General features: G+C 44.8%; 45 protein-coding genes, 5 tRNA genes and 1 pseudogene. 22 read left to right on the top strand and 29 right to left on the bottom strand.

What is annotated here, in order from left to right:
- Positions 1-295: 295 nt before the first annotated feature.
- Positions 296-736 (bottom strand): GNAT family N-acetyltransferase, encoded by a 441-nt coding sequence (locus tag F0251_RS04225; RefSeq protein ID WP_061033097.1) that lies wholly within the window; start codon positions 734-736, stop codon positions 296-298.
- 77 nt (positions 737-813) lie between these two features.
- Entirely contained in the window at positions 814-1,857 is a 1,044-nt protein-coding gene (gene hemB, locus F0251_RS04220; protein WP_004741486.1) for a porphobilinogen synthase, read from the bottom strand.
- A gap of 208 nt (positions 1,858-2,065) precedes the next feature.
- Between hemB and F0251_RS04215 the strand changes: the two genes are divergently transcribed.
- Positions 2,066-2,827, top strand: coding sequence for a TatD family hydrolase (locus tag F0251_RS04215; protein ID WP_008218500.1), 762 nt, complete (start codon positions 2,066-2,068; stop codon positions 2,825-2,827).
- Between the two features lie 287 nt (positions 2,828-3,114).
- Here F0251_RS04215 and tatC read toward each other — a convergent pair whose 3' ends face one another.
- The 7 genes from tatC to rmuC form a co-directional block, all read right to left on the bottom strand.
- Entirely contained in the window at positions 3,115-3,867 is a 753-nt protein-coding gene (gene tatC / locus F0251_RS04210) for a twin-arginine translocase subunit TatC (RefSeq protein ID WP_102425553.1), read from the bottom strand.
- Between the two features lie 66 nt (positions 3,868-3,933).
- Complete coding sequence (tatB, locus tag F0251_RS04205) at positions 3,934-4,341, bottom strand: Sec-independent protein translocase protein TatB (RefSeq protein WP_061033095.1); 408 nt, start codon at positions 4,339-4,341, stop codon at positions 3,934-3,936.
- Positions 4,342-4,344: 3 nt separating this feature from the next.
- Positions 4,345-4,587 carry a Sec-independent protein translocase subunit TatA gene (gene tatA / locus F0251_RS04200; RefSeq protein WP_008218506.1) on the bottom strand — a complete coding sequence of 81 codons (243 nt, stop codon included), beginning with the start codon at positions 4,585-4,587 and terminating at the stop codon, positions 4,345-4,347.
- Between the two features lie 53 nt (positions 4,588-4,640).
- On the bottom strand, positions 4,641-6,275 hold the full coding sequence (ubiB, locus tag F0251_RS04195) for a ubiquinone biosynthesis regulatory protein kinase UbiB (protein WP_102425552.1): 1,635 nt from the start codon (positions 6,273-6,275) through the stop codon (positions 4,641-4,643).
- On the bottom strand, positions 6,272-6,877 hold the full coding sequence (locus F0251_RS04190; RefSeq protein ID WP_004740977.1) for an SCP2 domain-containing protein: 606 nt from the start codon (positions 6,875-6,877) through the stop codon (positions 6,272-6,274). The genes ubiB and F0251_RS04190 overlap by 4 nt, the downstream gene beginning before the upstream one ends.
- Positions 6,878-6,979: 102 nt before the next feature.
- On the bottom strand, positions 6,980-7,759 hold the full coding sequence (gene ubiE / locus F0251_RS04185; protein WP_032554326.1) for a bifunctional demethylmenaquinone methyltransferase/2-methoxy-6-polyprenyl-1,4-benzoquinol methylase UbiE: 780 nt from the start codon (positions 7,757-7,759) through the stop codon (positions 6,980-6,982).
- Positions 7,760-7,824: 65 nt separating this feature from the next.
- The gene (gene rmuC / locus F0251_RS04180; RefSeq protein ID WP_061033092.1) at positions 7,825-9,357 is read right to left on the bottom strand and encodes a DNA recombination protein RmuC; all 1,533 of its coding nucleotides are present in this window, start codon (positions 9,355-9,357) and stop codon (positions 7,825-7,827) included.
- 138 nt (positions 9,358-9,495) lie between these two features.
- Between rmuC and F0251_RS04175 the strand changes: the two genes are divergently transcribed.
- Positions 9,496-10,389 (top strand): DMT family transporter, encoded by an 894-nt coding sequence (locus tag F0251_RS04175; RefSeq protein WP_171730392.1) that lies wholly within the window; start codon positions 9,496-9,498, stop codon positions 10,387-10,389.
- Between the two features lie 134 nt (positions 10,390-10,523).
- On the opposite strand, the gene F0251_RS04170 is transcribed toward F0251_RS04175, so the two are convergent.
- The 3 genes from F0251_RS04170 to ftnA all read right to left on the bottom strand — a co-directional run bounded on the left by F0251_RS04170 (position 10,524) and on the right by ftnA (position 12,883).
- On the bottom strand, positions 10,524-11,717 hold the full coding sequence (locus F0251_RS04170; RefSeq protein WP_171730391.1) for an NAD(P)/FAD-dependent oxidoreductase: 1,194 nt from the start codon (positions 11,715-11,717) through the stop codon (positions 10,524-10,526).
- Positions 11,718-11,963: 246 nt separating this feature from the next.
- Positions 11,964-12,287, bottom strand: a complete 324-nt coding sequence (uspB, locus tag F0251_RS04165; protein WP_061033090.1) for a universal stress protein UspB — start codon at positions 12,285-12,287, stop codon at positions 11,964-11,966.
- Between the two features lie 68 nt (positions 12,288-12,355).
- Positions 12,356-12,883: a non-heme ferritin gene (ftnA, locus tag F0251_RS04160; RefSeq protein ID WP_008218572.1), complete on the bottom strand. Its 528-nt coding sequence runs from the start codon at positions 12,881-12,883 to the stop codon at positions 12,356-12,358.
- Between the two features lie 189 nt (positions 12,884-13,072).
- Here ftnA and uspA point away from each other — a divergent pair, with 189 nt between their 5' ends.
- Positions 13,073-13,507 (top strand): universal stress protein UspA, encoded by a 435-nt coding sequence (gene uspA / locus F0251_RS04155; protein ID WP_061033089.1) that lies wholly within the window; start codon positions 13,073-13,075, stop codon positions 13,505-13,507.
- 52 nt (positions 13,508-13,559) lie between these two features.
- Entirely contained in the window at positions 13,560-14,447 is an 888-nt protein-coding gene (locus F0251_RS04150) for a carboxylate/amino acid/amine transporter (protein ID WP_105057723.1), read from the top strand.
- 108 nt (positions 14,448-14,555) lie between these two features.
- Here the strand turns inward: F0251_RS04150 and F0251_RS04145 are convergent, their stop codons facing one another.
- The 3 genes from F0251_RS04145 to F0251_RS04135 all read right to left on the bottom strand — a co-directional run bounded on the left by F0251_RS04145 (position 14,556) and on the right by F0251_RS04135 (position 19,305).
- On the bottom strand, positions 14,556-15,122 hold the full coding sequence (locus F0251_RS04145) for a hypothetical protein (protein ID WP_171730390.1): 567 nt from the start codon (positions 15,120-15,122) through the stop codon (positions 14,556-14,558).
- 141 nt (positions 15,123-15,263) lie between these two features.
- Positions 15,264-16,043 (bottom strand): class I SAM-dependent methyltransferase, encoded by a 780-nt coding sequence (locus F0251_RS04140; RefSeq protein ID WP_171730389.1) that lies wholly within the window; start codon positions 16,041-16,043, stop codon positions 15,264-15,266.
- Between the two features lie 139 nt (positions 16,044-16,182).
- Positions 16,183-19,305, bottom strand: a complete 3,123-nt coding sequence (locus tag F0251_RS04135; RefSeq protein WP_171730492.1) for a bifunctional diguanylate cyclase/phosphodiesterase — start codon at positions 19,303-19,305, stop codon at positions 16,183-16,185.
- A gap of 125 nt (positions 19,306-19,430) precedes the next feature.
- Here F0251_RS04135 and asnC point away from each other — a divergent pair, with 125 nt between their 5' ends.
- A complete protein-coding gene (asnC, locus tag F0251_RS04130) occupies positions 19,431-19,895 on the top strand; it encodes a transcriptional regulator AsnC (protein WP_008218581.1) in 465 nt (154 codons plus the stop codon).
- A 68-nt stretch (positions 19,896-19,963) separates the two neighbouring features.
- Here asnC and prlC read toward each other — a convergent pair whose 3' ends face one another.
- Positions 19,964-22,006 carry an oligopeptidase A gene (gene prlC, locus F0251_RS04125; protein ID WP_171730388.1) on the bottom strand — a complete coding sequence of 681 codons (2,043 nt, stop codon included), beginning with the start codon at positions 22,004-22,006 and terminating at the stop codon, positions 19,964-19,966.
- Between the two features lie 278 nt (positions 22,007-22,284).
- Between prlC and F0251_RS04120 the strand changes: the two genes are divergently transcribed.
- From F0251_RS04120 to F0251_RS04070, 11 genes and pseudogenes are all read left to right on the top strand, one after another.
- Positions 22,285-23,124, top strand: coding sequence for a 23S rRNA (adenine(2030)-N(6))-methyltransferase RlmJ (locus F0251_RS04120; RefSeq protein WP_116869858.1), 840 nt, complete (start codon positions 22,285-22,287; stop codon positions 23,122-23,124).
- Positions 23,125-23,311: 187 nt separating this feature from the next.
- Positions 23,312-24,670 (top strand): glutathione-disulfide reductase, encoded by a 1,359-nt coding sequence (gene gorA / locus F0251_RS04115; RefSeq protein ID WP_171730387.1) that lies wholly within the window; start codon positions 23,312-23,314, stop codon positions 24,668-24,670.
- 97 nt (positions 24,671-24,767) lie between these two features.
- Positions 24,768-26,093 carry a site-specific integrase gene (locus F0251_RS04110; protein WP_171730386.1) on the top strand — a complete coding sequence of 442 codons (1,326 nt, stop codon included), beginning with the start codon at positions 24,768-24,770 and terminating at the stop codon, positions 26,091-26,093.
- Entirely contained in the window at positions 26,086-27,831 is a 1,746-nt protein-coding gene (locus tag F0251_RS04105; RefSeq protein WP_171730385.1) for a hypothetical protein, read from the top strand. The genes F0251_RS04110 and F0251_RS04105 overlap by 8 nt, the downstream gene beginning before the upstream one ends.
- Positions 27,831-29,879, top strand: coding sequence for a hypothetical protein (locus tag F0251_RS04100; RefSeq protein ID WP_171730384.1), 2,049 nt, complete (start codon positions 27,831-27,833; stop codon positions 29,877-29,879). The genes F0251_RS04105 and F0251_RS04100 overlap by 1 nt, the downstream gene beginning before the upstream one ends.
- Entirely contained in the window at positions 29,879-30,337 is a 459-nt protein-coding gene (locus tag F0251_RS04095; RefSeq protein WP_171730383.1) for a hypothetical protein, read from the top strand. The genes F0251_RS04100 and F0251_RS04095 overlap by 1 nt, the downstream gene beginning before the upstream one ends.
- Positions 30,338-30,916: 579 nt before the next feature.
- Positions 30,917-31,393 carry a hypothetical protein gene (locus F0251_RS04090; RefSeq protein ID WP_253821613.1) on the top strand — a complete coding sequence of 159 codons (477 nt, stop codon included), beginning with the start codon at positions 30,917-30,919 and terminating at the stop codon, positions 31,391-31,393.
- A 197-nt stretch (positions 31,394-31,590) separates the two neighbouring features.
- Positions 31,591-33,699 carry a DEAD/DEAH box helicase gene (locus F0251_RS04085; protein ID WP_171730382.1) on the top strand — a complete coding sequence of 703 codons (2,109 nt, stop codon included), beginning with the start codon at positions 31,591-31,593 and terminating at the stop codon, positions 33,697-33,699.
- Entirely contained in the window at positions 33,692-34,393 is a 702-nt protein-coding gene (locus F0251_RS04080; RefSeq protein WP_171730381.1) for a DUF2290 domain-containing protein, read from the top strand. Before F0251_RS04085 ends, F0251_RS04080 begins: the two co-directional genes overlap by 8 nt.
- 481 nt (positions 34,394-34,874) lie before the next feature.
- Complete coding sequence (locus F0251_RS04075; protein WP_171730380.1) at positions 34,875-36,611, top strand: hypothetical protein; 1,737 nt, start codon at positions 34,875-34,877, stop codon at positions 36,609-36,611.
- A 128-nt stretch (positions 36,612-36,739) separates the two neighbouring features.
- Positions 36,740-37,006: pseudogene (locus F0251_RS04070) on the top strand (DUF6482 family protein); the annotation flags it as partial.
- A gap of 65 nt (positions 37,007-37,071) precedes the next feature.
- Here the strand turns inward: F0251_RS04070 and F0251_RS04065 are convergent.
- The 11 genes from F0251_RS04065 to F0251_RS04015 all read right to left on the bottom strand — a co-directional run bounded on the left by F0251_RS04065 (position 37,072) and on the right by F0251_RS04015 (position 46,517).
- Positions 37,072-38,313, bottom strand: a complete 1,242-nt coding sequence (locus F0251_RS04065; protein ID WP_171730379.1) for an NADH:ubiquinone reductase (Na(+)-transporting) subunit B — start codon at positions 38,311-38,313, stop codon at positions 37,072-37,074.
- Between the two features lie 218 nt (positions 38,314-38,531).
- Positions 38,532-39,503 (bottom strand): SPOR domain-containing protein, encoded by a 972-nt coding sequence (locus F0251_RS04060; protein ID WP_116869860.1) that lies wholly within the window; start codon positions 39,501-39,503, stop codon positions 38,532-38,534.
- A gap of 187 nt (positions 39,504-39,690) precedes the next feature.
- A complete protein-coding gene (locus F0251_RS04055) occupies positions 39,691-40,629 on the bottom strand; it encodes an ABC transporter permease (RefSeq protein ID WP_008218598.1) in 939 nt (312 codons plus the stop codon).
- A gap of 2 nt (positions 40,630-40,631) precedes the next feature.
- Complete coding sequence (locus F0251_RS04050; RefSeq protein WP_105057715.1) at positions 40,632-41,609, bottom strand: ABC transporter permease; 978 nt, start codon at positions 41,607-41,609, stop codon at positions 40,632-40,634.
- Between the two features lie 177 nt (positions 41,610-41,786).
- A complete protein-coding gene (locus tag F0251_RS04045) occupies positions 41,787-43,340 on the bottom strand; it encodes an ABC transporter substrate-binding protein (RefSeq protein WP_102425727.1) in 1,554 nt (517 codons plus the stop codon).
- Positions 43,341-43,434: 94 nt separating this feature from the next.
- Entirely contained in the window at positions 43,435-45,162 is a 1,728-nt protein-coding gene (locus F0251_RS04040; protein WP_061033079.1) for an ABC transporter ATP-binding protein, read from the bottom strand.
- Positions 45,163-45,954: 792 nt separating this feature from the next.
- Positions 45,955-46,031, bottom strand: a tRNA-Pro gene (locus F0251_RS04035).
- 10 nt (positions 46,032-46,041) lie between these two features.
- Positions 46,042-46,117 (bottom strand) — tRNA-His (locus F0251_RS04030).
- Between the two features lie 45 nt (positions 46,118-46,162).
- A tRNA-Pro gene (locus F0251_RS04025) sits at positions 46,163-46,239 on the bottom strand.
- Positions 46,240-46,315: 76 nt separating this feature from the next.
- Positions 46,316-46,391, bottom strand: a tRNA-His gene (locus tag F0251_RS04020).
- Positions 46,392-46,440: 49 nt separating this feature from the next.
- Positions 46,441-46,517 (bottom strand) — tRNA-Arg (locus F0251_RS04015).
- Between the two features lie 298 nt (positions 46,518-46,815).
- Here F0251_RS04015 and F0251_RS04010 point away from each other — a divergent pair.
- A complete protein-coding gene (locus F0251_RS04010) occupies positions 46,816-47,229 on the top strand; it encodes a cytochrome c5 family protein (RefSeq protein WP_008224061.1) in 414 nt (137 codons plus the stop codon).
- Positions 47,230-47,324: 95 nt separating this feature from the next.
- Here the strand turns inward: F0251_RS04010 and rep are convergent, their stop codons facing one another.
- On the bottom strand, positions 47,325-49,343 hold the full coding sequence (gene rep / locus F0251_RS04005; protein ID WP_004740928.1) for a DNA helicase Rep: 2,019 nt from the start codon (positions 49,341-49,343) through the stop codon (positions 47,325-47,327).
- A 180-nt stretch (positions 49,344-49,523) separates the two neighbouring features.
- On the opposite strand from rep, the gene F0251_RS04000 reads away from it, so the two are divergent.
- The 4 genes from F0251_RS04000 to F0251_RS03985 all read left to right on the top strand — a co-directional run bounded on the left by F0251_RS04000 (position 49,524) and on the right by F0251_RS03985 (position 54,735).
- A complete protein-coding gene (locus F0251_RS04000; protein ID WP_205416604.1) occupies positions 49,524-50,105 on the top strand; it encodes a TetR/AcrR family transcriptional regulator in 582 nt (193 codons plus the stop codon).
- Between the two features lie 18 nt (positions 50,106-50,123).
- Positions 50,124-51,230, top strand: a complete 1,107-nt coding sequence (locus F0251_RS03995; protein WP_061033076.1) for an efflux RND transporter periplasmic adaptor subunit — start codon at positions 50,124-50,126, stop codon at positions 51,228-51,230.
- Between the two features lie 11 nt (positions 51,231-51,241).
- A complete protein-coding gene (locus F0251_RS03990; protein WP_171730378.1) occupies positions 51,242-54,364 on the top strand; it encodes a multidrug efflux RND transporter permease subunit in 3,123 nt (1,040 codons plus the stop codon).
- Positions 54,365-54,483: 119 nt separating this feature from the next.
- The gene (locus tag F0251_RS03985; RefSeq protein WP_004740921.1) at positions 54,484-54,735 is read left to right on the top strand and encodes an accessory factor UbiK family protein; all 252 of its coding nucleotides are present in this window, start codon (positions 54,484-54,486) and stop codon (positions 54,733-54,735) included.
- Between the two features lie 234 nt (positions 54,736-54,969).
- Here F0251_RS03985 and ilvC read toward each other — a convergent pair whose 3' ends face one another.
- Positions 54,970-56,454, bottom strand: coding sequence for a ketol-acid reductoisomerase (gene ilvC / locus F0251_RS03980; protein WP_008224071.1), 1,485 nt, complete (start codon positions 56,452-56,454; stop codon positions 54,970-54,972).
- A 145-nt stretch (positions 56,455-56,599) separates the two neighbouring features.
- On the opposite strand from ilvC, the gene ilvY reads away from it, so the two are divergent.
- Entirely contained in the window at positions 56,600-57,490 is an 891-nt protein-coding gene (gene ilvY / locus F0251_RS03975) for an HTH-type transcriptional activator IlvY (protein WP_061033074.1), read from the top strand.
- Positions 57,491-57,671: the final 181 nt, after the last annotated feature.

Below are 57,671 nucleotides of genomic sequence, written 5' to 3'. Positions count from 1 at the left end.
TAGCAAAAACCGGTAAAGCCATTCAAATTGAATACCACAGCTGTACCTAAAAGCTATAAATTACACTGGAAGCAATGTGAGCAATGTCGTGTCAAAAAGAACTTAGTACAAGTTCGCGAGAATTCTGTTGGGTAACCAAGTTGATACTCGATTACTTAACATCCTTGTGAACATTTCCTCATTCCCTAAGACAGATTTAATAATAATGATTCTCATTTAATAGTCAACTACTAAATGATAATAAATCTCATTTAATTTCATTTGACTGATTAATGCCACGAATTCGAGACGTTACTTATGCCGATAGTTGCTTCACGAAATGGATACGATGCTCTCGAATATCCTCTTTTTCTTCCAGTTTTTCGATTTGGTAACCATTCCTCAGTAATAGGCGCAGCATAGCAGGAAACTGATTACGCGATTTCACTTTGAGTTGTTGGTAGCCTTGTTGTTTCACCCACTGTTCTTGCACATCTAATTGAGCCTGTGCGACTCCTTTGTTTCTAGCGAGCGGCGATACACCACCAAACCAACTGTAAAAAGTGTTCGGTTCCAATTCATAGCCGATCTTAAAACCCAGTAGCACGCCCGCTTCTTCCGCGACTAAAATCAAACTCTTTTTGCCTGATAAGCGTTGTGAAAGAGAAGCCACACTCTCTTTTTGAGCAAACTCGTCAATCTGCTCAACAACCGAAACCACTTCTTCCAGTGAGCCTTCACGTACGATGACTGACATACTTTCCCCCCTCATAAACGAAAGGGTTGGCACGACGGCCAACCCTTTAAATAATCTTTTAGCTTAACCTAAAGTCGTTACTTTTCTCTTAGGTGCTCTGCGGCCTTTGCATTGTCTTCAGCTAGCCACTCAGCGACATCTTTAGCAAAGTAAGTTAGGATGCCATCCGCACCAGCACGCTTAAAGCACAGTAGTGATTCCATAACTGTATCGCGCTCTTTCAGCCAGCCGTTTTGAATCGCCGCTTTGTGCATCGCGTATTCGCCAGACACTTGGTATGCATACGTCGGAGCTTGCAGCTCATGCTTCACGCGGCGCACGATATCTAGGTAAGGCATGCCCGGTTTAACCATCACCATGTCCGCACCTTCGTTAAGGTCCATAGCGACTTCGTGAATGGCTTCATCACTGTTTGCAGGATCCATCTGGTAGTTCTTCTTGTTACCACCTTTCAGGTTAGATGCACTGCCGACAGCATCACGGAATGGGCCGTAGTAGCACGACGCGTATTTCGCAGAGTACGCCATGATTTGAGTGTGAATGTGACCCGCTTCTTCTAACGCTTCACGAATCTTACCGATACGGCCATCCATCATGTCCGATGGGGCAACCACGTCGGCACCCGCTTCAGCGTGAGACAGTGCCTGTTTGATCAGCACCTCTGTTGTCTCATCATTCATCACGTAGCCATCTTCATCGATGATGCCATCTTGGCCATGTGTGGTGAACGGGTCTAACGCGACATCTGTGATAACACCAATGTTCGGCACATGTTCTTTTAGTGAACGTACAGCACGCTGAACCAAACCTTCAGAGTTATGGGCTTCAGCCGCGCATAAGCTTTTAGCATCTTGGTTCACGACTGGGAATAGAGCAATCGCAGGAACACCCAATTTAGAAAGGTAATCCGCTTCCTCAAGCATAAGGTCGATCGACAGGCGTTCAACACCCGGCATAGACTCTACAGGCTCGCGGCGGTCTTTACCCATTAGGATAAACATTGGGTAGATTAGATCATCCACAGACAATTGATTTTCTGCCATTAGGCGACGGCTAAAGTCGTGCTTACGCATACGGCGCATACGGCGACCTGGGAATTGACCTTGAATTGAAACAGACACTAGATTCTCCTTGCCTAGTCTAAGTACCGAAATACTCAGATATGAAAAGTGCTAAATACAGGCAAAAGCATATCACTGATGGCTCAGGACGCTAGCAGTAAAATATAAAACCCACTCAAAAACAGGGAGAAATGGCAAAAAATGACCTTCTCCTCACACTGCCGTATACTCATGGCAACTCAGTAAAGACCGCATTCAGGACAAAACAATGATCGACACTCATGCTCATATTTACGCTAGCGAATTCGATGAAGACCGCGAACAGGTAGTGCAGCGCGCACTGGCTCAAGGTATTGATACGATTCTACTACCAAACATCGACCTAGAATCTATCGAGCCAATGCTAGCAACGGAAGCTCAATTTCCGGAAGTATGTCGTTCAATGATGGGCTTACACCCTTGTTATGTGGATGGAAATATTGAAGAAACGCTAAAGACCATTCGCGCTTGGTTCGATAAACGCGACTTTATCGCAGTGGGTGAAATCGGTATCGACCTCTACTGGGATAAAACCTTTAAAGCCGAACAAGAGATGGCTTTCGTTACCCAACTGCAGTGGGCAAAAGAGCTCGACCTGCCGGTGGTGATCCACACTCGCGATTCAATAGAAGAGACCCTGACTCTGCTAAAACAAGAACAAGACGGCAGCTTACGTGGTGTATTTCACTGCTTTGGCAGTAGCCTAGAAGAAGCTCAAGCGATCAATGCGCTCGGCTTCCACCTTGGTTTAGGTGGTGTTTCGACCTTTAAGAATTCAGGTATGGATAAGGTGATTCCACACCTTGATATGGACTTCGTTATCTTAGAAACAGACTGCCCTTACTTAGCGCCAGCGCCAAACCGTGGTAAACGCAATGAACCTGCGTACACAGAGTTAGTCGCAAAGCGCATTGCAGAGCTAAGAGGCATCACTCTAGAAGAGGTTGAAAAAATCACAACAGCCAACGCTAAATCATTGTTTAATTTATAAACAATATAGATAACCAATTTCTATTGTTTTCAATAAAATTCATTTGTTAAAACAGGGTGACATGTATATTATCAACCGCCTGCATATAGAGGTAGTTAATAATGTGTGACCACTCACAATACTTACAACGTCAGCATCGAACTCTATGGCATAAAGTCTTGGGCATTAAAGAGCTCTATGTATGTCAGAACTGTGGCTATCAGTTGAAAATTCGATAACGAAGAAGAATAAAAAAGCGGCCTAGGGCCGCTTTTTTTATTCTTTGATTTTTGCTGCAGAGCTCTGACTTACGATTCCGCTTCTTCTTCATCAGCATCAGGCTTACGCACATAAAAGCGAGCGAAGAACAGACCGATCTCAAACAGGATACACATTGGAATCGCCAACAGTGTTTGAGAAATCATATCTGGTGGTGTCAGCATCATACCGATAATAAAAGCACCCACGACAATGTAAGGGCGCTTCTCGGCTAGCGCTTTAGGTGTCGTTGCACCCGTCCAACACAACAAGATAATCGCCACTGGTACTTCAAAGGCAATACCAAAAGCAAAGAACAGTGCGAGTACAAAATCAAGATAACTCGATATGTCCGTCGCAAACTCTACCTGCCCTAACGAGATAGCCGTAAAGAAGCTGAATACCAATGGGAATACCACGAAGTAAGCGAACGCCACACCACAGTAAAACAACAGAGAACTTGAAGCCAAAAGTGGCATGATCAAGCGCTTCTCATGCTTGTATAAACCCGGAGCCACAAAAGCCCACACCTGATACAAAATAAACGGCACCGCAACAAACACAGCAGCAATTAACGTTAGTTTTAAAGGTGTGAAAAATGGCGATGCAACATCGGTTGCGATCATCGTCGCCCCTTCAGGTAGGCGATCTACCAAAGGTGCTGATACGAATTCATAAATATCATTAGCAAAATAAATTAGCCCGATAAACACCACTAAAACGGCAAGAATCGATCGTAGTAGTCGATTACGGAGTTCTAGAAGATGGCTAATTAAAGGCTGTGTCTGCTCAGTCGAAGACATTTCAAACCTCTTAAACAGGAAGATCGAAAAGGAGCCGCGTATATCTGGCGACCCCTCCTTGCGAGACTATTCGGCTTTTTTATCTGACGGTGCTGAAGCTTCACTGTTAACCTGAATGGTTTCAGATTCCACAGTTTCCGTGACACTAGGTTTAGTCTCACTTGGCTTATCAGACTCAGGCTTAGCGTATGGACGTTGAACTTCAGCAGCGGCCTGCTTTAGTTCATCGACTGACGCTTTAAGGTCTGGAGATAAATCTTCCATACCCATTTGTTCCGCCTTGCGTAGATTTTCTTGTAGCTCTTGCACCTTAAGCTCGTGAGAAAGTTCATCTTTCACACTGTTTGCCATACTTTTCGCCGCACCCACAAACTTGGATACACTGCGAATTGCTACAGGCAAACGCTCAGGCCCTAGAACCACTAACCCAACGACAGATATTAATACCAGTTCCCAAAAACCGATATCAAACACGATTTACGCCTGCTCTTTGTCTTTCTTTGTTTCAGCAGTCGCTTCTGTCTTCTGCTGTTCAATATTCTTTGGTTCGAAGTCTGCGTCTTTCTTGTCTGCAGGCTTTTCATCATCGCTCATTGCTTTCTTGAAGCCTTTAACCGCTGAACCTAAGTCACCACCCATACCGCGCAGTTTCTTCGTTCCGAATAGCAAAATTACAATTACAGCAATGATTAGAAGTTGCCAAATACTGATACCACCCATTGTCATTGTCCTCGGGTCTGTCTACACAAAAAAATATAAAGAGAGTCTACTGTCTAACGACGGTAAGCTCGCCAACTAAGCAGCCAAAATGTGACACCTGCGATGCCACAGCCCATAGATAGCTGCTCATAAGGGCTTGAAACTAATATTGCGGAGCATACGACTAAAGTGGCTCCAACGCCAAACAAAAACTTTCCAGTTGCTTGCTGACGCTTACTCTCTCGGTAACCTTGGTAAAGCTGATCCATTCTGTGGTTCATCGCTTTACCTTGGCGCAAGCTGTCATAAAGTAACTCTGGCAGCTCTGGCAGTTTTTCTGCCCAGAATGGCGCTCGCTCTTTCACTGCGTTAATCACAGCTTGCGGCCCCACCTGATTCATCATCCAAGTTTCAAGGAAAGGCTTTGCTGTTTCCCACAAGTCGAGTTGTGGATACAACTGACGACCTAACCCTTCAACATACAACAAGGTCTTTTGCAGAAGTACCAACTGAGGCTGAACCTCCATGTTGAAACGTCTTGCTGTATTAAATAAGTTTAGCAACACATGGCCAAATGAGATCTCACCCAGTGGCTTAGCAAAGATCGGCTCACACACCATGCGGATCGCGAACTCGAAATCGTTCACATTGGTATCGTGCGGTACCCAGCCCGAATCAACGTGCAGTTCTGCGACTTTACGATAATCTCGGTTGAAGAAAGCCAGCAAGTTTTCAGCTAAATAACGCTTATCTTCACTGTTGAGTGTGCCGACAATGCCACAATCGAGACCAATCCATTGAGGGTTGTCTGGATTCTCAGGGTTAACGAAGACGTTCCCTGGGTGCATGTCGGCATGGAAAAAGCTGTCTCGAAACACTTGGGTGAAAAATACTGTCACACCACGTTCCGCCAACAATTTCATGTTAGTGCCGTTGGCTTTTAAGGTCTCAACATCCGACACCTGAATACCGTAAATACGCTCTGATACCATCAAGGTTTCGCTGCTTAAATCAGGAATCACCTCAGGAACGTATAGCTCTTCGCTGCCTTCAAAATTACGACGCAGTTGAATGGCATTTGCAGCCTCTCGGCGTAGGTCCAATTCATCAAGTAAGGTTTTTTCGTACTCGTGAACCACCTCAACCGGTCTTAAACGACGTGCTTCAGGAAGCGACTTAGCGACTATACTCGCCATTCGATGCATCAGTTTTAGATCTGCATCAATCACCGGGCGAATATCTGGTCGAATTACCTTCAGAACTACCTCTCGGCCGTTCTCTTTTAACTTCGCAGTATGCACCTGAGCAATAGACGCTGAAGCAAGCGGTGTAATATCGAAGTCAGTAAACCAGTTGTCTAAACTGCCACCCAGTGCCTTCTCCATATCTTGCTTAGCCAGTTCACCATCAAACGGCGCCACTTGGTCTTGCAGCAATGCCAACTGGTCAGCGATATGAGGGGGGAACAGATCACGACGTGTCGACATCATCTGTCCAAACTTGATCCACACAGGCCCTAGCTCTTGCAAAGCCAGACGTAGACGATGCCCTAACTCTTTATCTTTGTGCTTGTTCTTAATCCAAAACAGTGACTTTCTCGCCAACAGAGGTGCTTTGGTCAATTGGTGCTCTGGCATCAATTCATCAAGGCCATATTCCAACTGTACCTTGATAATATGATAAAGACGTTTCAGTTCTGTTGGGGTCATGCTTTCTCCAACAGAGCGTTCAACTTAGCTTCAAGGCGTGCAGCTGAGCTTTTCACGTCGTCAACCTGATCGCAAAAATGTGCCACCTCTAATGGCGCTGGAGCGATCTTCCACTCTTCAGTCAGAACTTGAGCGAAGTGGTTTTGATGTTTGGTCGCTTGCTTAGCCACAAGGCCACCAACATTCTTAACGCCTTGGACCAAGGTATGAGCCACCACATCACCTGTCACGCGAGACAACCACTCTTCCAAGTCAGGTTTGCAGTCTGTCATCAGCTGAGAAAACTTCTGTGCCAACTGAATATCACCTTCCAAAATCAACTTATCTTGCTTGATAAGCTTAGTGATATTCGATTGCTCACGCAGTTCAGGTAACACGGATAGGTTCAAAGATAAGTAGCAATCCGGTTGCCCTTCGTACTCTGACAACACATCAATTTGTTGGCTGAAAACGAACGTAAGTGTTTTATTCAACTCTTTCAAATTGACTTGAATGATCTGCCCTTTTAAGCGAGACAAACGACGAACCAGTGCTGGGTCATCGTTTACTAACGTATTCAAAGAGGTTTCAATAACCGCGGTTACCAATGGATCAAATGGCATGACTGTCCTTACCTTTGAAAACGGATAAGCCTTAACCTATCCGTTCTATCTTTATTCTTATTTTCGATCTAACACGCTCAAAGCGCTTGCTACCAAGTTCAACTAGAACTTGTAACCTCGGTGCAGCGCAACAATGCCACCCGTTAGGTTGTAGTATTTCGTATTCTCAAAACCGGCTTCTTGCATCATGCCTTCCAGTGTTTCTTGGTCTGGGTGCATGCGGATAGATTCTGCAAGGTAACGGTAGCTGTCTGCATCATTAGCAATCAGCTCACCCATTTTTGGCAATAGGTGGAATGAGTACGCATCGTACACTTTAGAAAGTGGCTCAAGCACTGGCTTAGAAAACTCTAGAACCAATAGACGCCCACCCGGCTTAAGCACGCGGTACATAGAACGAAGTGCTTTATCTTTATCGGTTACGTTACGCAGACAGAAGCTGATAGTAATGCAATCGAAGTAGTTGTCTGGGAAAGGCAACTCTTCAGCATTCGCTTGTACGTAATGTACGTTGCCGACAATACCGCTATCACGCAGCTTATCGCGGCCAACATTCAGCATTGAATTGTTGATATCAGCAAGAACTACGTGGCCTTTTTCACCAACGATGCGCGAGAATTTCGCCGTCAGGTCACCAGTACCACCACCAAGGTCTAGAATACGCTGACCAGGGCGAACGCCACTGCAATCAATCGTGAATCGTTTCCACAAACGGTGAACACCACCCGACATTAAGTCATTCATGATGTCGTATTTAGCGGCTACAGAGTGAAATACCTCTGCTACTTTCGCGACTTTTTCGTCTTTCGCGACTGTTTCGAAACCAAAGTGTGTGGTTTCTGACTCTACTGCTGAATTTGTCTGCACGCTTGTGTCCATAATGCTGTTATCTACCATGGTAAGTTCTCATCGACAGCACGCTCTGTGTTTAGAGGCGCTGCGGCCGATTAGTTTACTTTATCCTCAGCGGGTTGTCTTTCTACTAAGGAGGCATTTTCTGAAAAAGCCTCATTTTGCGCCATTTCTGCCAAGCCAATAGAGATAGGTTTCTTCACCTCAACGCCTAATTGCTTGAAGCTTTCTGCCTGACGAATCACGTTACCTCGGCCTGTTACCAGCTTATTCATCGCGCCTTGGTAGCTTTGGTTCGCCCTATCTAGCGAGCTACCAAGACCTTCCATATCATCGACAAACAGGCGTAGCTTGTCGTAAAGCTTGCTTGCGCGTTCGGCAATCACCTGAGCGTTCTGGTTTTGCCTTTCATTGCGCCACAAGTTATCAATGGTACGCAGTGCCACCAGCAAGGTGGTTGGGCTAACCAAAATAATGTTTTGCTCCATCGCGTCTTTCACCAAGCTAGGGTCAGCCTGAATCGCCACTTGGAATGCAGGCTCGACCGGAATAAACATCAACACGTAATCCAAGCTTTGGATGCCTTTGAGCTGATGATAATCCTTCTGGCTCAGTCCTTTGATGTGCGCTCTCAGTGAGACCAAGTGATCACGCAATGCGGCATCACGCTGTTGATCGGTTTCGGCATTGAAGTAGCGTTCAAACGCAACCAACGCCATTTTTGAATCCACGACCACTTGCTTATCTTGCGGCAAGTGGACAATCACATCCGGTTGATAACGCTTACCAGCATCGTTTTGTAGATTCACTTGCGTTTGGTACTCATGCCCTTCTCGCAGGCCAGACTCAGCAAGCACACGAGCCAATACTACTTCACCCCAGTTACCTTGTTGCTTGTTATCACCCTTGAGCGCTTGAGTCAGGTTAACCGCTTCGCGAGTCATACTTTCATTAAGGCGCTGTAGATTCTTCAGTTCATGCACCAAGGTGTGACGCTCTTTGGCTTCTTGGCTAAAGCTGTCATTAACCTGCTTCTTAAAGCCTTCTAATTGCTCTCTTAACGGTGAGAGTAGCCCCTCTAGGCTCTGCTTGTTTTGTTGGTCGACCTTAGCGGTTTTGGTTTCAAACAGCTGATTGGCAAGATGCTCAAACTGCTGCTTCAGGCGTGATTCAGCCTGCTCTAACAATTGCAGCTTTTCGCTATTGGCAAGATTTTCTTGATCGTGCCTTGCTTCTTGCTCACGCAGTTCAGCCTCCAACTCAGATTTATGATCTTTCAACACATTGATCTCATCAGCGTACTGCTGGCGTTCTTGTTTGACCGCTTCGAAATAGCGAAGCTTTTCCATCGCAGCCATCACCTTGCCGTGCGCTTGTTTAAGCTCGAATGCGGCTTTGTCTCGCTCATCATCTAGCTCATCGAGCTCTTGTTGCGCCTCTGCCAGAGAGGACTTGAGCTGTGACTGCTGTGATTCATGCAACAAACGATCAGACTCAAGTTGCTGCTCGAGCAATCGCTGCTGAAAAGAGAGTTTCTGTTTAACCCACCAACCCACGACGCCGCCACTGACGAGTGCGCCAGAAATTGCAGCAATAAGCGTTGCCTGATGTTCGATAATCCATTGCATGATAATGATTTAGCCTAATTGGAAATAACTCATTAAATGGTATTTTGATACTGGATAAATGTCCAGTTTGCCGTATTAAAATTCGACAGATAGACTAAGCGCTCCGTATTCTGTCCCACCCAATTAGAATGAGTTGCCATGAACGAACGTCGTGCCTTGGGCTTTGGCCTTTCCGCAGTGCTACTGTGGTCAACGGTCGCTACTGCTTTTAAGCTGACCCTTGCTGAGTTTTCACCTATCCAAATGCTGACCATTGCCAGCATTGTGTCGTCGATTGCGCTGATCGCGGTCTGCGCCTTCCAAGGTAAGCTCTCTCAGCTGAGTACTACGTTCCTTTCAAACCCTTGGTACTACCTACTGCTTGGTTTGGTTAACCCACTGGCCTACTACCTGATTCTCTTCAAAGCCTACGACCTGTTGCCAGCTTCTCAAGCTCAAGCCATCAACTACAGCTGGGCTATCACGCTAACGCTGATGGCAGCGGTTTTTCTGGGACAAAAGATTCGTAGGCAAGATTGGGTGGCTTGTACCTTCAGTTATGCGGGTGTGGTAGTTATTGCCACCAAAGGCGATGTACTAGGTATGCAGTTCGATAGCCCACTTGGCGTCGCATTGGCGCTGCTTTCAACCCTGCTTTGGGCGGGCTACTGGATACTTAACACCAAAAACAAGGCTGATCCTGTGGTGGGCGTACTGCTTGGATTCTTAGTGGCGCTACCCTTTGCGATTGGTTTAACCATTTTCGAGGGCGAGAGCTTTAGCCAAATCACGGCGAAAGGTTGGATGGCGGTGACTTACGTTGGCCTGTTTGAGATGGGAATTACCTTTGTGTTGTGGCTATCGGCATTGAAGCTCACCAACAACACAGCACGCATCAGTAACCTAATTTTCGCATCACCTTTTATCTCTTTGATGCTACTTTCCACCATTATCGGCGAAGAAATTCATCCATCAACCCTGTTTGGTTTAGTGCTGATTATTGCTGGCTTAGTGATTCAACAAATCAAATTCTCAAAAGACAAAGCTGCGTAAATAAGAGCGAAAATACTCGATTGGTCGCGAAAGCCATCAATTGAGTTACCTTTAACTCTAAACTAGATACAAAAATAGCGAGTCGTATGACTCGCCATTTTTATGTAATCTGAACTAATGAATAAGCGAAACGCTTATACCCACTGGCCCGCCGCAAAGCCGCTCGACCAACACCATTGGAAGTTGTAGCCACCAAGCCAGCCAGTTACGTCCATCACCTCACCAACGAAGAACAAGCCTTTGATGTTCTTACATTCCATGGTTTTTGAAGATAAATGATCGGTATCGACACCGCCGAGCGTAACTTCCGCAGTGCGGTAGCCCTCTGTGCCATTGGGTGCGATCTTCCAGTTTTCTAGGTGCTCAACAATGCCATTAAGCTGCTTTTCGTTGAACTGCTTAAGCGGTTTGTCTTCCAGCTCTTTACGGTCAATCAACACTTCCACAAAACGCTTCGGCAGTGCTTTCGCCAAGGTGTTTTTCAGGCTCTGATTTGGGTGCTTCTCGCGAGAGTTAGCCAGCAGTTCAGCAACATCGACTTCAGGTACTAGATTAATCGAAACCGACTGACCCGCTTTCCAGAACGAAGAGATTTGCAATACTGAAGGACCAGATAGACCACGGTGCGTAAACAGCAGCGCTTCTTTGAATAAGGTACCGTCTTGCGCCGTGATCTCCGCAGGAATCGCGATACCAGAAAGCTCAGCGAAGTCTTCTTTGTCTTCTTTATGCAGCGTAAACGGCACTAAGCCCGCCGTAGTTGGCATCACAGACAAACCAAACTGCTCGGCAATCTTGTAGCCAAATGGCGTGGCGCCCAGCTTAGGCATCGACAAACCACCGGTCGCTACCACCAGTGAATCACACTCAACTTGGTCGGTATTGAGGTGCATTTTGAAGCCAGAATCGGTCTTTTCAATGGAATGAACATCGCATCGGTAGCGCTGTTCGACTTTCACTTGCTTACACTCATCAAGCAACATGCTCACGATGTCTTTTGCGGTGTGGTCATTTACACAGAACAACTGGCCGTGGTCGCGCTCTTCAAACTCAATGCCGTACTTGCTCACCATCGAGATAAAATCCCAGTTGGTGTATTGAGATAAAGCTGACTTCACGAAGTGAGGGTTGTTACACAGGAAGTTATTCGCAGACACATCATAGTTAGTGAAGTTACAGCGGCCACCACCTGAGATTAAAATTTTTCTGCCTGGCTTTTTCGCATGATCAACCACCAGCACTCGTCGGCCGCGTTTACCAGCTTCCGCGGCACACATTAAGCCTGCGGCGCCCGCACCAATCACGATTACATCAAATTTTTCACTCATTGTGGCTCTGCTTTCTTCACTTTGCATTCCGAGTACGCCCTGTTCTCAAAATGCCATCAATAAAAAAGGATGTGCGTTAACAGCACATCCTTACTAATTGCTCGCTATTTTAGCGGCAATTTTAAACTTTGCAATTGGTGTTCAATCGTACAAATCTCAGACAGCTGCTATTGCGCGAGAAGCTTGTCTAACATTGCTAAGCTCGCCAAACGAACAACCGACGCTCTAATCACACGTATCGCTCACCTAAACGATAAACGCAGACAATAACGTTACACCCAGCAGAGCAGAAGAGAGTATGAACAACTGTCTTACACGATCACACTTGGAAGTGAACACTTCGTCGTGGTGATGGTGGTACTCTTTGCTTTTGATGTAACTAAACAAGCGTACTTGTTTGGTCATATTGCCATGAGTTGTGAAGAACCCACCTCCGTCTACTTGTTGATAAAGTAGAGGATGTGCTTCTCGCATAATATAAATAAGCGTGCGTAGCGCCGTAAAATAACGTGCCCAGTTCACGCAAGTCACAACCATTAGTGCAAATAGAATAGTGTCGCCGCTGATCATCCTTTCCTCCCTACATCTTCAAAGGAAAACTCAAAAGAAAAAGATAATCAGAGTCTTTTTCTTACAGCCTAGACTGCAGGAGCATCCATGATTGAAGATGAACCATCTTTTGCCAATTGCGCTAAGTCTTTATCAATAAAGAACAGTGCTTTACCGTCTTCACCAACAAGCTCTAGCTTATCCAATACACCTTTAAACAACTTCTCTTCTTCGTGTTGCTCTGCAACGTACCATTGCAGGAAGTTAAAGGTTGAGTAGTCTTGTGTGCTGAAAGCAACGTGAGCCAGCTTATTGATCTTTTCAGTAATCATCTGCTCGTGTTCGTAGGTTTCACGGAATACTGCGCCAAGGCTTTCAAATTCATGTTTTGGTGCTTCAATCGCACCCAGAATTGGCATTGCACCTGTTTCACTTACGTAAGTAAAAAGACGCTGCATGTGTTCCATTTCTTCTACCGCATGAGCACGCAGAAACTCTGCTGCACCTTCAAATCCTTTGTCTTCACACCAAGCACTCATTTGTAAGTATAGATTGGATGAGAAAAATTCTAGATTAATTTGATCGTTCAGTTGCTCAACCATAGTTTTTGACAGCATTTAAGACTCCTAAGTACATCCTCAATTTTCTTTACTATATCACTATTTTATTAATATCTCGCTGACCATTAGTTAACCGATATTTCGAACCTTCACTACGCAAGACGATGGATATGAGATCACTTCAGCAAAAAAAGGCATCGCATAGTGCTAATCTTTAATCAGACAATGAATAAAGGAGGTAGCGATATGAGTTACAAACATATTTTGGTCGCGGTCGATTTATCAGATGACAGCAAATTAATTGTGGATAAAGCGGTAGCATTGGCAAAGCCATTAGAAGCCAAAGTCTCTTTTATCCATATCGATATTAACTACGCAGAGCTCTATACCGGACTGATTGACATCAATATGGCAGAGACCCAACACAACGCGATGGAAGCGTCTCGCATTCAGCTACAAAACTTTGCGGAACACGCTCAATACCCGATCACTCATACGCTTGTAGGTAGCGGTGATTTGAGCCATGAACTGTGCGATACCATCACAGAATACAACGTTGATTTAGTGGTATGTGGGCACCATCAAGATTTTTGGAGCAAGCTGCTCTCTTCAACACGACAACTGATCAACGCCTCTCCGGTGGATATGCTGGTCGTGCCTCTGAGAGATTCAGAAGACTAATGATTTAAGGTTAGGTAACATACAGCTCATATCTTATTAACGAAGTTTTACTATGAGCTATTTAGCTGGTGTTACCCTCCTATGGGCCTTCTCTTTTAGCCTGATCGGCGTCTACCTTGCTGGTCAGGTTGATTCTTGGTTCTCTGTTCTGATGCGTGTTGCTCTGGCAGGTATCGTGTTTCTTCCTTTCCTGAAATTCCGTGGCATCCCTGGGAAATTGATCGGCAAATTGATGGCAATTGGTGGTATTCAGCTTGGCCTGATGTACTGCTTCTATTACCAATCTTTCTTGCTGCTATCCGTACCGGAAGTTTTGCTATTTACTGTCTTTACCCCAATTTATGTCACACTGATTTATGACTTTCTCAAAGGGCAGTTCTCACCTTGGTACTTAGTCACGGCTGCGATTGCGGTATTAGGCGCGGTATTCATTAAGTTCGCCGGCATCAACGACAACTTTTTAGTTGGCTTCCTAGTCGTACAGGGCGCGAACCTATGCTTTGCGATTGGTCAGGTGGGCTATAAAGTTGTGATGGAGAAGGAATCGACAGAACTTCCTCAACATACCGTATTTGGCTATTTCTACCTCGGCGCTCTATGTGTGGCTTCGGTTGCTTTCTTACTACTAGGCAACCCTGAAAAACTACCGACCACTTCACTTCAATGGGGAATCCTGATCTACCTTGGCTTAATCGCTTCTGGATTGGGCTACTTTATGTGGAACAAAGGCGCATGCATGGTAAATGCAGGTGCACTTGCCGTAATGAATAACGTGTTGGTACCTGCAGGTCTAGTCGTAAACATCCTGATCTGGAACCGAGACGTTGATTTGGTGCGACTTTCGATTGGCGGCGGGGTTATCTTGCTTTCTCTCATCGTAAATGAGACGTGGGTGAAAAAGCGTGTCGCGAGATCGGCGAGCAACGCCCAACAGATTTAAATGCGCCAGCGCGGCCAAGTTCTCTTAGGAGACAAAAAGCAAAAGAGCGACCTAAGGTCGCTCTTTTTAGATCTGGCTAACGCGTTGAATAATGTTCAACAGCTGTTGTTAGTGGATGTGATTCACAACCACAGCCTGGTTTTCCGTGAAGGCTACATCATCAAGTCGTAGGTTGATGCGTTCCAATTCACTTTCCAGCTTCTGGCTTTTCTTAAACAGCTTTTGCTGCTTCTTAATCATCTTCGCCAGCTTCTTATTGTATTTCTCTTGTTTCTTAGCCGCTTTCTTCGCTCGCTTCAGTTCTGATTTCTCAGCACCACTCGCGTTAGCAATGCGTTTTTTCAGTTTGGCTTTTTTCGGTGACGCTTGTTTGTCTGCGTCTCCAAGAGCAGCGGCTGGGTCAAACAGTTGTACTGATGAATCTGGGACCTCTGCCAAGGTGACTTCAGGCTTTGGTAGCGTTTCGGCTAACAGACCACAAGCCGCCTTTTCTTCAATCGGCTTATTCTGGCAGCCAAGCGGTGGGATTGCAGATGGTTTGCATAGGTTCGCTTCGTCCGCCGATGAACGCGCACAAGAGCGACACACAAACTTAGGTTCAGTAACCAAGCTGTGGATCTCGCCTAGGTGTTCGGTAATATCTCGACGGTTTAACTTACAAAAGCGTTTAGCCATGCTACAACTCCAGCTAAGAATAATAATGATTCTTAGTTAGATATACATCCGTAACGCGACTATCGCAAGTGTTAAATAGCAATTTATCGTATTTATGACGGGAAATTTTCTTAGCGTGTGTCTAAGTTATTGATGCTTCAATTAAGTCATTGATGCTTTCACATACACGTCAAAACGGTTCTTTTTGGTTTCGATCGCCATACTCGGTTTTTGCTCATCTAACCAAGCCGCACAATCAGGTCTTTTGACCACAACTCGCTTTGATGCGAGCTTCATTGCAGGTGCCAATAGAGCATCAGCATCTAAGTCTGCACCGACCAAAGATTGGAATACGCGCATCTCTTTTTTGACTAGAGCCGATTTCTTTTTGTTCTCTGGATGTGGGTACATTGGATCTAGATACACCACATCCGGTTGCTCAAAGTTAGGATCGTCACTGAGTTTATCCAGCGCATCGTGGCTTGAAGCGTGAATCAATTTCATACGTTCGCTAACCCAGCCACCGATATCAGGGTCTTGCTGCGCACGCTGTAATCCATCATCAAGCAGCGCTGCAACAACAGGATGACGCTCGACCATCTGCACCTTACAACCTAGAGAAGCCAGTACAAATGCATCGCGCCCTAAGCCAGCCGTGCCATCAAGAATGGTTGGCGTAGCCCCTTTATTTAAACCTGCCGCCTTGGCAATAGCTTGACCTTTACCGCCACCAAACTTACGTCGATGACCAACCGCGCCGCCAACTAAATCAACGAAGATAGCGCCTAACTTGGGCTCGTCTACTTTGCGCAGCTCAAGTCGCTCGCTAGTCAGCACCAAAGCAAATTCGCTGTTTTCAGCGTGAGATAAATTCCAACGAGTCGCTAAGTCATTCAGATGATCGATTTGGGTAGCATCTTCGCAAATCAGTTGTAGTTGCAAGGTCGTCTCCAACAGACAGTAGTATTCAAAACAAAAGAGGCAACCAGTTTACCTGATTGCCTCAACAATACATATTAGCGGTGCAAACTATTAGCACCGAAAGTCACGAGATTAAAACAAGGCTGTACACAAGGCCTAGTTAGTTTGCGTTTTCTAACGCTCGTTCTTGCTGAAGTTCATCAACCAGCTCAGCAAGCGGCTTAGGTCGACCAATGATATAACCCTGTGCGTAGTTCACACCGAGTTCAATCAACTTGTCGATGATCTGGGTGTTTTCAACGAACTCGGCCACTGTGTGCTTACCCATCTGCTTGGCTAGATCATTGATAGAACGAACCATCACATGGTCCATCTCATTGACATCAATATCACGCACGAACAGGCCATCGATCTTAACGATGTCGACTGGCAACTTCTTCAAGTAACCAAACGACGATAAACCAGATCCGAAGTCATCCAGCGCGATCATGCAGCCGAGGTCTTTGATTCGAGTGAAGAACTTGATCGCCTGTTTCATGTTACTCATCGCCGCTGTTTCGGTGATCTCTAAGCAGATCTTATGACACGGAATCGACGAGTTACTCAAGCTTTCAATCAAGAACTCAACAAACTCTCGGTTACCCATCGAGTGACCAGAAAGGTTGATAGAGCACATCCCTAGCTCATCAATCAGATGTGGACGTTGTTCCAACCAGCTCAGTGTCTGGCCGATCACTTGGCGATCAATCAAATGCGCAATGTTGTAGCGCTCAGAAGCTGGCATGAAGATCCCTGGAGAGATGTATTCCCCATCGACGTTCTTAATGCGGACCAAGATCTCGAAGTGCATTTTGTCGCTGTCTTCGTCTAAACCTAAAATACGCTGCGCAAACAACTCCAAGCGATCATTAGCTAAAGCTTCATGTACTAAATTGACGCACTCCATCTCTAGGTGACGACGACGCAAGTCTTCATCATCTTGATGGTAAAGGTGATAACGGTTACGCCCTTCCTCTTTGGCTGCATGACATGCCGCGTCTGCCTGAGCATGCACCATTTGTGGTGAAGCCGCGGTATGGTCAATCAATCGAATACCGATAGAGCAGGTCAAGTTTAGTCGGATGTCATCCCACAAGAATGGATTGTCGCCCATCATAGAGATGATACTGCGACACACATTCACCGCATCTCGCTCAGTACAGTCTTTGATGAGTACAGCAAACTCGTCACCACCCATACGCGCCAATACCGCATTGTATGGCAGTACCTCTTCCAATAACTGCGCGCTAAACAAGATCGCAGCATCGCCCGCTTCATGCCCTGCGGTATCGTTCAGAACTTTCAGTTGGTCTAGGTCTAAAAACAGCATTGCGTGGGTACGCATGTGGCTCTCAACCTCTTTGAGTGCCTTCTGTAGCTCTTGCTCAAAGTGGTTGCGGTTAAAGGTATCAGTCAGCAAGTCATAGCGCGCCTGATACTCCAATTTCTCAGAAAGCTCATGTGTCTCGGTGATGTCTTCACCCACAATCAGCAACTGATCAGACTCCACCAGCGGACGAATATTTTCTCGAATCCAGATCGTACTGCCATCAGCATGACGATATTCAATATCACGACGCCATACCCCGCGGATCTTATGCTGTGGCTGCAACAAGATATGACGTGGAATCATCGCGTTCTCATCGACATAGAACTCTCTAGGGCGATGACCTAAAAGTTCATCCAGTGGGTAACCAAGCAGCTCTTCGGCAAACTGGTTCACTTGTTGGATGCGGTTATTGCCATCCAAGGTAATCATCATCACCGGTTGTTTGTCGTAATAGAGTTTTAGGTTCGCTTCACGTTGGAACAGCTTGTTCTCAGCCAACTTACGTGAAGTCACATCGCGCGCTTCAAACAAGAACTGAATATCACCTTCTTCGCTGCCCGGCATCGGCTTCAGTGAGATATCCAGCACCATCGCACCGCGATCTCGACACCAAACCTCAGCTTCAAAGCGTAAAGATGGGTGATCATCTCGCTCAACAAAATACTCTTTCAACACCTCACTGGCAGAATCTTCCCAGTGCTGATGTTCTTGCAAAGGTGTTCCTAACTTGTAACCCTGATTGTAGAGCAGTTCATGCAGCTTGCTGTTACTCGACAGCAATACACCGTCTTTGTCGATAATGCCCATAAACTGAAGGCTCTGGTCGAATATCGACTCCAACAGTCGTTGGCTTTGGCGGCTTGCACGTTCGCTTTTCTTAAGACGATTGAGGTAATACACCAAGGTGGCGATCACGCACGACATACCAAGGAACATTAAACCTATGGTGCGAATTTCATCGCGGTAGCGCGTCAGGAAAGACTTAGGCTTGTTGAGGAATGTCACTGCAGCTTCATTCTCAGCGCCGAGATCCCAACGCGATATTTGTTGATAGTCGAGCTTAATCTCCGGTGCACCAGCAACTACAGGAGGTAACGGATCATTAGGATTCGCCAACACCTGCAACAAAACGCGCCCCGTGTTACGTCCTTGAGTTTCACCGCTTTGAATCACCCCGCCAATGGCCCCAAAACCTAGGCCTAAGTCATGCACCATATACAGCGGCATTTGCGTTTTAATGTTCAGTTGTCGCCAATCTTCATCACTACTCACTTCACCTTTCGCATCTCGGTAATACGCCCAAAACAGCAAGCTTTTCCCTAGGTCTGCACGCTGCGAAAAAGTCGTCAGTTCTTGGTATGAGTCTGGAACATAATGTTCAATCAAATCTGCAAATTGAGGGTTAGTTTCAATAAACAGATCGATTTGCGCACGAATGGCCTCACCAGTCACCGAATGATCGGTCACCATGTAGACTTTTTTCACGGTCGTCTGGAGGCGCTTGATCAGTTCGATGTTACCAACCAGATCGATGTCTTCAGTGATACCGGTTGCGTTCAAACCTTCGATCATTTTAGGAGAGAAGTTGTTGATGCCACCAAAGATGACCGGGGTTCCATCGAGATCTGACGCTAAACGCTTCATCAGGTTTAGGGCGTTGTTATCACTCACCACAACCGCTGCAAACTCTTCGTGCATTAATTTGGTGTGGTAAAGCTGGTACACGCGCTCTAGGTATTCAGGATTTTGAGAGCGTTTGCTGTCGAGGTAAACGACGCGGTAAGACAACCCGTCGCGATCGAGTTCTTCGGATAACCCTTTATGGAAATCATCCGTCCAGAAAAATCCTTGATGGTAGGAGTGGATAACCAATACATCTTTTGTCTGCGCCGAAGCGAATACGCTCCAACACATCGCAATAAATAACACCCAAAATCGCACTGAATTCACCCTAACACCATTGTTGCTGCTAATATTATCACCCTTGGCTATGATATGTACTCTAGCCGATATATTTTCATTAAATCTAAGGGTTACGCATGTCCACAACCACCGCTCGTCTCGATGACCTAGACCGTGCCATTCTGAAAACCTTGATGGAAGATGCTCGTACGCCTTACGCCGAGATGGCCAAGCAGTTTGACGTAAGCCCTGCGACTATTCACGTCCGTATCGAGAAAATGAGATCGGCCGACATTATTGAGCGTACCGAGGTGGTGGTAAACACGAAAAAGCTAGGTTACGACGTATGTTGCTTTATTGGTATCAACCTGAATGCAGCCAAAGATTACCACTCGGCAATCGCCAAACTGAATGCTCTAGATGAAGTAGTTGAAGCCTACTACACCACTGGTGCCTACAATATTTTCGTTAAGTTGATGTGTAAGTCGATTGAAGAGCTGCAGTTCGTCCTGATCGATAAGTTGCAGGCAATTGATGAAGTGCAATCAACCGAGACGCTAATCTCACTGCAAAACCCAATCAATCGTAATGTGAACCCATAGTCGCTTGATAAACAGATACAAAAAGAGCCTCTCTAGAAGGCTCTTTTTACATTCTAACCAGCACAATATTACGCGCTGATACCTGCATGGCGCAGCATCGCATTGATTTGAGGCTCACGACCACGGAAGCGTTTGAATAGCTCCATTGGCTCTTCACTGCCACCCATTTCTAGGATGTTATTCAGGAAGCGGTTACCCGTTTCAGTGTTGAAGATACCCTCTTCTTCAAATGCTGAGAACGCATCTGCTGATAGCACTTCAGCCCAAAGGTAGCTGTAGTAACCCGCGCTATAACCACCAGCGAAGATGTGGCTAAAGCTGTGTGAGAAACGGTTCCAATCAAGGCTTGGCAGTACTGCCACTTTAGACTTCACATCAGCCAGTGTTTCAAGTACGCGCGCACCCACTTCTGGGTCGTAAGTAGTGTGTAGCGTAAAGTCGAACAGGCCGAATTCTAGCTGACGCAAAATAAACATCGCAGATTGGAAGTTCTTCGCCGCTAGCATCTTCTCTAGCATCTCTTTAGGTAGCGCTTCACCGGTCTCGAAATGACCAGAGATGAACGCCAATGCCTCTTCTTCCCAACACCAGTTTTCTAGGAACTGACTTGGCAACTCAACCGCATCCCAAGGCACACCATTGATACCTGCAACCGCGCCAGCTTCTACTTGAGTCAGCATGTGGTGGATACCATGGCCGAACTCATGGAACAGAGTCACAACTTCATCGTGGGTAAACAATGCTGGCTTGTCGCCAACTGGTTTATTGAAGTTACACGTTAGGTAAGCGACTGGCGTTTGTAGTTCACCTGCAGCGGTAATACGGCGACCGCGGCAGTCATCCATCCATGCACCACCACGCTTGTGTTCACGAGCGTACAAATCTAGGTAGAAGCTACCACGCAGTGTGCCATTAGCATCAAAGATATCAAAGAAGCGTACCGACTCATGCCATGTGTCGACGCCTTCACGCTCTTTCACTGTCATACCGAATACACGATTCAGTACTTCAAACAGGCCCGATACCGCTTTCGATTCAGGGAAGTAAGGGCGTAGCTCTTCATCTGAAATTTGGAATAGGTGCTGCTTCTGTTTTTCGCTGTAGTAAGGGATGTCCCAAAGTTCTAGCTCAGACACACCAAACTCTTTTTCAGCGAACTGGCGCAGCTCTTCCACTTCACGCTCACCTTGAGGTTTCGCTTTCACCGCTAAATCATTTAAGAAGCCTAGAACCTGATCTGGCGTCTCTGCCATTTTGGTTGCCAGAGATTTCTCGCTGTAAGTGCCAAAGCCAAGCATACGTGCGATCTCGTGACGCAACTTAAGCTGTTCGGTAATGATCTCTGTGTTGTCCCACTTACCTGCGTTTGGGCCGCGGTCTGAAGCGCGAGTAACGTAAGCTTCGTACAGCTCTTTACGCAGCTCTTGGTTATCACAGTAGGTCATTACTGGTAGGTACGATGGGATATCTAAAGTCAGCAGGTAACCTTCTTGCTCTTTAGCCTCTGCCGCCGCTTTTGCCGCCGCCAGTGCTGATTCAGGCATGCCTGCCAATTCAGCAACATCAGTGACCTGCTTGCTCCAACCCATGGTTGCATCAAGTACGTTGTTTGAAAATTGAGAACCCAGCTCAGACTGACGTTTGCTGATCTCGCCATAGCGGTGTTGCTCGTCAGCGGGTAAGCCAATGCCCGACAGTTCGAAATCACGCAGTGCATCAGTAATAGTTTTTTGTTGAGCTCGATTTAACCCAGAGAACGCCTCGCTCGCCTTGATCGCTTTGTACGCTTCAAACAGACCTTTGTGTTGACCAACCCACGTGCCGTACTCAGACAACAGAGGTAAACAGCTTTCATACGCTTCACGCAGCTCGTCACTGTTCACAACCGAGTTCATGTGACTTACTGGTGACCAAACACGGCCTAAACGATCATCCACTTCTTCAATTGGAGCAACTAGGTTGTCCCAGCTTGGCGAAGCATTACCTTCAAGTACTTGTTCTATCTTGTTGCGACACGCTTCAATCACTTGCTCAACCGCTGGCTTAACATGCTCAGGTTTGATTTGTGAAAACGGAGGTAAGTCCGTGAAGGTTAATAGCGGATTAGACATATAAACATTCCTTTGGCGTTAGAGACTTTCGTCTTTTTTGTAATGAGGTCGTCTTACAGTCATCAGGCTAAGCAGCGCCCTAAAAAATCACCTGCGAATAGTTATTAAATAGTGCCCATAAAGGCAAATTTCAATAGTAGAACCAATAACTAACTGCAGATAGCTGACGACTGTCCCCGAATTGTTCGAGAATTTATGGTCCATTGAGGGTTATAATAATCAGATTAACCCACCTACACTAACCACACTCTAAAACGAGAGTGTTACGAGAGTTTAATTTGTTAAGTTATCGCCACAGCTTCCACGCAGGCAATCATGCCGACGTAGTAAAGCATATCGTACAGAGCCTTATTCTTAATTCTTTGAAACAGAAGGATAAGCCTTTTGTTTACCATGACACTCACTCTGGTGTAGGTCGTTACGACTTAACGCATGAATGGTCTGAAAAAACCGGTGAATACAAACAAGGTATCGCTCGCGTCTGGGAACAGCAAAATCTTCCTGAAGACATTCAAAGCTACCTTGAGTCTATCTCAACGCTAAACAACAGTGACAAGCTGCGCTACTACCCAGGTTCGCCACGTGTTGCACGTGCCCACCTGCGTGACCAGGACCGCATGGTACTGACCGAGCTTCACCCAGCAGACCACCCACTGCTTGAGCAAGAGTTCCACCGTGATCGTCAGGTATCGATCTACAAAGAAGATGGCTTTAAGCGTCTAAAGGCAAGCCTGCCGCCAAAAGAGCGCCGCGGCTTAGTACTGATCGATCCACCGTACGAACTTGCAAAAGAGTACCGTGATGTAGTGACAGCCATTGCTCAAAGCCATAAGCGCTGGGCAACCGGTATCTACGCAATTTGGTACCCGGTAGTGAACCGTTGTGACATCGAAGACATGATCGAAGGCTTAGAAAGCTTGGGCATCAACAAAATTCTACAGATCGAGCTTGGCGTATCACCAGACACCAACGAGCGTGGCATGACAGCATCAGGCATGATTGTTATCAACCCTCCTTGGAAGCTAGAAAGCCAAATGAACGAGATTCTTCCATTCTTGAAGGAAGCAATTGCACCAGCAACCGGTCACTACAAAGTAGAGTGGATCGTACCTGAGTAATCTCGACGCCACATCGAAGCTCAAAGAGCAGTCAAAAGACTGTGATGTGGACGAATAAATTTAGAACAGGGAGATTGAGTTCAACCAATCTGCCCTCAATATAATAATTAGACAATTTTAGAATCTATAGGACGTAGGGATCCAGTGTGCTCACTGTGACTACAACCCTCAATAAATGGAGAAAGTAATGGCGACTCATTTTGATTACATCTGTATCGGTGGCGGTTCAGGCGGCATCGCATCAGCAAACCGCGCGGCAATGCACGGTGCAAAAGTTGCACTTATCGAAGCTCAAGACCTTGGTGGTACTTGTGTAAACGTTGGTTGTGTTCCTAAAAAGGTAATGTGGCACGGCGCTCAAGTAGCTGAAGCGATCAACCTATACTCTGAAGACTACGGCTTTGATGTTGAAGTGAAGAAGTTCAACTGGAGCAAACTGATTGAGAACCGCCAAGCGTACATTGGTCGTATCCACCAATCTTACGATCGCGTACTTGGTAACAATAAAGTAAACGTAATCAAAGGTTTTGCTAAGTTCGTTGACGAAAAGACGGTTGAAGTTAACGGCGAACACTACACAGCAGATCACATCCTGATCGCGGTAGGTGGTCGTCCAACGATTCCAAACATCCCAGGTGCAGAATACGGCATCGATTCAAATGGCTTCTTCGACCTGATGGAGCAACCAAAAAGCGTTGCTGTTATCGGCGCGGGTTACATCGCAGTTGAGATCGCTGGCGTTCTAAGCGCACTTGGCACAGAAACACACCTATTCTGCCGTAAAGAATCTCCACTACGTAGCTTCGATCCAATGATCATCGAAACGCTAGTAGAAGTAATGGAAGCAGAAGGTCCAACACTTCACACGCACTCTGTGCCTAAAGAAGTTGTGAAAGAAGCGGATGGCACGCTGACTCTGCACCTAGAGAATGGCAACACTCAAAATGTTGACCACCTAATCTGGGCTATCGGCCGTCACCCAGCGACCGATGCTATCAACCTAGCATCAACTGGCGTGGAGACAAACGACCGTGGCTACATCAAGGTAGACGAATTCCAAGCGACTAACGTTCCTGGCATCTACTGTGTTGGTGACATCATGGAAGGCGGTATCGAGCTAACTCCTGTAGCGGTTAAAGCAGGTCGTCAGCTTTCTGAGCGCCTATTCAACGGTCAAACTAACGCGAAAATGGACTACAACCTAGTTCCTACTGTTGTATTCAGCCACCCACCTATCGGTACTATTGGTCTAACGACTCAAGAAGCTGAAGAGAAGTACGGCAAAGACAACATCAAGGTTTACACATCTGGCTTCACTGCGATGTACACAGCAGTAACCAAGCACCGTCAACCTTGTAAGATGAAGCTAGTATGTGCTGGCGAAGAAGAGACAGTAGTCGGCCTACACGGCATCGGCTTCACGGTTGATGAGATGATTCAAGGCTTCGGCGTTGCAATGAAGATGGGCGCAACCAAAGCAGACTTCGACTCTGTTGTGGCAATTCACCCAACGGGCAGCGAAGAGTTCGTTACCATGAGGGGTTAGTGTAGGAAAAGCATCTTACACACGTAAATAAATCTGGAAAATAATCAACCACTGTCCATACTGTATACATGGACAGTGATATTTTTCAGGATGATTTATGACATACCTTGTACACTCCAGCGATGTTTTCAAAGAGACTGAGCTACAAAAACTAGATAATGGTACATTCCATTGCCTCCCTTCCAATGACAATATCGGTTCGCTGCCAACCCTCTTTTCGCAAGATGGTGTATTCAATCACGAAGCCAACAGCTACCTGTTTTATCTCAAGGCCGTAAAGAAGGCAGAAGACTTATCCCCCTGCGCGCAGGCTTTGCGTGCCTACTATCAATTTCTTGATGATAAGGGGTTGAGTTGGGATAAATTCCCGCCAGTCAAACGGCTCAAACCAACTTACCTATACCGCTCTCACCTGCTGAAGCAAATAAAACAAGGCATGCTTGCACACAGCACTGCCAGTGTTCGTATGAACCAAATCGTCAATTACTATAAGTGGCTAATGCATGATGGTTATCTATGTGTAAAAAATGAGAAAGAAGCCCCATTCAAAATGGAATTTGTCTCAGTTAAGAACAGTGGAATGCTTGCCCACATATCCTCAACGTTCATTGTTGAGACCAGTGATTTACGCATAAAAGTGCCGAGGGATGCAGATAGTAAAAACATCAGGCCACTATCCCCATTAAGCCGTGATGCTCTTGGTATTTTAACCCAGCACCTTCCACAAACGTCTGAAGAGTTGCGCTTACAAGCCTTGCTTGCGATTGATACAGGTATGCGGGTTGAAGAAGTAGCAACCCTAACACTAGATGCGTTAGATACTGCAATTCCACTTGCTGAGAGCCAACATCGCTTTGAAATTTTGTTATGCCCCCGCTCTACAGGCGTACAAACCAAGTTCCTAAAAACTCGGACTGTCGAGATTTCATCGGACTTGCTCCAATCATTGAGTGAATATCGAATTTCAGAACGCCGCCTGAAGCGTGTTACTAGGCTCAACGAGAAAATAGAACAATTAGACAGCAATGCTCCCACCTTCACCCAGAAGACCGTTGAAAAACTGGAGCGCTGTGACCGCCATGAACCAATTTTTGTTAGTCAGCAAGGCAACCCTGCTACGGGGAAATCAATTGAAGCTCGATGGATTGAGTTCAGGGCAGAAATAAAACAGGCAGAGCCATCATTTACCCATCGTTTCCATGATTTACGCGCCACCTATAGCACCTATCGCCTCAGTGATTTGCTAGAGGCTGGATTGCCCGTTGTTGACTGTATGGAGCTTCTGATGGGCTGGATGGGGCATAAAGATGAAAGTACGACTTGGAAGTATTTACGCTTTCTAAAACGAAAAGAGGCGTTCAAAGTGAAGTTTGGCACCCTCGATTCCATTATGCACGATGTGCTAGGAGGTCAGGATGACTGAGCTAACCTATTTATCAGGATGGAGGCGTGACCTCTGTATCAAGCTTGATGCCAGAGATAATCTTTCAGCAGACTTTAACCGTTTCTTATTCAATAACTTACCATCAAGCAAAGAGTTACAGCAAAGCAACCAATTCAAGTTTGCAGATCGTGAAGGGTTCGTTGTTCAGTTAAAAGACAGTTTTAGTGAAAAAATAGATGAAGGAGTTAGTCACGACTCACTATATGGCATTTATTTTGAAGCCTCTCAATACCTACGGTGGTGCGATAAAAAAAACGAGCCAGCATTTACCCAAAGCTCATTAGAGGGGTATATGGAACACTTACAAACCATAGTAATGCGAGGCGAACTCAAAAGTAGCACGTATAAGAATAGACGAGCTAATATGGTCACCCTATTTTCTCGATATCTTGATCTACCACACTATTACTTTAATAACGTGGTTATCATGGATAGTAGCGATAGAGAATCTTATGAATCCTACACTCAAAGCGATTTAAAACAACTACTTCCATTTCTAAGACGTCTTTTCAATCAAACCTATTCACAATTTATCAAAAATCCTGAAACGCATATTCAAGCCTATAAAAATACCCCGACCATGATCTTTGAATGGCAAGGTAGAGAATATAAACTTTGCGGCGGCATAACGAAGATGATGTGTGCAGCCACCTACCTACTCGCTTATTACACTTACGCTAACACCACTGATTTACTTAGGTTAAAGCAACCTAATAACGCATCAATATCAACAGGGGAAACATGGTATACCATGCCCGCTTTTAAACGTCGTGCATTTAAAACCATTCAAGTTGAGATAGGTGAGCACGAGTTAGATATACCCAAATATGCTATGACATTTTTCGACAAACTACTCAATGCATCAAGAATAATTAGCACAAATGAAGAAGCGACTCTTCTTCAAACTATTGCATCTCGAAAGGTGCAAAAGTTACAGACTTCAAAGCTTCAGTCTTTTTTGAAAAAGTGGGTAGAAAAACATTTTTCCTTCACAGATCAAATGGGAAGACGCTTACGCCCTAACATAAGCCGCTTTCGTGAAACAGGCTCTCAACTAACCTCATATCATCAAGGTGAAATGGTGAATAACCTCATGCTTAACAACACACCCAACACCCGTAAGCGTCACTATAGCGAGGGAAATAAGCTGGCAAATAACGGCATGATGCAAGATACGATGTCAATTCGGGAGGAGCAGGTCAAGAGCAGGGTCAGTACCCAGCAGGCTCAGAAAAACCTCAGTATTGAGGTACTGGTTATCGAGGAAGAAAACAAGATTAACCTTCCCAATTTAAGCCGAACTTCTAATGGCGGTAGCTGCGCTTCCCCATTTGGTAAAAAGTCCCAAAAGTACACCAAGAAAGCCCAAACACAGGGACTTGCGAAGGAGGGAGAACGATTAGCCTGTGCAGACCTACTTGGGTGTTTTGGTTGCCCAGACCAAGTGATTGTTCAGTCGGTATCAGATATCTGGTGCCTGCTCTCATTCAAAGCCTGTATTGAAGAATCACTATTCCTTCACTTGGATGCCAGCCATTACAAAAAAAACTTTGGAAAAATTGTAAAGTTTATCGAGCAAAAAATACTACCAAGCATAAATCAACAGATATTTAGAAAGGCAGTAGCCAAGCTTGATGATGATGGCTTGCACCCCGCATGGAGCGACAACGAATCAGTTTTAAGCTTAATTCCAAAATCACCAGTCGAGGTAGGATAATGGATACATCTAAACTCTATATGCCCGATTTCCCACATCAGCATAAAGTCACGGATGTTGATATAGTCACGCTCTACCATGAGAAAAGATATGAAGAGCTAGATGCCATCGTCATCTGCAAGGATAAAGACGGAAACGTTACCGCCACCTTTGGGCAAAACAGTTGGGATTGCTTACCTTTCTCTCGAAAGAAAGAGAACAACAATCTAAACACAGAAGAATTCAAACGTGCTCCTAAGTTACAACGAGAACTTAAGCTGCTGAGTTTTGGTTGGTTATTTAATAAAAGTCCTAAACAGAAAAAAGCAATAAAGTTCTCAAGTGTTCGCACTCGATTAAGTAATATAAAGGTAGTTTATAGTTTCTTGATGGAGAGTAACTATAGCTCATTGAAAGATCTTGGATCGCCTGTTGTATGGACTAAGTTTGAACACTTCTTGCAAAATCGTAACTATGCCCAAGGAACCATCGAGTCTACTTTTGTGGCAATAAATACCGCCATAAATGATGAGTCATGGCACAAACTTGAGCTTGGTCTTAATCCAATAAAGTCAAATATTGAAGCAAGACGGATAAGTTCAAATGAAGCACAACAAACTCTTGTTATACCTGAACGTTTATGTGATGCCATTTATGGAAAAGCTATAGAACTGGTCAATGATGCTCACCCACATAGACAATTGATTTTAGATATTGAGAAGTCTCTACAGCATAACTATGACGAGGGGGTGCGCAATCTTGAAGAAAAAATAAAGCAAGGGAACCGTTATTCCTTCATGGGTGAGGATGGTAGCTTCGATAAGCGAAAATACATTTCCGCAGCTCAAGAGTTACAACCATGCAAAGTTAAAGAGCTTGTAGAACCATTAGCCGCTAAAGTACCAAGCATTAGACTAAACAATGGAACAGACTTTAAACGCTACTGGGGTCAACTAACTAATGCTTGCTATATCGTATGTGGTGGCTTTAGCGGTATGCGAGATTCCGAAATCGATAAATTAACGCCTAGAAGCTATTACAAGGATACCTTTGAAGGACGTGATTTCCACATGCTGCAATCTCACACTTTTAAGTTAGGCCATAAGCGAGAAACATGGGTTACAGCTTCATCCTCCAAAACTGCAATAGAGTTAATGACCACATTAACTGAAGAATGGCGCAAAGAAATCACTTACCCAGATAAAAAATACAAAGACTCCATTTGGGTAAATAAAACATACCGCTCCAAGCCCCCCACATTAATTACAGGCTGGAATCACCGACTACAGCGTTTTTGTAAGCAGTTCAATTTCATTGTAACTGAAGAGGATTTTGCAGAATGCCTTGAGTCAAACCCTCGCTCATTCAACCGTGTAAAAAAAGACGTAACTGTTGGAAATCCATGGCACATAACGGCTCATCAGTTTAGGCGTACTTTGGCCTTTTATTGCATTAAGAACCGCCTAGGGACATTAGTAGCGCTCAAACAACAATTCAAGCACTTATACCTCGCGATGACCGAGTGGTATACCAATGGTGGGAGGCTGGCGAGCCTACGGGATCTGAAAGTTGACGAGCAAGTGCAAAAGGCACTCGATGAAATTAATGCAGAAACCACCACAAATAAAATCTTTAAACAATGGCACTCAGATGAAAAACTATCAGGTTCACATGGCAAAGCTATTTTAAAGATGCGAGGTGATACGCCACACATCTATAGTTCTTGGGACATAATTTATAAAGCCGTCAAAGATGGAAAACTGACCCTTCATGGCACGGCCCATAGCTATTGCAAATCAGGCTATGATTGCGATATGGATGGAGTAGTTACCCCTCAATTCTGCGTAGATTGTAGCTCCGGAAGCAGCATCATTGATGAGCAACAAGCAAAGTGGTGGCAAAAAAAGCACAGTAGCTTAGTTGCTTACATGGCATTAGGTAACGATATTTCCGTCAGCGAACGTAGCCACTACATCACTCAAATTCGAGCGGCAGAGAATGTAATGTCTGATTTTGATATGGAATTTTCGCCTTTTGAAGCGGAGCTAAGAATCACGGGGAGCTTGTAATGGGGAAAAGTGAAAGTACTCTAACCACCTTAGAAACAGCGTTACAGCGAATAATTCAAGGTAAACCCAACCGAATACCTACCTCTCGTAAACTCAGTGTCAGGGCTGTGGAGGAGGAGGCTAGCCTAGGAAATGGCAGTGGTTACTACTACCCTGAGTTTGTTGAAAAGGTAAAGCAATGTAAAGCAGAAATAGCTAAAGCCAAAGGCGACTATGTGCAGCCAGAGATTCAGATCGTGCGCATTAAGCTCAAGGAACAAAAACGTATCAAGCAAAATTTCAAAGCAAAGTTTGAATCTGAAAAGGAAAAGCTGGCTTTATTTGCCGCGGCTCAACACCACCTCAATGACAAGCTAGTTCAGGCACTAGCTCGTATTAATGAGTTAGAATATGAAAATAAAGAGCTACGAGAGAAACTTGCCAAGTTAAAAAGAAACAAGATTGCACAAATCAGGTAACACCACCTAGCCCACGAAACCTTCATCTAAGTGGGCTACCACTTTCCCCAAAAAACTCATTTTGACTAAAAGTCAGTTGTCAAAATTATTAAGCTATAAACTTATCTAACTCTCTATACAGATGAACTTATAGTTCAACTATTAAGTCACAAATAACACACCAAACACTAAGCGATTGAATATTAACAAAAAAACCAACAAAAAAAGAAGGATAAATGAGATTTCTTGGATAGTAGTTTCTTTTACTTTCGGATTTTACTGGATCTTACTTTCGGAATTGGCTGGATCTTACTTTCGAGCTGACTAACTACTCATCCGCACCAGATAACACAGGAAATATGATTTAAAGACAGAGAAAAAAGAGAGAGTCACACCTAAAAATAAGTTCTATATCTAAGTCAGATTCACAGCAATAGCTAAATATCAGTAACCACCGATACTGGTTGAATCATAGCAAAATCAGGCGTACAAACATGTCTAAGAACGCCATAACTACGAATCTCAACATGGCTGATGGTACATTGGCTACTCATGATTTATTCTATTAAAATAACCAAGACAACCTAACCAGAGTTTAGATTGAATAAGAACAAAGAAAGTGCCCTTCATGGACATCAAATAACTCCTGAAATTTTTGTTCACAATGCATGGGATATGGACTTTAGAATCTCTACCGCTGATTCTGCAACAATCCACCCAGACTTCATAAAAATTGCCACCTTAATTGCCGAAAAAAAAGATATCAGTGTTCACTATTTAGACTTTTCTGAATACGACGATGCTGCGACTGCATTATGTGCAAAAGAAAATTTAGGTTTTCTGGAAGCTATCGAAAATGGAAGCAAAAAATCGTTGTTATGGTTTGTAAACTGCGATTCACTTGCTCCTTTAAATATTGATGTGACTTATTCGCTACGTACCGTATTGACGACACGGCAAGGAAGTAACACACAATCAGTATTCATCGCAAATAAAGCGTCACTACTAAAGATGTTCGCTAATCCCAAAGCACCTTTTTATCAAAGTCATTTTAGGCTAACTGAATATAGTAGTTAACATTATCAAAGATTTGCCCATACAAGCTTCAAAAAAGAGTAAGAGAGTGGCACGATAAACTAAACCCAGACCACCACTTAGGTGGAGAGTTTAAAGGGCTAACAATTAGATGTTCACAAAGGTTCGTGGGAAATACTTGGCAGGCTCAAACAGCATGTTATCACATCAAAACTATTTAAAAATCAGGCTTTAAAATTATGCATATAGTCCCTAAAAGTTTTGACATAGAGTCAAACTCAGAAATAAAACATATTGTTGACTGTTTACATCAAAATGAGCAAACGCTTGGTATAGAAAACGCTCATCTGTTTTTAGAATTCCCACTATACAAAGATGACAACAGCGATGTAGTTATTACGCAAGCCCTATTAATCAGCCCAAGCCACGGGGTGATCATCATCTATTCATCAGGCATGACTCGTTACACACCGAGCACATTCAAGCAAGAAGAGAGTAAACTAGATAAAGTAGCTGGGCATATCACATCAAAGCTATTTAAAAACGACAAACTACGTTCGGGGCTGGGGCAACTGGCCATTCCTATTGATGCCATTTTTTTAGCTCGCCATGTATCCGGTGATGAACTTGTATCTGTTGAGTGCTCATATAATCTGATCGAAACTACACCAGCTTTCATCTCACATATCGAATCACGTAGAACAGATTCAATTAATGCGATTTTAATTGAAGAAACTATCTCATCATTGCAAGGGGCCAAAGGTCTGTTAAAACCTGCAGCAAGAAACGCAGCTGCTTATGATGAAAACTCAAAAGTGTCTAAAGTGCACCAAATTGAGTCAAGAATCCTTCAATTTGACCATCACCAACAAGATGGGTACATCCCTGCAGTAAATGGCCCACATAGAATCCGTGGACTAGCGGGGTCTGGTAAAACTGTTATTTTAGCAATGAAGGTTGTTCAAACACTCTTACGCGAGCGCAGTACCGACGTCTCAATTCTTTATACATTTAGTACGAAAACCCTTTACCAACATGTTGGAAGGCTGATTCATCGTTTTTTCCGTGAATTTCACGACGACAATAGCTACTTAGATTGTGTAAAAGTAATGCATGCATGGGGAGGAAGAACCAACCCCGGTGTCTACTACAACGCATGCCTCTATCATAATGTCACGCCACTTACACTTACTAGTGCTCAGCAAAGAACTTTCGGAACAGGTCTAAGCCCTTTTGAATACGCTTGTAAAGAGTTGCTAGAGTCGACGGAAATCCAACCAGCCTACGATTATGTTTTTGTCGATGAAGCTCAAGATTATGGGCCATATTATCTGCAGCTTTGTACGAAACTAGCAAAAAACAACCGCGTGACTTTCGGTTCTGATGTATTTCAAAATATCTTTCAACCCAAAGTAATAACCGGCCCTGAAATACTGGGGAAAGGGGTAGACTTCGTTCAAGACGATATTTTGGAAATCTGCTACCGAACTCCTCGAGCAATTCTAGTATCAGCGCATGCAATCGGCTTAGGTGTCTATGGTCAACAAGTCCAAATCATCGATTCTGTGGACTCATGGAAAGACTTTGGTTACGAAGTACATAGCCGAGATTCTGGCAAATTCGAACTGAATGAATCTGTAGTAGTGCATCGTAGCGAAGAGAATTCACCAATTCTATCTGAAGAGCCTGTAAGCGACCTTGTCCAACATCAGAGCGGATTCAATGACCACGAAGAAGAAGTTAATTATGTGGCCAATCGTATTCTGTATGACATCCAATCTGAAGGCTTATTACCAGAAGATATCCTTGTCATTTGTATGGATGATAGAGGTTGCAATACCTATTTCACACAATTGGACATAATACTCAATGAGCGTGGTATTGCTACTAATAATACACACGCCAACAAATACTCAATAAATGACTTCCACGTTAAAGGTAGAGTCACATTTAGTACGATTCATAAAGCTAAAGGTAATGAAGCGTACTCAGTCTACTTAATTGGATGTGATGCTGTATGCCATAACTTGAATGTAAGGAATCGAAACTTACTATTTACCGCAATGACGCGCACTAAAGGATGGTTGCATCTCACTGGGTATAAAAATGTTGCAGATAAACTTTTTTCTGAACTGGACACTGCATTGAGTCACTGTCCAAATATCAGATTCAACTACCCTTCTGAAGAAGGACTGCAGCGTATACAGAGAGATTTAAACAAGAAATCAGCTACTGAAGAAAAGCGTATCAAGGAAATGGAAGACTTTGCAAAGAAAGTAGGTGGGACAGAAGAGCTAGAACGGATATTAGCCGAAATGCGTGCTAGAGAGGAAAAGGGTAATGGCTAATAATGGCGCGTATACAAGTTCAGTAAAAAGAGCGAAAGAATTGTTTCAAAAGGCTGGCTTACTCATACATTCCGATAATCCATATCTACCTAGTGGGTATGTGAGTCAAGTTCGAGGTCTTAGCTACCCAGAAGAATGGAAGATACATAACGATAAGTTCTGGTACCACATCAAACTCTCTGATGAGAGTTTGATTTTGTTTAAACCTGATAGCTTTAAGTACTTTATGTCTCCTTTCGAATCGTTGATGACAATCGAGCAATTCGAAGACCAACTGAAACAAGAATTGATCACTGCTCAATATACTCCTGAAGATATAGAAGAATACCTAGTAGATGTAGATACTATGCATCAACAGTATGTTGAAACTGAGTTAGCTAAAGGTGCGTATACCCCTATTCGAGTAGACATCCATCCAGATCAGTACCACAAGACTCATCACCCCGTGACTCACCTTCATATAGGACACGATAATCAGTCTCGAATTCCCATAAAAAAAATAATGACTCCACAAGCGTTTGCGAGCTTTATTGTGGCCACATTTTACCCCGAGGAGTGGAAAAAGATTAGAGAGGACAAACTGCTGGATGGTGCTGAATACGCTTCTACCAACCAAACTCTTGAGTCCGTTACGAAAAACCACAACTCAAAGTGGTGTAGTGAAGAAGAAGAGAAACGCTTTTATCTAGTATAAAATTGCACCTATGAATCTAAGCAGCACGCTACACTTTCAAGTTCGCAAATTATTGAGTCTAAACTAGCGTAGGTAGCCTAAGGTTAATTTGGTGAAACTCACATTGAGTTAATAACTGCAAGACGGATTTTCTGGAAACTGATAACATCAAAGCTCAAATTGGGGAAAAATAGTGAAAGTTTACTGTTTTTCTGGAAAAGGCATATAAGCCTTATCACACAAACCTTTCCAGATTTCTTGCTGAATCCATCTGTGTAGGTAGATTGCAACTATGCGTTAACTCTTTGTAAGTCAAAGAAATATTACAAAAAAGCCGACATCTGTCGGCTTTTTTTGTTTTTTACCGTATGGTTCGAATATTTGTTAACCGAACAGTATTTTACCCACTTAACTTGGAATAAAGATCACAATACAATCGCGCGCTATAAAAACACACACATAACAACAAAAATAACTCAACTACATAAGGGATGTACGAGTAATGAAAAAAGTGAGTATTCTCGCAGCGGCGATTGCAGTGGCTTTAACAGGTTGTGGTAGCGACAGTTCAAGTGTCACAACACCAACTGAAACATCAACTACCAATAAGTTTATCGACGCAGCTGTTGAAGGTATCTACTACAGCACTAGCTCTGGCTTAAACGGTGTTACAACTAGTGAAGGCGAATTTACCGCTAAAACTAGCGACACAATTACCTTCTTCATTGGCGGTGAAAACGGCTTAAAAGTAGGTGCAGCATCAAACCGTGATGTACTGACTCCATTTGAAGCGGCGGGTAAATACGCTCGTGCACTTAACCTAGCAATTTTACTTCAGTCTTTGGACAACCAGTTTGGTAACACTTCAGATGAAATTCTGACAATTCCAGATATGCTGCGAGAACCTGATGCTGCTACGTTAACAAAGATGAAAGATCTAAGCCTAGATGACACTACAAGCGTAACGGACTTCCTAGTAGCTGTTGGTGTAGAAGCTGCAAATATCGCTTCAGAAAACGACGCTCTAACACACATGCAATCTGCATTTGGATCAATGGAACGCGGTGATGACTCTGCAAATCCATTTATCACTGCTGGCAAATTCGTTCGTTACATTGATGTCACCCAGAACTCTAACGAATTCATTTACGTCCACGCTGACAAGCTAATGGAAGAAGACATGTTCGAGCGTACTCGCGGCATGACCGAGATGACGTTCAAAGTGAACTCTGCAGAATCAGTCACTACGCTTGCAGGCTCTAACGACTATTCATTATCAGAAAGCTTTGCTGAGCAATACCTAACATGTGTTGCTGATTCTACAAATCAGTGGATCGATGAGAAAGAACCTGAAAGAAGCGGCTGTGATATTGACGGTGACGACCAAATAGATCTTGAGAATGGCGACCTTAACCCTGATAGCGCGTTCGTTCTCAATAGTGCTTTCGCATACAAACTTCGAGACTTAGCAAAATCAGCAACCGCTGATGAAGAGTTCACAGCCGAAGACATCGAAGGGTGGAAGCCATTTGATGTACAAAAAGCTTCAGATTTGAATCACTACACAGCAAACAATGTCTGGGATGACAAAGACGAAGACAGCAACACATCAAACTGGATTCGTGATACCACTTCTGGCTCTTTCGACCCTGTAACTGGCATTTATTCTGAGATTGTTAAGAAAGAGACGCTGGGTAGCGACGCAAACAACCCCCAACCTCGCGTAACGGAGCGTGTTGCTTACTACTACGAGATCCCAACAAAAGATTCTGAACGTTACGTAGATTTCACTGGTACATGGGAAACGAAAGAGTACTGTGACAATGGCGAAGTTGCAGTGAGTACTATGGTGTTCGGCGCAACAAAAGTAACGACATCTGGTTCTGAATGTGGCAGTGAAAACGATGGTCAATCTTCGCCAGAAGATATGGGGCAGTTTGATGCAACCTACGCGGAGTTAGGCGCTATCGATTACTGGTGGTTTGGTCAAACAGACCGAGCTTCAAAAGCGACACTAACAGAACTGAACACCGTTGTTCGTTTCTGCGACCAAGATGATTTTGATCCAGATTCAAGCATTCCTGAGGACAATACTTGCGATAGCAAGAATGAATACTTCGTTAAGTGGGAATACCAACCTGCAGGCACTAACTGGGATGAAGGCCTACTTATCCGCCGTAAGATGGATAACCAAGGTGATACCAACGGTCGTGTTAGCATCATGCAGAAGATCAACTAGTCACTGAGTTAGTTTGATGGCCTAATCAGAAACCAGAAGCCGAGCTTCTGGTTTTTTCATTTTTAAAGCCACATGAACCTTCAAACAACTATTAACGTAGATACCAAAACAAAGACCTATCTAGAACAAAAATGGAGTTTGTGATGAATCTACTAATTGAATCATTTGAAGGCGGGATTTATTTAGCTTACCAAGTCGTTGGCGAGCAGAAGCAGTTAATTAAAGACGACCACCACCATCCGATGAAGTTTTTGAGTGTCAATCAAGCGCGTGACCACTTTAGCGATCAAGGCGTATCGTCAGCAACACTGATACATAACAGCGCTTACGATGAAATGTGTGGCGAACACTGTGGCAGTACACAACCATTCGAGATTGATTTGAAGTGGAGTTGAATGGCTTTTATGTTTCTTTATCAATAGAAAGGCTTGCACATCGGCAAGCCTTTTTCTTTAGTGGCTTAACGCGCCATGCGTTTTTGCCTACGCTTAATATTCTGTTCTTTCACCATGAAATCAAATAGCGGAGCAAACAGGTTCGCAAATAAGATAGCGAGCATGATGCCCTCTGGGTATGCAGGGTTGAGTACTCGAATACCGACCGTCATCACACCTATCAGAATCCCGTAGGCCCATTTACTGTTATTAGTGAAGGCGGCAGATACTGGATCGGTCGCCATGAAGAAGGTACCAAACGCGACGCCACCTAACACAAAGTGCCAGTAGAACGGCATCGAAAACATTGAGTTAGTATCTGAACCAATCAAGTTTAGTAAGCTCGAGGTTGCCACAAGACCAACAATCACACCAGCCACAATGCGCCACGATGCTATCTTCATGACAATCAGAATCACACCGGTCAGCATAATAAGCAGTGAAGATACTTCACCCATTGATCCCGGAATATTACCGATAAAGGCGTCCATCCAAGTGATTGCCTCACCTGTCATGTTATTGATCAGCGACGAGCCGCCACCTTCATACCATTGGCTGAGCGGTGTCGCTCCTGAGTAGCCGTCAGCGGCAACCCATACCAAGCCGCCGGACATGTTGGCAGGATAGGCAAAGTAAAGAAACGCTCGCCCCGCCAGTGCAGGGTTGAGGAAGTTTCGCCCTGTACCACCGAACAACTCCTTGGCAACGACAATACCAAAGGTAATACCCAAAGCGGCTTGCCACAGCGGGATTGTTGGCGGGAGAATAAGTGCGAACAGTACTGAGCTTACAAAAAAGCCTTCATTCACCTCGTGTTTTCTTACAACGGCAAATAAAACTTCCCAGAAGCCCCCGACCACAAACACGGTGGCATAAACAGGTAAAAAGTAGAGCGCCCCCAAAAACATCTGGCTTCCCCAGCCGCTTGCTACTAACGACGGTGCATCACCAAACGCCCACGATAGGCGCCAACTACTATCGATGATAGAAGCAAGCTCGGCACCGGAATAGGTAGCGGTTAACCCCATCACGGATTGATGACCTACGTTGTACATACCCCAAAACATCGCGGGGAAAGTGGCTAGCCACACCAGAATCATAATCCGTTTTAGGTCAATGCTGTCCCGGACATGGGTTATACCTCGGTTCACATTCCCTGGCGTGTAAAATATGGTCGCAAATGCCTCATACACTGGGTAGAGCTTCTCGTACTTCCCCCCAGCTTCGAAGCTAGGAGCCACATCTTCTAATCGTTTTTTCAAACTCATAATCTCAATCACCTTGTTGCTGAGTTATGGTTTTCTACGCACCAACCGCACTATTTGAGCAATTTTTAGTGATTTTTGATCAAATTCATTTGAAGGCGTCTGCCATCAGCTATCGATACACTGCTTAACCAAGTACCCCTAGCCTTTGAATTACGAGACCTAAAAACAACAAAGCCCCAGCAATCGCTGAGGCTTAAGTAAGGTTTCAATCCGACTTGTTACTTCACACACATCACGTTAAGTAGTGAAGAGCCTTTGAGTTGGTTTACGTTACCATTAGTGAACAGGCCTTTCTTATCCGCTCCCCAATAAGGTAGGTGCATTGGCCAGTTCTGGTTTTCCATCACTTTTGAGCCTAGGATGCTCTGCCATTGCTTTTCAGTCATCAGCTTCATGTTGAGCTTATTACATACCAGCTCTGCACTACCGTAATCCAAACGACTCCAAGGCTTACCTTGCTCCATGTAGAACTGCTGCTCATGGTCTAGCAGGTAAGGGATCGCATATTGGCTACCAGCAACATTTGCCGTCACGCGAACTTCAATATCTAGATCGTTATCTGAATTTTTGCCACCACTTGGCAATGCCTGAATGGCAGCCGCACTGGTCACTGCTGCCGCTGACTTCGCAGCTACGGGTTTCGCCGCAGGCTTAGTTGCAGGTTTTATAGGAGCCTTAATCGGTGTCGGTTTTGCTGCTTTAGGCTTGGCCGCTTTTGCCACGATAGGTTGTGATGAGGTCTGCGACTTATCAACCATACGAATAAAGGCTTCGCCATAACCTGGCACCTTACGAACCTGAGCTAGATCTTTTCTTGCATCTGAAAATGTAGAGTAAGGACCAATCAAACAACGATAATCACCACCCTCAGGTTTCATCCATACGTTGGTCGAAATTTTGCCGTAAAGAGGTTTTGCTTGGCTCAGTGACAAAGGCTTGTTCAGCAAGCCACATTGAACCCAAAACAGCTCGTTATCTGAATGACGTTTAGGCGCTTTATTACCCCAAACACCCTTACCGATCGGACATGATTGCTCTAGCTGTGGTAATTGATTGGTACTTGCCTGAGTAGCATCACATAAAACCGATTCTGCATTAACTTGGCTCGATACCAAGAGGGATGCAGCAATAAGCCCCATACGATAATTTCTAATCACAGCGCGACATACATCATTCATTGTCAATTTCATAACCACCACTTAAACCCTTACGGGTTAATTGTTACCGAATTAATGTCGATAAAACATGAATTCCATTTTAAGTACTATTGACACTATCAATGATACTTAGTTCAAGATCCATTAAGCAAAAAAAGAGCCGTAATTGCTTACGGCTCTTAGTTTAGTGATTTTTTTTACTAAAAATCAAACCAAGCTATCACCCTTTATAAATTTTAGGGTTAAACACGTCACGTAACCAGTCACCCAGCAGGTTGATCACCAGTACTAGCGTCACCAATACGACACCAGGGAAGGCTGTAATCCACCACGCACCAGAGAAAATGTAGTTAAAACCAGTACTGATTAGTGCGCCCAGTGACGGTTGGTCTACCGGTAGGCCCAAACCTAGGAAAGAAAGTGCCGCTTCTGACATGATGGCATTTGCCACCTGTACCGTAGAGATAACCAAAATTGGCGATAAACAGTTCGGTAGAATATGACGGAACATAATGCGTGGTGCTCTGAAGCCCATCACGCGTGCTGCTTCTACATACTCTTTCTTCTTCTCAGCCAATACTGATGCACGAATCGTACGAGCATATTGTGGCCATTCGGCAATACCGATAATCACCACCAGCATCACTACCGCATATTGCGCGTAGAAGTCACTGCCGAAACTCGCCTTAAAGATAGCCGAGACAATGATCGCAACCATCATGGTTGAGAACGAAAGCTGAACATCAGCAAAACGCATCAAGAAGCTATCGATACGACCACCGAAGTAACCCGCAGACAGACCAATAATGATACCTAGAGTCAGTTGTAGACCAACGGCTAGGAAACCAATCGTCAGTGATAAGCGAGAGCCGTAAAGCATGGTCGATAGAATGTCACGACCCTGCTCATCGGTACCCAGTAGGAAACGCTCTTCGCCATCTTCCATCCAAGACGGTGGTAGCTCAGAGTCCATGATGTCGATAGACGTCACGTCATACGGGTCTGTTGGCGCTAGAATAGGTGCCGCCAATGCCATCACCAAGAAAGCAGTGAATACAGCAAAGCTGAACATTGCCACTTTGTCACGTAAGAAGTAGTACAGAATGTCTGACTGCTTAAATCGCTCCCAACGAGATGGAGCTGTTGTAGTTTGTTCCATGATTATGCTCCTTTCCCTGTGATGTTCACTGTTGGGTTAATGATGCCGTATAGCAGGTCAACAATGGTGTTCGTTACTACGAAGATAAGGCCAACGAAGATAACGTATGCGGTAATCAGTGGTGTATCCACTCGGTTAATCGCTTCAAGGAATAGGAAGCCGGTGCCCGGCCACTGGAATACGGTTTCAGTAAGAATGGTGTAAGCCACCATAGTACCAATCTGAACACCACCTACCGTTAGTACTGGCAGCATTGTGTTTTTCAGAGCGTGTTGGTAGTAAATCTTGTTCAGCGCTAGGCCTTTCGCTTTACCAAACTTAATGTACTCAGAGCTAAGAACTTCGAGCATTTCAGAGCGAACTAGACGAATGAAGAGAGGCAGCATGATAGATGCTAGAGCAATACTTGGCAGAACTAAGTGTGCCAGGCCATCTAGCGTTAGGAAACCAGACTCCCAACCAAACCAGTTTGCCGTTTCACCACGGCCAAACGACGGCAGCCAACCTAATTCAATGGAGAATACATACATCAACATGATTGCGGTTAAGAAAACGGGTACAGAAATGCCGACACTACTGCCCGCCATCACCAGTTTAGTGAAGAAGCTTTTTGGGTGTATTGCAGAATAAACGCCAAGAGGAATCGACAGACAAACGATGATCAGAGAAGCGCCAAACACAAGTTCAAGCGTTGCTACTAGCTTATCTAAGATTACGTCCACAGCTGGGCGTTTAAAGAAATATGAAGTACCAAGATCACCTTGTAGAGCAGCGCCTACAAAGCGAGTGTATTTTGTAATGAAGGGATCATTTAAGCCGAGTTCATCACGCAGCGCTTGACGCTCCGATTCTGACACAGATTGACCGACTAACTCACGCAACGGGTCGCCCAGGTTATCCTGAATGGCAAACGCCACCAAACTGATCACAAACATCACTATCAGTGCCTGAAACAGGCGCTTGACCAGAAACGTAACCATTCCTTGCCCCTTATCTATCCATGACTATCTAATCGAAATCCGCGACTAGATAACAAAAATTCAGTCTTAAAAAAGGTATTTAGCCAGACTGAAGGAAGACCAAATACCTAAACTTAAATCTATTTCTTAATAATTTGAGAGCCTGAAAGCTCAGGCTCTCGATTCTAGCAAGCTAGATTATTTTACAACTAGGTCGCCGAAGTAAGGCATAACCATTGGGTTTACGATGTCTGCAGCACCTACGTTAGACTTCGCGCCCCACGCTTCACTTTGCCAGTGTAGCGGTACGAATGCAGCGTCGTTGTATAGTGTTGCTTCAACGCCTTTCAGCATCTTAGAACGTTTAACTGGGTCAGTTTCAGTGTTAGAAGCTTCTACAATCGCATCCATTTCTGGGTTTGAGTAGCCAGAACAGTTGTATTGACCACGACCAGTCTCTTCGTTACGAGTCATTGTTAGGAACTCGTTGAAGTTCGCTGAATCTTCAGTATCTGAGTGCCAGCCGATCATCATCATGTCAGCAGAACATAGGTCAAACTCAGGCCAGTACTGTGCTTTAGGCATAGTCTTAAGATCAACTTTGATACCAATCTTAGATAGCATTGCCGCAGACGCTTGCGCTACTTTCGCATCGTTCACGTAACGGTTGTTTGGTGCCATCATAGTTAGCGTAAAGCCATCTTCGTAGCCCGCTTCTTTCATCAGCTCTTTCGCTTTCTTAAGATCGTAACGAGGAACTAGCTCTTCGTTGTGACCCGCGTAGCCTGTTGGGCTTTGCTGACCAGCAGCTGTTGCAAAGCCTTTCATGATCTTCTTAACGATACCTTCGTTGTTGATTGCGTGAACAATCGCCTGACGAACGCGAACATCTTTAAGAGCTTCGTTGCTGTTTTGGTTCATTTGGAACGTGATGATACGAGTACCAGGTAGCGTTACCAGATCGATGTTCTTAGCGTTCTTAACACGCTTGTGATCGTTTGGTGCTACTGGGTGAATCATATCTACGTCACCAGAAAGAAGTGCAGCAACACGTGTTGCGTCTTCTTTGATTGGCACAAGTGTTAGCTTGTCTACGTTACCTTCAGACTCTGTGTCCCAGTAATCGTTGAAACGTTCGAACGTTACTTTAACGCCTTGCTCACGCTGCGTTACGATGAAAGGACCAGTACCTGAAACGTTAGTCGAAGCGAACGAGTTACCGTGCTTAACTAGCTCAGACTTGTCTTTACCTTCCGCTGTCTTACCAGAGTAGAACTTGCTGTCCATTGGGAAGATGTAAGTTGCTGTTTGTAGTACTAGTGGGTAAGCCGCTTTTGATACTAGCTCAACTGTGTAGTCATCCACTTTTACCATCTTTTCGTATGGCGTAAAGATTGACTTAAAGTCTGGAGAAGCTTGTAGACGTTCAAAAGTCCACACAACATCATCAGCAGTCAGTTCGTTACCAGAGTGGAATTTCACACCTTTACGTAGGTTGAAACGGAAAGTCGTTTCATCAACACGCTCCCAGCTAGATGCTAGGCGGCCTTCGAAATCCATCTCTTGAGTGAAACGTACTAGAGGGTCAAACACCATGTGAGACATTTGCAGTGTGCCACCAGACAGCTGCTCGTGCGGGTCAAGTGATACTGGGTCAGCTGCGTAGCCAACGGTAATATCTGCTGCTGCTGCACTAAAGCTTAGGCCAGCTGCCATCAAAGCTACTGCTAATTTGCTTTTCATGGTTTTCATTGCATAACTCCTTCATGCGGGAATCCAGATCCCTAGTTGTTGTATTTGCGTCTGTTTATTGTTGTTAGCAAGCTAAACTCCAGCCTGCTGATTTTTATACCGCGGCTTGTGCCACTGCTTTTTCTTCTCTTAAACCTGTAAACTCAGGCATTAAAGAAATCAGTTGTTTGCTGTATTCATGCTGAGGTGATTGGAACAGTTGCTCTGTAGGCGCAACTTCCAATAGTGTCCCCATCTGCATCACACCAACACGGTCACACATTTGGCGAATAACCGGTAAATCGTGACTGATGAACAGCATGGTTAGGTTTAGCTCGTCTTGTAAGTCTTTTAGTAGGTTAAGGATCTGAGCCTGTACAGACACATCCAGTGCCGATGTTGGTTCATCACAAATCAAAAGACGTGGGCGAGTCGCCAAAGCGCGAGCGATAGAAATACGCTGACGTTGACCACCTGAGAATTCGTGTGGGTACTTCACCCCAGCCATTTTGCCTAAACCAACGTGCTCTAGCAGGTCATTAACGATCTGACGAGTTTCATTTTCGTTGCGAGTAAGCTTATGGAATCGAATAGGTTCAGCAATGATGTCGAATATCTTCATTCGAGGGTTCATTGATGTGTAAGGGTTTTGGAAAACCATCTGCATTTGGCGACGCATAGGGCGACGCTCTTTTTCAGATTTCAGGCCCGTAAGGTCAACGCCTTCAAACGTTACCTTGCCTGAGTTTGGTGCGTACAAACCAGCAATTACACGAGCAATCGTTGATTTACCTGAGCCGGATTCACCCACCAAACCAAACGTCTCGCCTTCATGTACTTCAAAGCTCACATTGTTTGACGCCTGAACGTACTCACGACGGCTCTCAAAGAATGAATCTTTAGTGGTGAAACGCAGGTTTACGTTTTCAACATTTAATAATGGACCTGTGTAATCACGGTGATCTTGGCTTTGACCCAACCAGTGATTTTTCACATCAAGTGGTTCCATCTCGTGTGCTTCTTCTATGTAGCTCACAAGTGGGAAACGGTCGAGTTTGCGGTCTGAACGTGGAACCGCAGAGATCAAGCTGTGTGTATATGGGTGTTCTGGCGTACCAAGCACTTTGGCTGTTGGGCCAAACTCAACCAAGTCACCACGATACATTACGGCTACGCGATCGGTTACGTTAGATACCACGCCCATATCGTGCGTTACCAACATACAACCTACGTTTTTCTTAATACATAGATCGCGAATCAAACCTAAAATTTGGTCTTGGATAGATACATCCAGTGCGGTGGTTGGTTCATCTGCGATGATAAGGTCAGGCTCACCTGCCAATGCAATCGCAATAACCACACGCTGACGCATACCGCCAGAGAATTGGTGAGGATACTGTTTTAAGCGGTTTTCCGGCTGTGGAATACCTACTTGATTCATCAAGTCGAGGGAACGCTCATAGGCTTCTTGATCGGAAACCTTCATGTTGGCGTGAATCGTTTCTTTTAACTGCTGTTCTACGGTGAATAGAGGGTTAAGAGACGTCATTGGATCTTGGAAGATAAAACCAATCTTTGAGCCGCGAACAGAACGCATCTGTTCAGGAGATAAGCCAGAGACTTTTTCGCCATCCAGAAATACCTCGCCGCTAGCAATGCGACCAGGAGGGCTCAGCAGATCGATAACCGCGTTACCTACCGTTGACTTACCAGCACCAGATTCGCCTACAACACCAACAATCTCACCACGTTCAATATTGAACGAAAGCGATTTAACTGCGGCGTGAACTCCATGACGAGATGGGTATTCGATACGAAGATTTTTTACTTCTAAAAGTGACATTACCAGACCTCTACTGCTTTGGCAGCTTTCTGCCCTGTCTGCAAAATTGAATCCATTCTTACCAGAATATTGTTCTGATATTTTATACGGCTGACAATTTGGCAAATAATTCACAGAAAAGCAACAAAAATAGGATAAAAAGTCGACATTAAACGCTTAACAAGCAAAACCACCACATAACTATTCACTACAAAAGCATATAGTAAGAAAAAACAGCATTATATTAGTGGTAATAAATACTCACAAAACCCTTACCACAACTTACTTGTAGAGCTAAAGTCATGGTTAAGAGCAGATCTCACTACCAATCACTAAAAACAAATAATTATTCCAAAAAACAATTAACACTATAGAAACAAAACCTAATTTATCTATTTACCCCAAACAAAACAACTGTATAGCGTTGGTTAAGCCATATTTACAACCACTAACATAGAGATGGCAAATATAAGATAACAAAACAAGCGGATGGATAAATTAGTTGGAATTTTCGGCGATTTGGGAGGAGGAAAAATGCTAAATACAGCCATTAATCGACAATTTGGGGGTTAGATTTCATTTTTCGTAAAAGTCTCTAGACCAAACCTATCAATCTGTCGAATTTATTAGCCAGTAAATTATATAAAATTAGATATAGATCGACCGGCTTAATGAATTATGGTTTTGTGTGGAGAAAGCTGAGGAGAAGAGCGGTCACATTGAGCGTGCAACACTTCGAAGAGGTGAGTTTTCTTGTAATCTAAGCTCCAGACGAAAAAAAGCCCCGTCATTTCTGACGAGGCTTTCTTATAGTGGTCGGTGAAGAGGGATTCGAACCCCCGACCCTCTGGTCCCAAACCAGATGCGCTACCAAGCTGCGCTATTCACCGACAAAATTAATGGGGTGGCTAACGAGATTCGAACTCGCGACCACCGGAATCACAATCCAGGGCTCTACCAACTGAGCTATAGCCACCACTAATTTTTTGTATAACCGCTTAACAAGCGATTATTGAAATAGTGGTCGGTGAAGAGGGATTCGAACCCCCGACCCTCTGGTCCCAAACCAGATGCGCTACCAAGCTGCGCTATTCACCGACTAGTTTTGTATCGATTCTTGGGATAGTGAATCAACACTGGAAGCCGAAGCTACCGATAATTTGTAAAGAAAGAATGGGGTGGCTAACGAGATTCGAACTCGCGACCACCGGAATCACAATCCAGGGCTCTACCAACTGAGCTATAGCCACCATAATTTCTTTTTTGCCAATTTCTCGCTTACCGAAGTAAGTGACCGGATGGCGCGCCTGAAAGGATTCGAACCTTCGGCCTTTGGCTCCGGAGGCCAACGCTCTATCCAGCTGAGCTACAGGCGCATGCCCTGTCGGCGGAGTGGAATAATACGTATATCACCCAATGCCGTCTAGTACTTTTTTAACTTTTTTTTCTGTTTGGTCTCTTTTTCGACAGTTAATATGTGATAAACCCCTTATTTGAGTACTACAACCCGCCACAGCTTATAAGTTGTTGTTTATTGCAACAACTTATCGGGATATAATCACCCATTATTTACATTGGTTTAACAGTTGCTCTTTACTGGTTAAAGCCAAAACACCCCTCCAACACTATAATTTGGTAAGCATGTACTTACCTTGGGAATGTAAAGTGAGTTTAATGGATATGTCTCGTCGAATTTTAAGCGTTGTCATCGCAGTTTTAACCTTCTCAACTGGTGCAATGGCTTCAGGCCTTAGCGAAGCAGAGCAAGATGCAATTGCTGAGCGCATCAAACCAGTTGGTCAAGTATACCTAGTCGGCAGTGAGCCAGTAGCCGCTGAACCAACAGGCCCTCGTGATGGCGCAACAGTTTATGGTACCTTTTGTATCGCTTGTCACGCATCTGGCGTAAGCGGCGCACCTAAAACAGGTGATGCTGGTGACTGGGGTCCTCGTATTGCTCAAGGTCGCGATATCCTAGCTGACCATGCAATCAACGGCTTTAACGCGATGCCAGCGAAAGGTTCATGTATGGACTGTTCAGACGACGAAATCAAAGATGCTATCGAGCACATGATTGCTGGTCTGTAATTTGCCGAGCTATAGTTAAAAATGCAAAATTCAAAAAAGGTGACCAACGGGTCACCTTTTTATTGTCTTCTATATAGTACTCATCAAGCAGAACATTACTTCTTATTGAACATCGCTCGAATATTGGCAATGTGCGCCTGCCCTTTCTCCATTCGCTCTTCAGCGGACTGTGGCTTCTTCACGCTTTCCCATTCCACATCATCATGCGGCAATTCATCCAGAAAACGACTTTGTGTTGGTTTAATTAACTCACCAAACTGACGACGTTCACGACACTTAGTAAAAGTCAGTTCTTTCTGCGCTCGAGTGATACCCACATACATCAGGCGACGCTCTTCCTCCACATTCCCTTCATCAACACTGGTTTGGTGCGGCAAGATGCCCTCTTCTGTTCCCATCAAATACACATATGGGAACTCCAAGCCTTTCGATGCATGTAGTGTCATTAACTGTACTTGGTCAGCATCGTCATCATCTTCACCTCGTTCCATCATGTCGCGCAGGGTTAAGCGTTGCACAACCTCACGTAGCGACTTCTCTTCTTTATCGTAATTATCACCTTCTAAATCGGCGACAATCCAGCTATAGAGATCAGAGACGTTCTTCATACGCATCTCTGCCGCTTTCGGGCTTGCTGAAGTTTCGTATAACCAATCTTCGTAGTTAATATCACGAACCAAAGCACGGACTGCATCGACGGTATTGCCACGCTCTGCGTTATCCGAGATGCGAACAATCCAATCAGTGAATCGACGCAGGTTCTCCAAGCCTCGGCCAGTTAAGGTTTGCTCTAAGCCCATCTCAAAGCTGGCCTCAAACAAGCTCTTACCACGCATATTGGCGTAGCTACCTAACTTCTCTAGCGTCACCGGGCCGATCTCACGGCGCGGCGTGTTTACAATACGTAGGAAAGCATTATCATCATCAGGGTTCACCAACACTCGTAGGTAAGCCATGATGTCTTTAATTTCGGCTCTAGCGAAGAAAGAGGTGCCGCCAGAGATCTTGTAAGGCACACGGTTCTGCATCAACGCTTTTTCAATTAAGCGCGATTGGTGGTTACCACGGTAAAGCACTGCATAATCTTTATACTCAGTACGATTCAAAAACTTGTGTGCGATGATCTCACCGGTAATACGCTCGGCCTCATGCTCCTCGTTCTTGGCATTCAATACCTTAAGCTTTTCGCCGTCTGGGATCTCAGAGAATAGAGACTTCTCATATACGTGCGGGTTGTTGGCGATCAAGATGTTCGCTGCACGTAAGATTCGGCTGGTTGAGCGGTAGTTTTGCTCTAGCTTGATCAGGCGAAGGTTAGGATAGTCCTCACCCAGCAACACCAAGTTTTGCGGTTTCGCACCACGCCATGAGTAAATAGATTGGTCATCATCACCTACTACCGTCAAGCGACCACGCTCTCCAACCAGTAGGCGAACCAATTCGTACTGGCTGGTGTTGGTATCTTGGTATTCGTCCACAAGTAGGTAGCGAATACGCGACTGCCAACGTTCACGCACTTCTTGATTGGTTTTGAGTAATTGTACTGGCAATGCAATCAAGTCATCAAAGTCGAGGGCGTTGTAGGCCTTCATCTGCTTTTGATACATCTCGAAGCAGAACGCAAACAACTGCTCTTGTTCGCCTTGAGCGCGCGCTTTCGCCTGGTCTGGCGTCAGCATGTCATTCTTCCAATTCGAAATCGCACTCATCAATGCACGCAATAAATCTTTATCGCCATCGATTTGCCTTTCAGTTAGCTCTTTTAATAGAGCTAACTGGTCTTGGTCATCAAACAGAGAGAAGCCAGCTTTTAAGCCCAGCGCTTTGTACTCACGACGAATAATGGTTAGGCCCATGGTGTGAAACGTCGAAACGATAAGTCCTTTCGCTTCACCTTTACCTAAGGTTTGCCCTACACGCTCTTTCATCTCACGCGCTGCTTTATTGGTAAAGGTCACTGCCGCGATGTTACGCGCCTTGTAGCCACACTCCTGAACCAAATAAGCAATTTTATTGGTGATAACACGTGTCTTGCCTGATCCAGCGCCTGCTAATACTAAGCAGGGGCCTGAAACATACTTCACGGCTTCATCTTGTCTTGGGTTCAGTTTCATTTGATTCTCTATCTGTTCTTACAAGGTCGAATTGGTTGCGCGCCTATAATAATGCTGCAACATCACGAATGCTACGTTCTCTTCTACAAGAATTTTACGTCATTTATGCAAAACTTTGTTGCACATGTGTATGGTTCTTAGGCTATAATGAATGAACGTTCATTCATCGGTGATGTAAATATGACTACTCATGCACCTCAGGATAAACGCCAACAAATACTTTCTGCAGCAGAGAAGCTAATTGCTGAGGTCGGTTTTCAAGGCCTCTCGATGCAAAAACTAGCAAAAGAAGCGGGAGTGGCTGCAGGCACTATCTATCGCTACTTTGATGATAAGGATCACTTGATCGAAGACGTTCGAGTGCTCGTAACACAACGAGTAGCAGATGCTGTACAAGACGGAGTTAATGATTCGGATCCAATAAAGCAACGCTACAGAACCATGTGGCTCAATATATGGAACTTAGCGGGAACGAACTTAGCTGCGATTAAAAATCGGGTTCAGTATGACTCTCTACCCATCACAAATAGCCTAAACTTCAGGGAACTTGAACGCAAAATGTTTGCCCAAGTTGAGCTGCTATTTAATGAGGGTAAAGAGCAAGGATTGTTTAAACCGCTGCATAATGAAGTATTAAGCGGATTGAGCTTAGCGGCTAGTGTATCTCTAGCGCGAAAGCATTCTTTAGGATTTTACCAACTCGATGAGGCAGCACTAGAAGCTGCAATCGAAGCCAGTTGGGATGCAATAATTAAACACTAGATCGGAGTTTTGACCATAATGAAAAAGTGGACTTTCTTCATGTTACTCATCGCTGTATTACTTTTCGGCAGCGTTATTGGGTTCAACATGTTCAAACAACAAAAAATTGCTGAGTACATGGCAAACCGCCCTGAACCAGAGTTTCCAGTAACGGTTACTGAAGTTCAGCCGATCGATTGGGTTCCGGTGATTGAAGCTATCGGCTTCATTGAACCAAACCAAGGTGTCACGCTAGCAAACGAAACTAGCGGTGTCATCGACCAAATTTCTTTTGAGTCAGGTACTGAAGTTAAGAGCGATCAACTACTCGTTCGCCTTGATTCAGACGTAGAGAAAGCGAACCTTAAGAGTTCTGAAGCTCGCTTACCTGCAGCAAAAGCTAAGTACAAGCGTTACCAGGGTCTATTCAAGAAAGGCTCTATCTCTAAAGAAGCTTACGATGAAGCAGAAGCTAACTACTTCTCTCTTTCAGCTGATATTGAAAGTCTAAAAGCGTCTATCGATCGTCGCGAAATTCGCGCACCATTCGATGGTACCGTTGGTATCCGCAATGTTTACCTAGGCCAATACCTACAATCAGGTACTGATATTGTTCGTCTAGAAGACACCAGTGTTATGCGCCTACGCTTCACGGTTTCTCAGACTGACATCTCTCGCATCAGTGTGGGTCAAGCAGTTGATATCTTCGTTGACGCTTACCCAGAAATCCCATTTGAGGGCTCTATCAGCGCAATTGAACCTGCAGTAAGCGTGCAAAGTGGTCTTATTCAAGTTCAAGCAGACATTCCAAACAATGATGGCAAGCTTCGTAGCGGTATGTTCGCACGCGCTAACATCATTCTGCCTAAATTAGAGAACCAAGTAACTCTGCCTCAAACAGCGATTACTTTCACTCTATACGGCGACAATGTTTACATCCTAACTGAAGAAGACGGCGTTCAACGCGTTACTCAACATGTTGTAAAAGTAGGTGAACGTACTGCTGATATCGCACACATCCTTGAAGGTGTGAAAGCGGGCGATACCGTTGTGACTTCTGGCCAAGTACGTCTAAGTAACGGTGCCAAAGTTAAGGTTGTGGAAAGTGATGCAATCACACCACCATCTGAAACACCTATGCTGTAACCGGAGGCACAATGCGCTTTACTGATGTTTTTATTAAACGTCCAGTTCTAGCGGTATCCATCAGCTTTTTGATTGCGCTGCTTGGCTTACAAGCAATCTTCAAAATGCAGGTGCGTGAATACCCTGAAATGACGAATACCGTCGTAACCGTGACCACGAGTTACTACGGTGCAAGTGCCGATCTTATCCAAGGCTTTATCACCCAGCCCCTCGAACAAGCTGTGGCACAAGCGGATAACATCGATTATATGACTTCATCTTCTGTACTCGGTAGCTCTACGATTACCGTTAACATGAAGTTGAACACCGACCCGAACGCAGCGCTGTCTGACATACTGGCTAAGACAAACTCGGTTCGTTCTCAGCTTCCAAAAGAAGCGGAAGATCCAACGGTAACCATGTCGACCGGTTCAACAACGGCGGTACTCTACATTGGTTTTACTAGTGATGAGTTGGTGTCGAGCCAAATTACCGATTATCTAGAGCGTGTAATCAACCCGCAGCTATTTACGGTAAACGGTGTATCGAAAGTTGACCTATACGGTGGTATGAAATACGCACTACGCGTATGGCTAGACCCGTCAAAAATGGCTGCAGTCGATCTAACCGCTAGCGATGTGATGTCGGTACTGAATGCCAACAACTACCAATCGGCAACGGGTCAAGCAACCGGTGAGTTCGTTCTCTACAATGGCAGTGCTGATACCCAGGTATCTAACGTTGAAGAGTTAGAGAATCTTGTAGTTCGTAGCGGTGAAGGCGAAATCATCCGTCTATCTGACATTGCTAAGGTTTCTCTAGAGAAAAGCCACGACGTGTACCGTGCAAGTGCGAACGGTCAGGAAGCGGTTGTTGCAGCAATTAACGCGGCACCAAGTGCTAACCCTATCAACATTGCAGCCGATGTTCTTGAGCTTCTTCCTCAGCTAGAGAAGAACCTACCAAGTAACATCTCAATGAACGTAATGTATGACTCGACGATTGCGATTAACGAATCGATTCAAGAGGTTATCAAGACTATTCTTGAGGCGGCATTAATCGTACTGGTTGTCATCACCTTGTTCCTTGGTTCGTTCCGTGCGGTTCTTATCCCTATCGTTACTATCCCACTATCTTTGATTGGTGTGGCAATGGTAATGCAGGCGATGGGCTTCTCTTGGAACCTGATGACACTACTGGCAATGGTACTCGCCATCGGTCTGGTGGTAGATGATGCGATCGTAGTACTTGAGAACGTCGACCGACATATCAAGCTCGGGGAGTCCCCTTTCCGTGCTGCAATCATCGGTACGCGTGAAATCGCGGTACCAGTTATTGCAATGACGTTAACGCTAGGCGCAGTATACGCTCCTATCGCGATGATGGGTGGTATCACAGGCTCGCTATTTAAAGAGTTCGCGCTAACCCTAGCGGGTTCAGTATTTGTATCCGGTATCGTGGCATTAACGCTGTCGCCAATGATGTGTTCAAAAATGCTTAAAGCTCACGCAGAGCCAAGCAAGTTTGAACAAAAGGTACATAACGTACTGGATGGTATGACTAACCGTTACGAGCGTATGCTTGGTGCGGTAATGAACCATCGCCCAGTATTCATTGGCTTTGCGGTTATCGTATTTGCCAGCTTACCGATGCTGTTTAAGTTCATCCCAAGTGAGCTAGCACCTTCTGAAGATAAAGGTGTAATCATGCTGATGGGTACAGCGCCATCAAATGCGAACTTAGACTTCATGCAAAATACCATGAACGACGTAAACGCGATTCTGTCTGATCAGCCAGAAGTCGCTTACGCACAGGTGTTTACTGGTGTACCTAATGCAAACCAAGCGTTTGGTATCGCATCTATGGTTCCATGGAGTGAGCGTGAGGCAAGCCAATCAGACGTAGCAAACCGCGTTGGTGGTTTAGTTAAAGATGTTCCGGGAATGGCGGTAACTGCATTCCAAATGCCAGAACTACCAGGTGCAGGTTCAGGTCTTCCAATTCAGTTTGTTATTACAACACCAAACAGTTTTGAGAGCTTGTTCCAAATAACTACTGATATTTTGGCTGATGTAGCATCGAACCCGCTGTTCGTTTACTCAGATCTTGATCTGAACTACGACTCAGCAACGATGAAGGTACACATCGATAAAGACAAAGCAGGCGCATACGGTGTGACCATGCAAGATATTGGTATCACACTTGGTACTATGATGTCTGATGGCTACGTAAACCGTATCGACTTAAACGGTCGTTCTTATGAGGTTATCCCTCAAGTAGAACGTAAGTTCCGTTTGAACCCTGAATCGATGAATAACTACTATGTACGTGCTGCGGATGGTAAAGCGGTGCCACTGGGCAGTTTAATTACGATTGATGTTGTGGCAGAGCCTCGCTCTCTTCCTCACTTCAACCAATTGAACTCAGCTACGATCGGTGCAGTACCGGCTCCAGGCGCTGCAATGGGTGATGCGATTGCATGGTTTGAAGATACGGCAACGAACAAGCTACCAAGTGGCTACAACCACGATTACATGGGTGAAGCACGTCAATACGTAACAGAAGGTAGCGCACTTTACGCAACCTTTGGTCTAGCGTTAGCAATCATCTTCTTGGTACTAGCGATTCAGTTCGAATCTCTAAAAGATCCATTGGTTATCATGGTATCGGTACCACTGGCGATCTGTGGTGCCCTAATTGCTCTAGCTTGGGGTGCGGCAACGATGAACATCTACTCACAAGTAGGTTTAATCACGCTGGTCGGCCTGATTACCAAGCACGGTATCTTGATCTGTGAGGTTGCAAAAGAAGAACAGTTGCATCACCACAAGACTCGTATTGAAGCGGTAATGGAAGCTGCGAAGGTTCGTCTTCGTCCAATCCTGATGACAACCGCAGCGATGATCGCGGGTCTAATCCCACTGATGTACGCAAGTGGTGCGGGTGCAGCTCAGCGTTTCAGTATCGGTATTGTTATCGTTGCAGGTCTGGCGATTGGTACTATCTTTACGCTGTTTGTGCTGCCAGTGATTTACAGCTACCTAGCTGAAAAACACAAACCTCTTCCTGTATTTGTTGAAGACAAAGATCTAGAAAAACTAGCTCGCGTTGATGAAGCAAAAGCAGCGCACAGAGAATTAGCAGACAACAAGTAATCGCTAAGTCGTAAAACAATCAAAAAGGCTACTTCGGTGGCCTTTTTTTATACGCGATAGGCGACATCTTAGATGTGATTAAATAGAATAGTGATAAATAGTCAGGAGTTTTAATCGATATGTTTGATCCAAAAAAACTAGAGCAAATTGCTAAGCAGATCCACGACTCTATGCCTCAGCCAGTGAAAGAACTAGGTTCAGACGTAGACCAGAAAGTTCGCCAAGTTATCCAAGGCCAGCTAAACAAACTAGATGTTGTAAGCCGTGAAGAGTTTGATGTTCAAACTCAAGTACTACTGCGCACTCGTCAAAAGCTGACTGAAATGGAACAAAAGCTTGCAGAGCTAGAAGCTAAGCTTGCAGACAAGTAAGCACTCAAGCGAGCAAAGATAAGAGGGCTGACGTGAAAACGTCAGCCCTTTTTTATTCACTCGAGTTTTTCGGTCTAGACTCCAAACAACACTCCGAGTCGCGATACATCTTTCCCAATAAACAAAAAGGCTTGGTCAACGGCGACCAAGCCTTTTAATTAGATGTTGTGTTTTTATTTATGACTCCAGTTTTTGGAGCTCTTTAAATTTGTTCGATGTTATCGAGTTAAGAGATTAACCGCCTACTGCGATGCGCTTCATGTCGCTCATGTAGCTACGTAGCTCTTCACCGATGTACTCAACTGGGTGGTTACGGATAGCTTCGTTAACTTCGATTAGTTTAGCGTTATCTACTTGGTTAGATACTTCACCTAGACCACGACCGATTACGTCTGTTGCTACTGAAGGCATGAACTTCTCACGTAGTAGTGGTGTTGCAACGTTAGCGAACAGGTAGTTACCGTATTCAGCAGTATCTGAGATTACAACGTTCATTTCGTATAGGCGCTTACGAGCAACCGTGTTCGCGATTAGTGGAAGCTCATGCAGAGACTCGTAGTATGCAGACTCATCAATGATGCCAGATGCTGTCATTGCTTCGAACGCTAGCTCAACACCCGCACGAACCATAGCAACAAGTAGGATGCCGTTATCGAAGTACTCTTGCTCAGAGATTTCTACATCAGAAGCTGGGTAGTTTTCGAATGCTGTTTCGCCTGTCTCTTCGCGCCAGCCTAGTAGGTTCGCATCGTCGTTCGCCCAGTCAGCCATCATAGTGCTAGAGAATTCGCCTTGGATGATGTCGTCCATGTGCTTGTTGTAAAGCGGACGCATTAGGTCTTTTAGCTCTTCAGAAAGCTCAAATGCTTTGATTTTAGCTGGGTTAGATAGACGGTCCATCATGTGAGTTACGCCACCAAACTTAAGCGCTTCAGTGATCGTTTCCCAACCGTATTGTAGAAGCTTACCTGCGTAGCTTGGGTCGATACCGTCAGCAACCATCTTCTCGTAAGATACGATAGAACCCGCTTGTAGCATGCCACAAAGGATTGTTTGCTCACCCATAAGGTCAGATTTAACTTCAGCAACGAAAGAAGACTCTAGACAACCTGCGCGGTGACCACCTGTACCAGCAGCCCAAGCTTTAGCGATATCCCAACCTTCACCCTTAGGGTCATTCTCTGGGTGAACAGCGATTAGTGTTGGAACACCAAAACCACGCTTGTACTCTTCACGTACTTCAGTACCTGGACACTTAGGTGCAACCATTACAACGGTTAGGTCTTTACGGATTTGCATGCCCTCTTCAACTACGTTGAAGCCGTGTGAGTAACCTAGTGCAGCGCCTTCTTTCATTAGAGGCATTACTGTTTCAACTACGTTAGTGTGTTGTTTGTCTGGAGTTAGGTTGATTACTAGATCCGCTTCAGGAATCAGCTTCTCGTAGCTATCTACTTCAAATCCGTTCTCTTTTGCGTTTTTGTAAGACTGACGTTGCTCGTCAATCGCCGCCTGACGTAGAGCGTAAGCCACGTTTAGGCCTGAATCACGCATATTTAGACCTTGGTTAAGGCCTTGAGCACCACAACCAACAATTACGATTTTCTTGCCTTCAAGGTATTCAGCTTCTGTCGCAAATTCTTCACGATCCATGAAGCGGCAACGACCTAGTTGGTCTAGTTGTTCACGAAGGTTTAATGTATTGAAATAGTTAGCCATTTGAGGCACTCCTTTAAAAATAAGTCCGTAAGGTCGATATCTCTCTATCGAATGACTTCATACTAAAACAGACATTCCGTTGCTGAAAGTGATATATTCACAATTAGTTATTGCAATAAATGCAACATGGAAACGATCGCAAAACATGAACATAAAATCTCTACAATTATTTATACATTTATGTGATAGCAAGAGTTTCAGCAAAACAGCTGCAGCCATGCATGTCAGCCCTTCTGCACTGAGCCGTCAGATACAAAAGCTTGAAGAAGAAACAGGACAGGAACTGCTTATCAGGGACAACCGCAGCGTTGATCTCACTCCGGCGGGAAAACACCTATTGCCAGTAGCGTTGAGTATTGTTGGAGAGTGGCAGCAATATAACCTTCACCTAAAAGGCGGTGAACAAGAGTTAAAAGGGGAGATCAGGATATTTTGCTCCGTGACTGCAAGCTATAGCCATCTTCCTGAGCTAATTACCGAGTTCAGAGCCATTCATCCATATATCGAGTTCAAGCTTTCTACAGGCGACCCTGCTCAATCTATCGATAAGATATTAAATGACGAAGCAGACATCGCGATTTCAGCGAAACCAGACATCCTCCCCTCAAGATTAGAATTCGAAACCATCAGTGATATACCACTATCTGTCATCATCCCATCTGGCGTCAGTAGTTTTGGTCAACAACTACAATCCGACAAGCCAAACTGGAATGAAGTGCCTTTTATCATCCCTGAAGCGGGTACAGCGCGTGAACGAGCCAATGCATGGTTTAAAAAGATGAAGATAAAACCCAACATATACGCGCAAGTTTCTGGCCATGAGGCGATTGTAAGTATGGTGGCCCTAGGGTGTGGAGTTGGCATCGCACCTGATGTGGTCATAAACAACAGCCCTGTAAGAGATAAAGTAAGCCGCTTAAAGATAGAACCTATCAAGCCATTTGAGTTAGGCGTATGTTGTAAGCGAGCACAGCTAGATAACCCTCTAATTCGAGCGTTCTGGCAAGTTGCAGAAGGAAAATATTTAGCGGACTAGTCGTCATTGTTTTAAATACAAAAAAGGGAAGAGCACGTCAGTGCCCTTCCCTTTTATTTATGTATATCGCAGATAAGAAAAAAGCCCGCTGATTTCTCAGCGGGCTTTCTAATGGTGGTGGAGGGATAGGGATTTGAACCCTAGAACCGCTATTAACGGTTGCCGGTTTTCAAGACCGGTG

It is taken from the genome of Vibrio sp. 070316B (assembly GCF_013114115.1).
Classification (GTDB): Bacteria; Pseudomonadota; Gammaproteobacteria; order Enterobacterales; family Vibrionaceae; genus Vibrio; species Vibrio chagasii_B.
Note: the sequence above shows the minus strand (reverse complement) of the source record. Positions and strands in the feature narration are given on the sequence as shown.

Bases quoted from the DNA above. Each gene is read 5' to 3' on its own strand.
- F0251_RS04225 (WP_061033097.1), bottom strand. From the start codon at position 736: ATGTCAGTCATCGTACGTGAAGGCTCACTGGAAGAAGTGGTTTCGGTT.
- F0251_RS04215 (WP_008218500.1), top strand. From the start codon at position 2,066: ATGATCGACACTCATGCTCATATTTACGCTAGCGAATTCGATGAAGAC.
- tatC (WP_102425553.1), bottom strand. From the start codon at position 3,867: ATGTCTTCGACTGAGCAGACACAGCCTTTAATTAGCCATCTTCTAGAA.
- tatA (WP_008218506.1), bottom strand. From the start codon at position 4,587: ATGGGTGGTATCAGTATTTGGCAACTTCTAATCATTGCTGTAATTGTA.
- ubiB (WP_102425552.1), bottom strand. From the start codon at position 6,275: ATGACCCCAACAGAACTGAAACGTCTTTATCATATTATCAAGGTACAG.
- F0251_RS04190 (WP_004740977.1), bottom strand. From the start codon at position 6,877: ATGCCATTTGATCCATTGGTAACCGCGGTTATTGAAACCTCTTTGAAT.
- rmuC (WP_061033092.1), bottom strand. From the start codon at position 9,357: ATGCAATGGATTATCGAACATCAGGCAACGCTTATTGCTGCAATTTCT.
- F0251_RS04175 (WP_171730392.1), top strand. From the start codon at position 9,496: ATGAACGAACGTCGTGCCTTGGGCTTTGGCCTTTCCGCAGTGCTACTG.
- F0251_RS04170 (WP_171730391.1), bottom strand. From the start codon at position 11,717: ATGAGTGAAAAATTTGATGTAATCGTGATTGGTGCGGGCGCCGCAGGC.
- uspB (WP_061033090.1), bottom strand. From the start codon at position 12,287: ATGATCAGCGGCGACACTATTCTATTTGCACTAATGGTTGTGACTTGC.
- ftnA (WP_008218572.1), bottom strand. From the start codon at position 12,883: ATGCTGTCAAAAACTATGGTTGAGCAACTGAACGATCAAATTAATCTA.
- uspA (WP_061033089.1), top strand. From the start codon at position 13,073: ATGAGTTACAAACATATTTTGGTCGCGGTCGATTTATCAGATGACAGC.
- F0251_RS04150 (WP_105057723.1), top strand. From the start codon at position 13,560: ATGAGCTATTTAGCTGGTGTTACCCTCCTATGGGCCTTCTCTTTTAGC.
- F0251_RS04145 (WP_171730390.1), bottom strand. From the start codon at position 15,122: ATGGCTAAACGCTTTTGTAAGTTAAACCGTCGAGATATTACCGAACAC.
- F0251_RS04135 (WP_171730492.1), bottom strand. From the start codon at position 19,305: ATGTGTTGGAGCGTATTCGCTTCGGCGCAGACAAAAGATGTATTGGTT.
- asnC (WP_008218581.1), top strand. From the start codon at position 19,431: ATGTCCACAACCACCGCTCGTCTCGATGACCTAGACCGTGCCATTCTG.
- prlC (WP_171730388.1), bottom strand. From the start codon at position 22,006: ATGTCTAATCCGCTATTAACCTTCACGGACTTACCTCCGTTTTCACAA.
- gorA (WP_171730387.1), top strand. From the start codon at position 23,312: ATGGCGACTCATTTTGATTACATCTGTATCGGTGGCGGTTCAGGCGGC.
- F0251_RS04110 (WP_171730386.1), top strand. From the start codon at position 24,768: ATGACATACCTTGTACACTCCAGCGATGTTTTCAAAGAGACTGAGCTA.
- F0251_RS04105 (WP_171730385.1), top strand. From the start codon at position 26,086: ATGACTGAGCTAACCTATTTATCAGGATGGAGGCGTGACCTCTGTATC.
- F0251_RS04100 (WP_171730384.1), top strand. From the start codon at position 27,831: ATGGATACATCTAAACTCTATATGCCCGATTTCCCACATCAGCATAAA.
- F0251_RS04095 (WP_171730383.1), top strand. From the start codon at position 29,879: ATGGGGAAAAGTGAAAGTACTCTAACCACCTTAGAAACAGCGTTACAG.
- F0251_RS04085 (WP_171730382.1), top strand. From the start codon at position 31,591: ATGCATATAGTCCCTAAAAGTTTTGACATAGAGTCAAACTCAGAAATA.
- F0251_RS04080 (WP_171730381.1), top strand. From the start codon at position 33,692: ATGGCTAATAATGGCGCGTATACAAGTTCAGTAAAAAGAGCGAAAGAA.
- F0251_RS04075 (WP_171730380.1), top strand. From the start codon at position 34,875: ATGAAAAAAGTGAGTATTCTCGCAGCGGCGATTGCAGTGGCTTTAACA.
- F0251_RS04065 (WP_171730379.1), bottom strand. From the start codon at position 38,313: ATGAGTTTGAAAAAACGATTAGAAGATGTGGCTCCTAGCTTCGAAGCT.
- F0251_RS04060 (WP_116869860.1), bottom strand. From the start codon at position 39,503: ATGAAATTGACAATGAATGATGTATGTCGCGCTGTGATTAGAAATTAT.
- F0251_RS04055 (WP_008218598.1), bottom strand. From the start codon at position 40,629: ATGGAACAAACTACAACAGCTCCATCTCGTTGGGAGCGATTTAAGCAG.
- F0251_RS04050 (WP_105057715.1), bottom strand. From the start codon at position 41,609: ATGGTTACGTTTCTGGTCAAGCGCCTGTTTCAGGCACTGATAGTGATG.
- F0251_RS04045 (WP_102425727.1), bottom strand. From the start codon at position 43,340: ATGAAAACCATGAAAAGCAAATTAGCAGTAGCTTTGATGGCAGCTGGC.
- F0251_RS04040 (WP_061033079.1), bottom strand. From the start codon at position 45,162: ATGTCACTTTTAGAAGTAAAAAATCTTCGTATCGAATACCCATCTCGT.
- F0251_RS04010 (WP_008224061.1), top strand. From the start codon at position 46,816: ATGGATATGTCTCGTCGAATTTTAAGCGTTGTCATCGCAGTTTTAACC.
- rep (WP_004740928.1), bottom strand. From the start codon at position 49,343: ATGAAACTGAACCCAAGACAAGATGAAGCCGTGAAGTATGTTTCAGGC.
- F0251_RS04000 (WP_205416604.1), top strand. From the start codon at position 49,524: ATGACTACTCATGCACCTCAGGATAAACGCCAACAAATACTTTCTGCA.
- F0251_RS03995 (WP_061033076.1), top strand. From the start codon at position 50,124: ATGAAAAAGTGGACTTTCTTCATGTTACTCATCGCTGTATTACTTTTC.
- F0251_RS03990 (WP_171730378.1), top strand. From the start codon at position 51,242: ATGCGCTTTACTGATGTTTTTATTAAACGTCCAGTTCTAGCGGTATCC.
- F0251_RS03985 (WP_004740921.1), top strand. From the start codon at position 54,484: ATGTTTGATCCAAAAAAACTAGAGCAAATTGCTAAGCAGATCCACGAC.
- ilvC (WP_008224071.1), bottom strand. From the start codon at position 56,454: ATGGCTAACTATTTCAATACATTAAACCTTCGTGAACAACTAGACCAA.
- ilvY (WP_061033074.1), top strand. From the start codon at position 56,600: ATGAACATAAAATCTCTACAATTATTTATACATTTATGTGATAGCAAG.